Origin of the sequence: Allomesorhizobium aridi (assembly GCF_043769475.1) — a bacterium.
In the GTDB taxonomy this organism is placed as follows: Bacteria; Pseudomonadota; Alphaproteobacteria; order Rhizobiales; family Rhizobiaceae; genus Allomesorhizobium.
Window position 1 is genome coordinate 3,345,527 of sequence record NZ_CP171729.1, and the last position, 55,067, is coordinate 3,400,593.

The 55,067-nt window shown below is 63.2% G+C and carries 56 protein-coding genes and 3 pseudogenes (2 of these 59 running past the window's edge); 31 read left to right on the top strand and 28 right to left on the bottom strand.

Annotation, left to right across the window (positions count from 1 at the left end):
* Positions 1-552, top strand: partial view of a carbonic anhydrase gene (locus ACG873_RS18460; RefSeq protein ID WP_394886532.1) — the 3' portion only. The gene continues 93 nt to the left of window position 1, outside the view; 552 of the gene's 645 nt are visible here — the last part of the coding sequence; its start codon lies beyond the left edge, outside the window; its stop codon occupies positions 550-552.
* Here the strand turns inward: ACG873_RS18460 and ACG873_RS18465 are convergent.
* The 11 genes from ACG873_RS18465 to ACG873_RS18515 all read right to left on the bottom strand — a co-directional run bounded on the left by ACG873_RS18465 (position 549) and on the right by ACG873_RS18515 (position 10,866).
* A complete protein-coding gene (locus ACG873_RS18465) occupies positions 549-725 on the bottom strand; it encodes a hypothetical protein (RefSeq protein ID WP_394886534.1) in 177 nt (58 codons plus the stop codon). The genes ACG873_RS18460 and ACG873_RS18465 overlap by 4 nt on opposite strands.
* 826 nt (positions 726-1,551) lie before the next feature.
* Positions 1,552-1,857, bottom strand: a complete 306-nt coding sequence (gene clpS, locus ACG873_RS18470) for an ATP-dependent Clp protease adapter ClpS (protein WP_394886536.1) — start codon at positions 1,855-1,857, stop codon at positions 1,552-1,554.
* A gap of 167 nt (positions 1,858-2,024) precedes the next feature.
* Entirely contained in the window at positions 2,025-2,723 is a 699-nt protein-coding gene (locus tag ACG873_RS18475) for a hypothetical protein (protein ID WP_394886537.1), read from the bottom strand.
* A 372-nt stretch (positions 2,724-3,095) separates the two neighbouring features.
* Positions 3,096-3,569 (bottom strand): hypothetical protein, encoded by a 474-nt coding sequence (locus tag ACG873_RS18480; protein WP_394886538.1) that lies wholly within the window; start codon positions 3,567-3,569, stop codon positions 3,096-3,098.
* 189 nt (positions 3,570-3,758) lie between these two features.
* Positions 3,759-3,881 carry an alpha/beta family hydrolase gene (locus tag ACG873_RS18485; protein ID WP_394886540.1) on the bottom strand — a complete coding sequence of 41 codons (123 nt, stop codon included), beginning with the start codon at positions 3,879-3,881 and terminating at the stop codon, positions 3,759-3,761.
* 58 nt (positions 3,882-3,939) lie between these two features.
* Positions 3,940-5,262, bottom strand: coding sequence for a metal-dependent hydrolase family protein (locus tag ACG873_RS18490; protein ID WP_394893594.1), 1,323 nt, complete (start codon positions 5,260-5,262; stop codon positions 3,940-3,942).
* Positions 5,263-5,569: 307 nt separating this feature from the next.
* On the bottom strand, positions 5,570-6,199 hold the full coding sequence (locus tag ACG873_RS18495) for an alpha/beta fold hydrolase (protein ID WP_394886542.1): 630 nt from the start codon (positions 6,197-6,199) through the stop codon (positions 5,570-5,572).
* A 97-nt stretch (positions 6,200-6,296) separates the two neighbouring features.
* Positions 6,297-7,226 (bottom strand): IS110 family transposase, encoded by a 930-nt coding sequence (locus ACG873_RS18500; protein ID WP_394886544.1) that lies wholly within the window; start codon positions 7,224-7,226, stop codon positions 6,297-6,299.
* 496 nt (positions 7,227-7,722) lie between these two features.
* The gene (choV, locus tag ACG873_RS18505; protein WP_394886545.1) at positions 7,723-8,907 is read right to left on the bottom strand and encodes a choline ABC transporter ATP-binding protein; all 1,185 of its coding nucleotides are present in this window, start codon (positions 8,905-8,907) and stop codon (positions 7,723-7,725) included.
* Positions 8,904-9,758 carry a choline ABC transporter permease subunit gene (choW, locus tag ACG873_RS18510; RefSeq protein ID WP_394886547.1) on the bottom strand — a complete coding sequence of 285 codons (855 nt, stop codon included), beginning with the start codon at positions 9,756-9,758 and terminating at the stop codon, positions 8,904-8,906. Before choW ends, choV begins: the two co-directional genes overlap by 4 nt.
* A gap of 160 nt (positions 9,759-9,918) precedes the next feature.
* Positions 9,919-10,866 (bottom strand): choline ABC transporter substrate-binding protein, encoded by a 948-nt coding sequence (locus ACG873_RS18515; RefSeq protein ID WP_394886549.1) that lies wholly within the window; start codon positions 10,864-10,866, stop codon positions 9,919-9,921.
* 270 nt (positions 10,867-11,136) lie between these two features.
* Between ACG873_RS18515 and ACG873_RS18520 the strand changes: the two genes are divergently transcribed.
* The 8 genes and pseudogenes from ACG873_RS18520 (at position 11,137) to ACG873_RS18555 (ending at position 21,733) form a co-directional block, all read left to right on the top strand.
* Complete coding sequence (locus ACG873_RS18520; protein ID WP_394886550.1) at positions 11,137-12,225, top strand: hypothetical protein; 1,089 nt, start codon at positions 11,137-11,139, stop codon at positions 12,223-12,225.
* A 142-nt stretch (positions 12,226-12,367) separates the two neighbouring features.
* On the top strand, positions 12,368-13,513 hold the full coding sequence (locus ACG873_RS18525) for a hypothetical protein (RefSeq protein WP_394886552.1): 1,146 nt from the start codon (positions 12,368-12,370) through the stop codon (positions 13,511-13,513).
* 193 nt (positions 13,514-13,706) lie between these two features.
* Positions 13,707-15,618: pseudogene (locus ACG873_RS18530) on the top strand (AAA family ATPase).
* A 159-nt stretch (positions 15,619-15,777) separates the two neighbouring features.
* Entirely contained in the window at positions 15,778-16,191 is a 414-nt protein-coding gene (locus tag ACG873_RS18535) for an endonuclease domain-containing protein (RefSeq protein ID WP_394886554.1), read from the top strand.
* A 133-nt stretch (positions 16,192-16,324) separates the two neighbouring features.
* Complete coding sequence (locus tag ACG873_RS18540; protein WP_394886556.1) at positions 16,325-17,611, top strand: DUF6638 family protein; 1,287 nt, start codon at positions 16,325-16,327, stop codon at positions 17,609-17,611.
* 24 nt (positions 17,612-17,635) lie between these two features.
* The gene (locus ACG873_RS18545) at positions 17,636-18,817 is read left to right on the top strand and encodes a DUF2333 family protein (protein WP_394886558.1); all 1,182 of its coding nucleotides are present in this window, start codon (positions 17,636-17,638) and stop codon (positions 18,815-18,817) included.
* A 238-nt stretch (positions 18,818-19,055) separates the two neighbouring features.
* Positions 19,056-20,735 (top strand): formate--tetrahydrofolate ligase, encoded by a 1,680-nt coding sequence (locus ACG873_RS18550; RefSeq protein ID WP_394886560.1) that lies wholly within the window; start codon positions 19,056-19,058, stop codon positions 20,733-20,735.
* Positions 20,736-20,902: 167 nt separating this feature from the next.
* Entirely contained in the window at positions 20,903-21,733 is an 831-nt protein-coding gene (locus ACG873_RS18555) for a DUF1236 domain-containing protein (protein ID WP_394886562.1), read from the top strand.
* A 60-nt stretch (positions 21,734-21,793) separates the two neighbouring features.
* Here the strand turns inward: ACG873_RS18555 and ACG873_RS18560 are convergent, their stop codons facing one another.
* From ACG873_RS18560 to ACG873_RS18580, 5 genes and pseudogenes are all read right to left on the bottom strand, one after another.
* Positions 21,794-23,023 carry an RNA polymerase sigma factor gene (locus tag ACG873_RS18560; RefSeq protein ID WP_394893596.1) on the bottom strand — a complete coding sequence of 410 codons (1,230 nt, stop codon included), beginning with the start codon at positions 23,021-23,023 and terminating at the stop codon, positions 21,794-21,796.
* A 19-nt stretch (positions 23,024-23,042) separates the two neighbouring features.
* On the bottom strand, positions 23,043-23,399 hold the full coding sequence (locus ACG873_RS18565; protein WP_394886563.1) for a YciI family protein: 357 nt from the start codon (positions 23,397-23,399) through the stop codon (positions 23,043-23,045).
* A complete protein-coding gene (locus ACG873_RS18570) occupies positions 23,396-23,770 on the bottom strand; it encodes a YciI family protein (protein ID WP_394886565.1) in 375 nt (124 codons plus the stop codon). The genes ACG873_RS18565 and ACG873_RS18570 overlap by 4 nt, the downstream gene beginning before the upstream one ends.
* A gap of 167 nt (positions 23,771-23,937) precedes the next feature.
* Complete coding sequence (locus tag ACG873_RS18575; RefSeq protein WP_394893598.1) at positions 23,938-24,168, bottom strand: isochorismatase family protein; 231 nt, start codon at positions 24,166-24,168, stop codon at positions 23,938-23,940.
* A pseudogene (locus ACG873_RS18580) lies at positions 24,066-24,718 on the bottom strand (cysteine hydrolase family protein). The gene ACG873_RS18575 and the pseudogene ACG873_RS18580 overlap by 103 nt, the downstream one beginning before the upstream one ends.
* A 273-nt stretch (positions 24,719-24,991) precedes the next feature.
* On the opposite strand from ACG873_RS18580, the gene ACG873_RS18585 reads away from it, so the two are divergent.
* Positions 24,992-25,237, top strand: coding sequence for a hypothetical protein (locus ACG873_RS18585; protein WP_394886567.1), 246 nt, complete (start codon positions 24,992-24,994; stop codon positions 25,235-25,237).
* On the opposite strand, the gene ACG873_RS18590 is transcribed toward ACG873_RS18585, so the two are convergent.
* The 4 genes from ACG873_RS18590 to ACG873_RS18605 form a co-directional block, all read right to left on the bottom strand.
* Positions 25,203-25,988 (bottom strand): SDR family NAD(P)-dependent oxidoreductase, encoded by a 786-nt coding sequence (locus ACG873_RS18590; RefSeq protein ID WP_394886569.1) that lies wholly within the window; start codon positions 25,986-25,988, stop codon positions 25,203-25,205. The genes ACG873_RS18585 and ACG873_RS18590 overlap by 35 nt on opposite strands.
* Before the next feature lie 125 nt (positions 25,989-26,113).
* On the bottom strand, positions 26,114-26,512 hold the full coding sequence (locus ACG873_RS18595) for a RidA family protein (protein ID WP_394886571.1): 399 nt from the start codon (positions 26,510-26,512) through the stop codon (positions 26,114-26,116).
* A gap of 176 nt (positions 26,513-26,688) precedes the next feature.
* Positions 26,689-27,153 (bottom strand): cupin domain-containing protein, encoded by a 465-nt coding sequence (locus tag ACG873_RS18600; RefSeq protein ID WP_394886573.1) that lies wholly within the window; start codon positions 27,151-27,153, stop codon positions 26,689-26,691.
* Between the two features lie 87 nt (positions 27,154-27,240).
* The gene (locus tag ACG873_RS18605) at positions 27,241-28,119 is read right to left on the bottom strand and encodes a LysR family transcriptional regulator (RefSeq protein ID WP_394886575.1); all 879 of its coding nucleotides are present in this window, start codon (positions 28,117-28,119) and stop codon (positions 27,241-27,243) included.
* Between the two features lie 151 nt (positions 28,120-28,270).
* Between ACG873_RS18605 and ACG873_RS18610 the strand changes: the two genes are divergently transcribed.
* The 3 genes from ACG873_RS18610 to ACG873_RS18620 all read left to right on the top strand — a co-directional run bounded on the left by ACG873_RS18610 (position 28,271) and on the right by ACG873_RS18620 (position 32,171).
* Positions 28,271-28,534, top strand: a complete 264-nt coding sequence (locus ACG873_RS18610) for a DUF4242 domain-containing protein (RefSeq protein ID WP_394886576.1) — start codon at positions 28,271-28,273, stop codon at positions 28,532-28,534.
* A 384-nt stretch (positions 28,535-28,918) separates the two neighbouring features.
* Positions 28,919-31,108: an anthranilate synthase gene (locus ACG873_RS18615; RefSeq protein WP_394886578.1), complete on the top strand. Its 2,190-nt coding sequence runs from the start codon at positions 28,919-28,921 to the stop codon at positions 31,106-31,108.
* 154 nt (positions 31,109-31,262) lie between these two features.
* Entirely contained in the window at positions 31,263-32,171 is a 909-nt protein-coding gene (locus ACG873_RS18620; protein WP_394886580.1) for a cation diffusion facilitator family transporter, read from the top strand.
* 22 nt (positions 32,172-32,193) lie between these two features.
* Here ACG873_RS18620 and ACG873_RS18625 read toward each other — a convergent pair whose 3' ends face one another.
* Positions 32,194-33,063: an alpha/beta fold hydrolase gene (locus ACG873_RS18625; RefSeq protein ID WP_394886581.1), complete on the bottom strand. Its 870-nt coding sequence runs from the start codon at positions 33,061-33,063 to the stop codon at positions 32,194-32,196.
* Positions 33,064-33,230: 167 nt separating this feature from the next.
* On the opposite strand from ACG873_RS18625, the gene ACG873_RS18630 reads away from it, so the two are divergent.
* Positions 33,231-33,782, top strand: a complete 552-nt coding sequence (locus ACG873_RS18630; protein ID WP_394886583.1) for a methyltransferase family protein — start codon at positions 33,231-33,233, stop codon at positions 33,780-33,782.
* A gap of 156 nt (positions 33,783-33,938) precedes the next feature.
* Positions 33,939-34,991: an AbrB family transcriptional regulator gene (locus ACG873_RS18635; protein WP_394893599.1), complete on the top strand. Its 1,053-nt coding sequence runs from the start codon at positions 33,939-33,941 to the stop codon at positions 34,989-34,991.
* 44 nt (positions 34,992-35,035) lie between these two features.
* Here ACG873_RS18635 and ACG873_RS18640 read toward each other — a convergent pair whose 3' ends face one another.
* Positions 35,036-35,260 carry a hypothetical protein gene (locus ACG873_RS18640; RefSeq protein WP_394886585.1) on the bottom strand — a complete coding sequence of 75 codons (225 nt, stop codon included), beginning with the start codon at positions 35,258-35,260 and terminating at the stop codon, positions 35,036-35,038.
* 472 nt (positions 35,261-35,732) lie between these two features.
* Here ACG873_RS18640 and leuA point away from each other — a divergent pair.
* The 4 genes and pseudogenes from leuA (at position 35,733) to ACG873_RS18660 (ending at position 40,777) form a co-directional block, all read left to right on the top strand.
* Positions 35,733-37,398 (top strand): annotated as a pseudogene (gene leuA / locus ACG873_RS18645) (2-isopropylmalate synthase).
* A gap of 136 nt (positions 37,399-37,534) precedes the next feature.
* Positions 37,535-39,295, top strand: a complete 1,761-nt coding sequence (locus tag ACG873_RS18650; protein ID WP_394886587.1) for a tetratricopeptide repeat protein — start codon at positions 37,535-37,537, stop codon at positions 39,293-39,295.
* A complete protein-coding gene (locus ACG873_RS18655) occupies positions 39,292-40,080 on the top strand; it encodes an alpha/beta fold hydrolase (RefSeq protein ID WP_394886589.1) in 789 nt (262 codons plus the stop codon). Before ACG873_RS18650 ends, ACG873_RS18655 begins: the two co-directional genes overlap by 4 nt.
* 85 nt (positions 40,081-40,165) lie before the next feature.
* On the top strand, positions 40,166-40,777 hold the full coding sequence (locus ACG873_RS18660) for a hypothetical protein (protein ID WP_394886591.1): 612 nt from the start codon (positions 40,166-40,168) through the stop codon (positions 40,775-40,777).
* Positions 40,778-40,875: 98 nt separating this feature from the next.
* On the opposite strand, the gene ACG873_RS18665 is transcribed toward ACG873_RS18660, so the two are convergent.
* Positions 40,876-41,805: a metallophosphoesterase family protein gene (locus ACG873_RS18665; protein ID WP_394886593.1), complete on the bottom strand. Its 930-nt coding sequence runs from the start codon at positions 41,803-41,805 to the stop codon at positions 40,876-40,878.
* Positions 41,806-41,858: 53 nt separating this feature from the next.
* Between ACG873_RS18665 and ACG873_RS18670 the strand changes: the two genes are divergently transcribed.
* A complete protein-coding gene (locus ACG873_RS18670; RefSeq protein ID WP_394886594.1) occupies positions 41,859-42,359 on the top strand; it encodes an NUDIX domain-containing protein in 501 nt (166 codons plus the stop codon).
* Here the strand turns inward: ACG873_RS18670 and ACG873_RS18675 are convergent, their stop codons facing one another.
* Entirely contained in the window at positions 42,360-43,343 is a 984-nt protein-coding gene (locus tag ACG873_RS18675; protein WP_394886596.1) for a glutathione S-transferase family protein, read from the bottom strand. It lies immediately after the preceding gene.
* A 272-nt stretch (positions 43,344-43,615) separates the two neighbouring features.
* On the opposite strand from ACG873_RS18675, the gene ACG873_RS18680 reads away from it, so the two are divergent.
* The 6 genes from ACG873_RS18680 to ACG873_RS18705 all read left to right on the top strand — a co-directional run bounded on the left by ACG873_RS18680 (position 43,616) and on the right by ACG873_RS18705 (position 48,324).
* Positions 43,616-44,140 (top strand): GNAT family N-acetyltransferase, encoded by a 525-nt coding sequence (locus ACG873_RS18680; protein WP_394886598.1) that lies wholly within the window; start codon positions 43,616-43,618, stop codon positions 44,138-44,140.
* Between the two features lie 61 nt (positions 44,141-44,201).
* Entirely contained in the window at positions 44,202-44,963 is a 762-nt protein-coding gene (locus ACG873_RS18685; protein ID WP_394886600.1) for an SDR family NAD(P)-dependent oxidoreductase, read from the top strand.
* Positions 44,964-44,981: 18 nt separating this feature from the next.
* The gene (locus ACG873_RS18690) at positions 44,982-46,148 is read left to right on the top strand and encodes a CaiB/BaiF CoA transferase family protein (protein WP_394886602.1); all 1,167 of its coding nucleotides are present in this window, start codon (positions 44,982-44,984) and stop codon (positions 46,146-46,148) included.
* Between the two features lie 35 nt (positions 46,149-46,183).
* Entirely contained in the window at positions 46,184-46,951 is a 768-nt protein-coding gene (locus tag ACG873_RS18695) for a HugZ family protein (protein ID WP_394886604.1), read from the top strand.
* A 164-nt stretch (positions 46,952-47,115) separates the two neighbouring features.
* Positions 47,116-47,457: an ArsR/SmtB family transcription factor gene (locus ACG873_RS18700; protein WP_394893600.1), complete on the top strand. Its 342-nt coding sequence runs from the start codon at positions 47,116-47,118 to the stop codon at positions 47,455-47,457.
* Between the two features lie 54 nt (positions 47,458-47,511).
* Positions 47,512-48,324, top strand: coding sequence for a TrmH family RNA methyltransferase (locus ACG873_RS18705; RefSeq protein ID WP_394886605.1), 813 nt, complete (start codon positions 47,512-47,514; stop codon positions 48,322-48,324).
* On the opposite strand, the gene ACG873_RS18710 is transcribed toward ACG873_RS18705, so the two are convergent.
* Complete coding sequence (locus ACG873_RS18710) at positions 48,313-49,392, bottom strand: hypothetical protein (protein ID WP_394886607.1); 1,080 nt, start codon at positions 49,390-49,392, stop codon at positions 48,313-48,315. The two genes, ACG873_RS18705 and ACG873_RS18710, sit on opposite strands and share 12 nt — an antisense overlap.
* A 117-nt stretch (positions 49,393-49,509) precedes the next feature.
* On the bottom strand, positions 49,510-50,094 hold the full coding sequence (locus ACG873_RS18715; protein WP_394886608.1) for a DUF1134 domain-containing protein: 585 nt from the start codon (positions 50,092-50,094) through the stop codon (positions 49,510-49,512).
* A gap of 342 nt (positions 50,095-50,436) precedes the next feature.
* Here ACG873_RS18715 and chpT point away from each other — a divergent pair, with 342 nt between their 5' ends.
* Complete coding sequence (gene chpT / locus ACG873_RS18720) at positions 50,437-51,066, top strand: histidine phosphotransferase ChpT (RefSeq protein ID WP_394886610.1); 630 nt, start codon at positions 50,437-50,439, stop codon at positions 51,064-51,066.
* Positions 51,067-51,252: 186 nt separating this feature from the next.
* The gene (locus ACG873_RS18725) at positions 51,253-51,621 is read left to right on the top strand and encodes a response regulator (RefSeq protein ID WP_394886612.1); all 369 of its coding nucleotides are present in this window, start codon (positions 51,253-51,255) and stop codon (positions 51,619-51,621) included.
* A gap of 203 nt (positions 51,622-51,824) precedes the next feature.
* Here the strand turns inward: ACG873_RS18725 and ctrA are convergent, their stop codons facing one another.
* Positions 51,825-52,520, bottom strand: a complete 696-nt coding sequence (gene ctrA / locus ACG873_RS18730) for a response regulator transcription factor CtrA (RefSeq protein ID WP_394886614.1) — start codon at positions 52,518-52,520, stop codon at positions 51,825-51,827.
* Positions 52,521-52,970: 450 nt separating this feature from the next.
* On the opposite strand from ctrA, the gene ACG873_RS18735 reads away from it, so the two are divergent.
* Positions 52,971-53,348 (top strand): flagellar export protein FliJ, encoded by a 378-nt coding sequence (locus tag ACG873_RS18735; RefSeq protein WP_394886616.1) that lies wholly within the window; start codon positions 52,971-52,973, stop codon positions 53,346-53,348.
* 65 nt (positions 53,349-53,413) lie between these two features.
* On the top strand, positions 53,414-53,860 hold the full coding sequence (locus tag ACG873_RS18740) for a paraquat-inducible protein A (protein ID WP_394886618.1): 447 nt from the start codon (positions 53,414-53,416) through the stop codon (positions 53,858-53,860).
* Positions 53,861-53,886: 26 nt separating this feature from the next.
* Here ACG873_RS18740 and ACG873_RS18745 read toward each other — a convergent pair whose 3' ends face one another.
* Positions 53,887-54,162, bottom strand: a complete 276-nt coding sequence (locus ACG873_RS18745) for a DUF1153 domain-containing protein (protein ID WP_013529904.1) — start codon at positions 54,160-54,162, stop codon at positions 53,887-53,889.
* 269 nt (positions 54,163-54,431) lie between these two features.
* Between ACG873_RS18745 and mnmA the strand changes: the two genes are divergently transcribed.
* Positions 54,432-55,067, top strand: the 5' portion of a protein-coding gene (gene mnmA, locus ACG873_RS18750) for a tRNA 2-thiouridine(34) synthase MnmA (protein ID WP_394886624.1). The gene runs 555 nt beyond the window's last position; the window shows 636 of its 1,191 coding nt (coding positions 1-636); its start codon is at positions 54,432-54,434; its stop codon lies off the right edge, out of view.

Here is a 55,067-nt window from a genome sequence, read left to right on the forward strand (position 1 = left end):
CGCGACGGGCAGGAGCCCGAGACCATGGTGGTCGCCTGCTGCGATTCCCGCGCGGCGCCCGAGGCGATCTTCGACACCGGTCCGGGCGAGCTCTTCGTGGTCCGCAACGTCGCCAATCTGGTGCCGCCCTATGCGCCCGACGGCGAGTACCACGCGACTTCCGCCGCGCTCGAATTCGCGGTGCAGAGCCTGAAGGTGAAGAACATCGTGGTGATGGGCCACGGCCGCTGCGGCGGCATCCGCGCCGCCCTCGACACCGAGGCCGCTCCGCTTTCGCCGGGCGACTTCATCGGCAAGTGGATGAGCCTTGTGGCGCCCGCGGCCGATATCGTCTCGCAAAACACCATGATGACCGCCGGCGAGCGCCAGACCGCACTGGAACGCATCTCGATCCGCTATTCGATCGCCAATCTCAGAACCTTTCCCTGCGTGAAAATCCTCGAGGACAAGGGCCGGCTGACGCTTTCGGGCGCCTGGTTCGACATCTCGGCCGGCGAGCTCTGGGTGATGAACCGCGACACCGGCGACTTCGAGCGGCCAGAGATCGACTAACCGCCCTGTTTCACATGCCGCTGGCGGTCCTGGGTGTCCTCGCGCCGCTTGTCTCCGTCTTCGCCAGGTCCTTCCCTGCCGCGGTTGTGTTCCTGGCGCTCCAGTTCGCGTTCGACCACCTTGCGCGAGCCTTCCGGCGGGTCCTTTTGCAGTTTGTGGGTCTCGTCGGCCATGATCGCCTCCTATGCTGGTGCCTGTCAGGGCAACGAAGGCAGGCGGATGCGGTTCCCCGTTGCAGGATTGTTCTCCCTTCTCCCCTTGTGGGAGAAGGTGGCCGAGCGGAGCGAGGTCGGATGAGGGGTGTTGCGTGGAGCAATAGCAGAGGCGATTGTCTGCGTATCGCTTTGTATGTGTCCCATTTTTCTCCGCCTCGTTTCTTCCAACACCCCTCATCCGCCTTCACTTCGTTCAGGCACCTTCTCCCACAAGGAGAGAAGGAAGAGGCGCACTTCTCCGTCGCCACGCCCGCTTTCGCGTCTGGCCATTTGTGGGAAGCGGCGCATGGCAACCACGCCGGATCAATTTAGTTATTTGACGCGCTGCCATGCGCCGCCGACGTTTTCTCCCCTTGCCGCTCCCGGCCCATGCCCCGTCCCGGTAATGTGGGACGGAGCGCGGGCGCACAGGTTCGACCCGGGGCCGGAGCGCCCCGCGCGACCATGCGGGGATCATCTCCGGCGCCACACTTGCCTGGATGCCGGTCGTGCACACCCGTTCCCACCAGCAAGCTGCCGGGATGGAGTATGGTGGAGGTGGCAGGGGGTGTGGATAAAAGATTCTTTTGTCAATTCGCCAAGCGCTTGAAATCGTTGCAAGGAATCTTCGGCAGCGGCGAAAATCGGTCAGGACCGGACTGGTTTTATCCACACTCGTGGGTGGTGTCGTTGCCGCTTTCGGGAAATCGCGTTCTTTACCGCCGGAGCACTGCCGCGACGACACAGCATGACGAGAGCAGCGGTGAAGGCATATGAGCAAGGCTGAAAGGGCAATCGCCCGCCCCTACTCCTCCGGCTCGGTCGTGAACATCAGCGGATAGCCGGCGGCCTTGCCGGCGTCCGTCGCGCGGGTCGCCTTGGTCTCGGCGACATCCTTGGTGAAGACGGCGACGACGCAGACGCCGCGCCGGTGCGCCGTGATCATCACCCGGTGCGCCTGGTCCTCGCTCATGCGGAACTCGGCTTTCAGCACCGTGACGACGAATTCACGCGGCGTGAAATCGTCGTTGATCAGGATGACTTTGTGCAGCTTCGGCCGCTCGGTCTTCGGGCGGGTTCTGGTGCGGGGGATGGTGACGGTGGAGGGCATGGGCATTCAGGCGCTGACAACATCACAGCCCGGAGTTTCGCACAATTGGCCGGCCAGGTCCATTTTGAAGCAACGCACCTACTGGTTCTAGGCAGCTTTACGCCGACATCCGCGAAACTTCAGCATGTCGGACGTCATTGTCTGCTTTGAACGTTTCCGTCCGACGGCTACTCGGCAGCGATCGACCAGTCGGAATCGACCGCATCGAGGCCCCGTCCCCTGGTTCCCATGTGATTGTTCGATTCTAGGCCAGCAAGTCGGTACGCATTGGCCACCCCATACTCGTTCGTATTACTGGGTACGCGTTCGATATAGGCAAATGAGGCGGTGGCAAGCAGGCTTGTTGCCGCCTTTATCCGCTGCCGTTCGACGCCGGCGTACTCCTCGATCTTATCGAAACTAATATTTGCCATGTTGGTGTCCCTGCCCCGACGGGCAGCGAACAGGAAATAGAGCTTCATGGCATTCAATTCGGTTGCGCTACGCAACTTGAAGTCCTTGAACGCCGCTATACGTGACGCTGAATAAAGGCACCTCGCAGGCAGCATGGCCCACCCCCTATCTCGATCGAAGTTAGAAAGTTGGTAGGTACTGCGTCCCGCCGGCGATCGTTCGATGACCTTGAGTCCCGCCAGAACGTCGAGGCCATTCGACAGCTTGGCTCGGCTCAAGCTCGTCGCCTTGCACAAGGCATCATAAGTAATCTTGGCAATGCCGGTATCCGCATCCGAATGGTGCGCAATTACCATCAGCGCCATTAGGGCGGCTGTGTTGTCGGATCCTACGCCGCCGCCCCATTGTAATTGTCTCAAACCTTTTGCCTCGATCCAGTCGGAGGGCAGACGCACCCATTTAGGCATTGGCATCAGCGACGCCCCTTTGTGACTGCGAGGACCGCGTGGATGGCGTAGGCCGCTAAGCCGAACCCCGCGAGGATAATGAACGTGACGAGCCCCCCGACAGGCATATCGGCGAGAGACTTAGTGAAGTCGATTAATTCCTGCATTGTCAGCTCCATGAGTGCGATCGTGTGTTTTTCGATCATTAACCGAAATTTAAGCAGACAAGGCCTTCTATCTCTAGAGACAGTTGGTTGGCAGGTTTGGGTTGATTTGCGGAAAAGGCAAAGAAAAACACAAACTTATAGCTGTCAAAAGAGTTTTTAAAGACTCCTAGAACAGTTCATGAGCGGCTGCCCGCATACTGAAATCCCACGAGAACGGTCGAGTCGTGAGAAATCATTGGATTCGCATGGGCAGCGATAAACATTCTTGATTTAGTAGCGCATCGAGGGTTTCGAAAGCGAATAACCCTCCGATCGGGTTAACCAAATAGAAGGGTCCCGTTTCTTTTTTTGCGGCAAGCGATATGCGATTCTTGCATCCATCCGCCCACTGCACGGTGTATTGCTTATTACTAGCGTTGTGCGAACCAATTCCGATTACCAAGACCATATCGAACGCAAGGCGGCGATAGAACACGGCGAAATTTCGACGCGGCTGGGTTCGATGCATGCAGGTAAGCCGTCGAGCTGCTTCGCCTGACCCTACCTTCACGTTTTGGATTCGATCGTCCTGATCCGGTCCAGATTGCGCAATCGACTTGATCCACATCCAGTCCGCCCTTTCAAAACGTGGCGGCTGCCATATGGGAGGCACTACGACCTCGCTGTTATACTTCTGGGCAAGGGATTCCAAGGTATGAACCGCCATTCCAACTCCTTCGACCGTAATTGAATTTCTAAGTATCCAAGGCTCGACTCCGGTCAAATATAAAAGGTCGAGACTTCAATACAGTCAACGAATTTTCGGCGTAAACTTACAGAACAAAAGATTGTATTTTGTCAATTTCCAAATATTCAATAGCTGTTAGTGGACGTTCGGAACGTCGATACTTGTCATTCAGTTTGTTCCGGAAAACTCCGCCACCCTCTCCACCGCCGCATCGAGATTGCCGCCCGCAGTCGCCCCGGCGCCTTTTCGCGGCTTGAAGTCGTGGTCGCCGTCTGCCGGCCAGAACAGCAAGATCGCATTCGAGTCGACGGCTGCCCTCGCCTGCTCGGCAAGCAGGTTCAGTTATTCCTCACTCGGCCAGCGTGTTCTTGTAGATGCGGCCGTCCTTCATGATGATCTTGAAATTGTTGGCGGGATCGGCCACGAGGTCGATGTTTTCCAGCGGATTGCCTTCGACGAGCAACAGGTCCGCTAGCGCGCCTTGCTCGACTACACCGAGCTTTCCGGGATAGGGGTTGCGTTTGCCGGACAGAGCCAGCAGTTCGGCATTGGTCCCGGTCGCCATGGCGAGCGCTTCGGCAGGCGTGTACCAACGGGCAAGCGAGGCGAGAATAGCCCCCTGCTGTGCCGCCATCGCGCGGGAGAACAGGACATCGGTGCCCCAGGCCGTCTTGATCTTGTACTTCTTCGCGAGTTTGTAAGTCCTATCGATGCCTGGCCACACCTCATCCGCCTTGGCCCGCTCGACCGAACCCTCCCGGAGGCTTGTCCTCATCAATTCATGAAGCGGCTGCAAGCTAAGCCAAATGTCCTTTTCCGCGATCAGCTTGGCGTCCGCCTCGCTCATGAGGAGGCCGTGCTCGATGCACTTCACTCCGGCCGCGATGGACATTTGAACCGCTTCCGACGTGAAGGCGTGCGCGGCGACGTAGGTGCCCCAATTCTCGGCAATTTCGACGGCCGCCCGCAATTCGGGCGCGGTGAAGGTGGTGACGTCGAGCGGGCTGTGGGGCGAAGATACGCCGCCGCCCGCCGTCACCTTCAACAGCACGGCCCCTTGCATGAACTGCTCGCGGGCACGCAAACGCACCTCGTCGGGGCTGTCCACGACGATGCTGCCGCCGTTTATCTCCATGGGGGTGAACAAGCCTGGCTTCCGAGGCAGGTCGCTCATCTGGCGGAAATCCCCATGCCCGCTGGTCACGGTGATCATGGCGCCGGACGGATAGATGCGCGGTCCCGCGATGATGCCCTGATCTATCGCGCGCTTGAGGCCGAACGCCGGCCCGCCCACATCGCGAATGGTGGTGAAGCCGCGCATCAGCGTATCCGTCGCCTCGTCGCCGGCAGCGAGAGTGGCGAAGCCGATGTCGTTCATCGTCTCTGCCGGGCCAGTCGCGATCAGCATCGCATGCCAGTGCGCATCGATCAGCCCCGGCATCAACGTTCGCCCGTTGCCGGCAATGCGCTCGGCGCCTTCGGCCTCGATGGGACCTGTCGAGATCTGCGCGATCACATTGCCTTCGATCAGCACATTCGATGGAGCCGAAAGTGCGACGCCTTTTCCATCGAAGATGCGGACATTCTCGAAAAGCACGTCATCGGCGCTCGCGCTGGCGCAAAGTCCGAGCAGCAGAGCCGCGGCAAGCCATTCTCTGCCTGAGCGAAGCATGATGAAAGCTGCGCGAATAAGAAAGAACACGGCTCCGGCGTAGGACACGGCATGCGCCACGACCTTGACCAAATCCCGCAGTTCGAAAGATTTATCATCCACGGCGCTTCTCCAGCTTCGGGAGGCACGGTACAAGATAAGGTTGTAGCGTTTATCTCCTAGGGTCAAGACGCATTCCACGCCCGGCTTCTTCGGGTTGGAGAGTCGTGGCTGATCCCGTTGCCAAGTGCCGGCCGATGCAAAAGTCTGCCTTTAGGACGAACGGACGTTGCCGACAAAGCGCCGCCTACCGGTCAATTCCTGCCACTCAGTCCCTCGCCGTCCACTCCGCCACCGTCTCCGCCGCCGCGTCGAGATTGCCTTTCGCCGTCGCGCTCGCGCCTTTTCGGGGCTTGAAGTCATGGTCGCCGTCTGCCAGCCAGAAAAACGAGATCGCCGACGACAGGCGGTAGCCTATAACTTCTTCCTTCGTGCCGAACGGGTCGCGCTCGCCCTGGCAGATCAGCGTGGGCGCGGAGAGCTTTTCGAGATGCGCGGTGCGGAGCTTTTCCGGGCTGCCCGGCGGGTGGAACGGGTAGCCCAGGCAGACGAGGCCGGCGATTTTCTCGTCGCGAAAAAGTGCGTCGGCGACCATGCTCGCCACCCGGCCGCCCATCGACTTGCCGCCGATGAAGAGTTTTTTCCCCGGCCCGATTGCTTCGACGGCCGCGCGGTATTCGCCAAGCACGGTTTCCGCGCGCGGCGGCGGTTTTCGTCCCTCGCCCGTGCGCCGCGCTGCCATGTAGGAGAATTCGAAGCGCGCGACGCGGATGTCTTTTGCCGCGAGACGCTCGGCGAAGGCGTTCATCCAGGCCGAATCCATGGGTGCACCCGCGCCATGGGCGAGGAGGATGGTGGTCTTGGCGTCGGCGGGGCCGTTGAAGAGGAAGTTGGGCATGTGGCGGAGGGTGGACCGGGAGGCGGCCGAGTTCAAGCACGACGACCGTTCTGGTCCGATTCTAATTTCTTCTGCGTTACGGCATGGCAACTGTGTTTCAGGCATATGCTTTCTGGTCGCGTTGCATGGCGTTGAGGATGGTGAGGAGCTTTCTGGCTGCGGCGATGACGGCGAGTTTCCTGGAGCCGGAGCGGGCGGCGATGGCGCTGTAGAAGGCCTTGAAGCGCGGCGCAGCGCGGATGGCGCCGAGCGCCGCCATATAGAGCGCCTTGCGCACGCGCGGCCGGCCGCCGCGGATGGGGCGCCGGCCGCGCCGCGTTCCCGAATCGTTGTTGCGCGGCGCCAGCCCGGCCAGGCTGGCGATGGTTTTGGGCGAACGGCCTCCGAGCTCGGGCAAATGGGCGATGAGGGTGAGCGCGGTGACGGGTCCGACGCCGGGGGCCGAGCGCAGGATGGCGAACGTGGCGGCGGTGGCGGCGTCGGCTTCGGCGATGGCGCTTGCGATGACCGCCTCGATGGTCGCGATGCGCTTGGCGAGGCAGGCGACGGCCGCCTCGATGTCGGCGATGACGTCGGGATCGAAGGCTTCGCCGAGATGCCTGGCCTCGCGGGCGCGGGCCTCGACGAGCTGGTCGCGGCGGCGCGCCAAGGCGGCGATGCGCTCGCGCTGGCGGCACGGCGGCTGGTCGGGCGCCGGGGTGAAGCGGCGGCCGTAGTCGGACAGCATGCGGGCGTCGAGCTTGTCGGTCTTAGCCAGAAGCCCGCCGGCCTCGGCGAAGCGGCGGGTCTGGACGGGGTTGCGCCTGGTGCTGGCGATGCCGGCCTCGGCCAGGGCGTGGCGCAACAGCCGGTCGTGGACGCCGGTCGCCTCGAAGACGACGAAATCGCGCCCCGGCGCAAGTCCGGCCGCGAAAGCCTCGATCGGCCCGGCCCGGTTGGCGAGCCGCCGGAAGCTGCGGCTGGACGGATCGAACACGTCGAGCATGTCCTTGCAGATGTCGCAACCGATGTAGTTATGCTGTATCATCACCGTGCCTCTTCCTGTGGTGCGAGGTCTGTGCAGCAGCCTCGTGCAACTGTTCAGGTTGATGGTTTCGAAGCGGGAGGGGAGCCGAGCCATGCCGCGGCCTGTCGGGCAAAACCCGACGACCAGGATTCCCACGGCCTCCTTCCCGCGCTCACCATACGCCAAAACAAACACACAGGATTCCCGACACTCTCCGCTCGTGCTTCGCTCACGAGGTCGGGAATGACGAATTGCATTGTTGACCTCCGCTATCCCAGAGCTGGCGATTTGCGGAAGAGTTAACGTTGATGATCTGCGGAAGCATACCATGAAGTCGTCATTCCCGACCTCGTGAGCGAGGAACGAGCGGAGAGTGTCGGGAATCCATGCCGGAACGCTGAAGAATTGAACACGGCGGCGAAGAATATCGGCAGCACGAACTCTGAGATGCCGGCGCTGCCCCTCATCTGCCTGCCGGAATCTTCTCCCCCGTAGAGTGACGGGGAGAAGGGGGCTGTCATCTCCGCAGCACCGCGCTCAGCACGTCCCGCACGCCGATCGCGCCGACGAAGCGCGAGCTTTCGTCGAACAGCGCCACCGGCGCGGTCTGCGAGCGGTGCATGGCGAGCATGACGGTCTTCAGCGTAGTGCCGGGGCGCGCCCAGAAGACGTGCGGCGCGTCTTCCGGCAGGCGCTCTATGTCGTCGCAGGAGACCCACACCGCCGGCCGGCCGTCGCGCTCGGCCGCAGCCACCAGCCCGTCGGTGTCTATCCTGAAGCGCGTGGTCTGGCGGCGGTCGAGCCAGACCCAGCCGCCCGCGCCCGCGGCTTCCAGGTCGCGGCGGTCGCGCATGACATTCCAGGCGGTGAGCACCGAGAGCGGGTTCACGTTGGCGATGAAGTCGCGGACATAGTCGTTGGCGGGCCGGAGCACGATGTCTTCCGGCGCGCCGGTCTGGACGATGCGGCCGCCCTCCATGATGGTGATGGTGTTGCCGATCTTCAGCGCCTCCTCGAGATCGTGGGAGACGAAGATGATGGTTTTCTTCAGCGTCTTCTGGAGTTGCAGCAGTTCGTCCTGCAGTTTTGTCCGGATCAACGGATCGAGTGCGGAGAACGGCTCGTCCATGAGCAGGATCGGCGCTTCGGTGGCGAAGGCGCGGGCGAGGCCTACGCGCTGCTGCATGCCGCCGGAAAGCTCGTGCGCGTATTTCTTCGCCCACTGGTCGAGGCCGACGAGCTGGAGCTGCTTCAGGACCCGCGCCTTGCGCTCGGCCTCCGGTACGCCGGAAAGCTCCAGCCCGAAGCCGACATTCTCCTCCACCGTGCGCCAGGGCAGGAGGCCGAACTGCTGGAACACCATGGCGACGCGATTCTGGCGGATGTGGCGCAGCGTGGCGGCGTCGCAAGTAGCCATGTCGACCATGCGGTCGCCGTCCTTGACCAGCACATTGCCGCGCGCCGGCACGTTGAGCAGGTTGACCGCGCGCAGCAGGGTGGATTTGCCCGAGCCCGAAAGGCCCATGAGGACGGAAATCTCGCCCTCGTTGACGGTGAGGTTGGCGCCGGCGCAGCCGAGCACCGAGCCGGTCTTTTCCAGGATCTCCTGGCGCGTTGCGGCGCGGTCGATCATCGCCAGCGCCGGCCCCTTGTCGGGGCCGAAGACGATGTCGACATGCTTGAAATCGACGGCGACGGTCATTTGGCGGCTCCCGTGCCGATGCGGCTGATGCGGTCGAGGATGATGGCGAGCACCACGATGGCGAGGCCGGCTTCGAGGCCTAGCGGGATGTTGACCGAGTTCAGCGCGCGCACCACCGGCTTGCCGAGGCCGTTGGCGCCGATGAGCGCTGCGATCACGACCATGGAGAGGCAGAGCATGATGCACTGGGTGAGCCCGGCCATGATGGTGGGGAGTGCTGCCGGCAGCTCGACCTTCCACAGGAGCTGGCGTTTTGTGGCGCCGAATGCCTCGCCGGCCTCGATCATCGGCTTGGGCACCGAGGTGATGCCGAGATAGGTGAGGCGGATCGGCGCGGGCGCTGCGAAGATGACGGTGACGATGAGGCCCGGCGCTATGCCGAGGCCGAACAGGATGAGCACCGGGATCAGGTAGACGAAGGTCGGCATGGTCTGCATCAGGTCGAGGACCGGCTGGATATAGCGATAGCCGCGCTCGTTATGCGCGGCCCAGATGCCGATCGGCACGCCGATGGCCATGGAGGCGGCCGCAGCCGCGACGACCAGCACCAGCGTCTCGACGGTTTCCTGCCAGAGATCCTGGTTGACGATGAAGAGCAGGCCGATGGCGACGCCGGTCGCCAGCTTCCACGAGCGCTGCAGGTAGAAAGCAAGCCCCGCGATGGCCGCGACGAGAAGGACCGGCGGGATGATGAGCAGGAAATCGACGAGCCCGTCGAGCACGACGGTGAGGCCGTCGGCGATACTGTCGAAGAACCACTCGAAATTGGTGGTCAGGAAATCGAAGAATGTCTTGCCCCACTGCCCGATCGGGATCTTGAAGCTGGCGATAAAGTCGGAGATCGGATCCATGCACCCTCTCAATTCGGAGACGGTTGCGCCGCCCCTCACCCTTACCCTCTCCCCGTGATCCTTCGACAAGCTCAGGACGGGGAGAGGGGATCGTCAACGTCGCATAATTCCGTTCACCGTATGCAAACGGAAGAGAGTTGCGACAGGGCCGTCAGAGACCTCAGCTTCCCAACGCTTCCTTGACCGCCGCCGCAGCGTCGCCACCGTCGATGGTTGTCACGCCGGCAAGCCAGGGCGTAACCGCGTCCGGATGGGCCTTCAGCCATGCGGTGGCGGCTTCCTTGGGGTCGGCGCCGTCATTGAGGATCGCGCCCATGATCTCGTTTTCCATCTGCAGCGAAAAGACCATGTTCTTGAGCAGCGCGCCGATATTCGGGCATTCGGTTGTGTAGCCGGCGCGCACGTTGGTGTGGACTGTGGCGCCGCCGAAATTCGGGCCGAACACCTCATCGCCGCCCGAGAGATAGGCCATCTTGATGTTGGCGTTCATCGGATGCGGCTCCCAGCCGAGGAACACAACGTCCTCGCCCGATCCAGCCGCCTTCTGCACCGCCGACAGCATGCCGGCTTCCGAGCTTTCGACGAGCTCGAAATCCTTGAGCCCGAACTTGTCGGCGGCGATCATGTCGAGGATCAACCGGTTGCCGTCATTGCCGGCCTCGATGCCATAGATCTTGTTGTCGAGCTTGTCCTTGAACTTGGCGATGTCGGCGAAATCCTTGAGGCCGGCGTCGTAGGTGTGCTGCGGCACGGCGAGCGTGTATTTCGCGCCTTCGAGATTGGTGACCAGGGTCTCGACCGACTTGTCTTCCAGGTAGGGCTTTATGTCGGCTTCCATGGTCGGCATCCAGTTACCGAGGAAGACGTCGACATCCTTGTTCTTGAGCGAGGTGTAGGTGACCGGCACCGACAGAACCTGCACGTCCGGCTCGTAGCCGAGCGCTTCGAGGATGACCGAGGCCGTCGCCGTGGTGGCGGTGATGTCGGTCCAGCCGACATCGGCAAAACGCACCGGCTTGCAGGTTTCCGGGTCGGCGGCGAAGGCGGCGCCGGCCGAAAGAAATGCCGCCAGACCGAGGCCGGCGGCGAATGTTTTCATACGCGACATTGATATTCTCCCATTGTGTTCTGTCGGCAAAGCAAAATGCGGCTTTTCATCCGCCTCTTTGCGGCCAGCCAAACACCATTTTGGCGCGGTTTCAAGCGCGATGACGGAGCGAGCCGCGCCTTGCGCTTTCCCGTGGGCGACAAAGCTCCGGTTTGCCGGCGGGCCGGTGACGCCGGATTCGCGCGGCGGCGCGTTTCTTCCGTCTTTCAATCGCCTTGCGTGCTGCCTATATTCGCCCGACGATCTGAAGCCGAGGCTGGAGGGACCACTATGGCGACACTGCAGAATTTCGATGCCGAGATTGCCAAGACAAAGCAGGTCGTGGAGGAGATGCGCTCCAAGATCGACCAGTCGGCCGTGGTACTGGAAAAGTTCGCCAAGACCGACCAGAAGATCGGCGCCGCCGATTTTGACATCGAGAACGCCCGCATCCAGGACGTGCTGAACCAGCAGAAGGTCATGGAAGGCAACATCGCCGACCTGATCATCGGTCTCGAAGACGCCACCAATGTTTTCGGCGCCGAATTCGAGAACATGAAGAGCTTTACCGGCTGGGAAAGCTTCGTCGGCATCTTCTCCGATGAATCGAAACAGCGCATGCGCACCGACCGCGTGCGCAACATGTCGCTGGCCGGCAACCTGCAGGAACTGCTGTCGAAGTCCGACACCATCGTCGGCATCCTGAAGGCGCAGAAGCAGGTTCTCGACGCGCGCTACAAGACCTCCGAGACGAGCCTCGCCCAGGTGATCGAACGCCGCAAGACGACGATGTCGAATCTCGAAGCGGTGCAGAAGCGCATCGAGGAGCTGAACCCGATGTTGCTCGACGTCGAAAACCGCATCGCCGCCTCGACCAGCCAGAAGGACCGCACCGACCTGGAATCGGAGCGCTCCAAGCTCGCCACGGAATACAACGAGAAGCAGGCGAAGGAGCAGGAAATACTGGCCGAAAGCCAGACGCTGGAGCGCTACACTTCGATGTTCCAGACCTTCGTGGATTCGCTGAACAACCAGATCGCGGCGCAGAATACGCTGATCAACAAGCTGACCATCGATACCGAGCAGCGCATCGTGCTCTACAAGGCGCTGGAGGATAGTTTGAAGACCGCGGCGCAGCAGGACGTCGCCCACAAGATCAACACGCTGGGCAGCCAGGTCGACAACACCGCCGAGCAGACCATGGCCGGCATCGGCGCGGCGGCGCAGAAGCACATCGGCGACCTGCTCGAACTGCACGAGAAGAACATGGTGGCGACCGCGGATATTCAGCGGCGGAAGAAGCTTGCTGATGACGCATTTGCCCGGCGCTTCGAGGAGGTGCTGAGAAAGCACAACGCTTCGGATTATGTGCAGTCTTAGATCGCAGCGATTGTGACAGCAGCGCCGTCGATGGGCTCCGTTCGATCCCGCCCCTCACCCTTACCCTCTCCCCGTAAGGACGGGGAGAGGGGGCGTCAGCGTCGCCGCTTATCCCTTCTTCCCGTACTTCACGGGGCGCCCGATGACCTCCCACGCCGACCCCGCCGCCCGCTATTTCGAGGCCATTCGCGCCGCGCTGACCGGTCTCGAAATCTTCATGCGCGACGACCGCTCGCCGCTCTACCGGCACGGCATCGTCGCCAAGATCGTCGCGGAATACATTGCGCGGCTCGAAAAATCCTTCGCCTGCTGGGAAAACCGGCTGGGCTTCATGGAAAAATTCAGGATCTCGCGCGCCGAAAGCGGCTTTCCGGTCTACCAGAACATACTGGAACTGGAGAACGACCGCCGCACGGCGGCGCAGCGCCTGGCCGGCATACCCGAACCCGGCGAGCTGCGCGTCGAGATGGCCGACTTCATCCTGCGCCACAAGGAATTTCCGTCAGCCCTCCAGAAATCGATGGCCGAGCGGCTTTACCTGGAAGACGTGAAGGACGGCGTCGTGTTCGGGCCGTTCATGCTGGCGCAGACGGCAAAGGTTTCCGTCAACCCGAAAACCTTCCGGCCGTATTATCTCGCGCATTGGGCGACGTTCGACGGCACCGCAAACCTGCCGCTGATCTACATGGCCACGATCGAGGATTCATCCGAGGCGATGGTCGAGCAGCTGGTCGGCGAAGACGGCAAGCTCAGGGAAAAAGTGGAAATCCCCCTGCCCGTCGACGGGCTGCTCAATCCCGAGCTTGCCCACCGCTTCGACGATTTCACCGAGAAGAACTCGGCCTATACGCTGTCGCCGGCGACGATCGCTTCCAATCTCGACAAGGATTTCCCCGAGCTGCATCCCAAGCAGCTCAGGCGCGTCGTGCTCGGCCCGTTCTATTCAGCCGGCATCACGGAGCACAATTCGGCGGTGGCCGACGTGCTGTCGAAGGTGCGCAAGCCGGAGAACGCCTGGCTGCTGACCTGGACCATCCAGGAAATCTATTCGAAGGGCGAGCGCCCGGGCCGCAAGGGCCTGTGGTCGAGCGAGCCGGCCACCGAGGAATTCCACATCAACACCGACGACCTCGAAGCCGCCCGCCAGGGCGTGTCGAGCTACGAGAAGCACGCGCTTGTGCCGCACGAGGCCTATCAGGCGCTCTACGCCGCGGGCGAGGCGCAGAAGATATTCCTCGGCTACAAGGTTCATATCCTGTCCAAGGGCCGGGTGATCTCGGATGTGTGAGTTTTTGCGGCCACGTCGGCGCTGCCCCTCACCCTTACCCTCTCCCCGTGAAAAACGGGGAGAGGGGGACACCAGCGTTGCAGCCAAGCGTCAGCGTCGGAGATTAGCGCCGGCGATGACGACCCCTCTCCCGTTCTTGCGGGGAGAGGGTAAGGGTGAGGGGCGGCGCGACCAATCAGACTAGGGGCATTTCATGGACACCGGCCTGACCACTATCCCCGAAGCCGACATCGAGAAGCATCGCGCGACCGCGCAGTCGATGATCACGCGCATCGTTGTGCTGGAGGATTCGAGCGGGCAATCCGGCGCCGCGCTCGCCGGAACCGGGCGGCGCTTCGTTTCGACCGTCTCGACCGGGTCGGTGCGCAAGACGCGCGAGATCGAGCTGTCGAAGACCGTCGCGGCGATCCGGCCCGACGACCAGTTGATGACGATCGGGCAGCACGCCCTGCTTTATCGCGCGCGGCGCGGCCTGTCGGTGGCGCTCGCCATTGGAGATGTCTTTGCCCGAAGCAACGATCTCGAAAGCCTGCAGGCGAAGAACACACGCGCCCCGCTCGAAGGCGATGAGGCCGCGCATTTCAAGAAGCTGCTGTCGGCATCGGCTTACGTTTCGGCGTTCAGCTTCGCCTCCTACCTGGCGCAGCTGATCGACGGCGACGGCGAGCCGCCCAACGACATCAAGGAGCCGGACTTCCTGTTCGACACGCCGCAGGACGCGCTGAAATCGCTGGTCGCCGGCCTTGACCGGGCGATCACAGGCGCAAAGGACGACGCCGACCTGACGACGCGCGCCCGCGCCTTCGCCCGCATCGCGATCGAGGGGCTTTTGACGCGCAAGAGCCGCTTCGACGGGCTCGGCGCGTTCGAGGACGCGCATATCCGCATCGAAGCCGACGATTTCACCGTGGACGGCTTCGATGTCGCCCCGGGCAAGAAGTCGAAACCGCTGGTGATGACCTTCAAGAAGCCCGAGGAGGTCGTCGGCAACCACATAGCCAAATACCAGGCTGTGAAGCTGGCCAAGATGCTGATGGCCTATGATTTCGACCGCGAGATGAACCCCTTCGTCGAGCTCGGCGGCTTCCTGTTCACCTTCATCGGCGACGGCGCGCCGGGCACCGGCAAGACCACGCTGATCCAGATGATCGCAGGGCTGGTGCATGGCTATTGCCAGGTCGCCGGCTATCCCTTTGCCTACGAGAATTTCGGCGTCGATCAGATTTCCTCCTATCAGGGCAAATCCGGCCAGAGCTGCAAGCAGTTCATCAACAACGTGCTGAACCCGCGCGCCATCGGCTTCGGCACGATCGACGACATCGACCAGGTCGCGGCAAAACGCTCCGACGACCGGGCCTCGGCCGGCCAGCAGGAAATCACCGGCGTGTTGATGGAGAGTTTTGGCGGCGCCTCGACGGTCGTGCGCGGCAATTGCTCGTTCGGCATGTTTTCCAACTATCCCGAAAACGTCGACGACGCGCTGCGCCAACGCGCCGGCGCGCGCTGGCTGGTGGATGGGCCGCAGACGCGCGAGGACTACATCGACATTTTTGTCCTGCTCGCCGGCAAGAACCACAAGATCGACCTCGGCGACCACGATCTCTACGCCGCGCAGGAGATCCAGCGCGCCGTGGAAGACGCCTATGAGGCTCATTCCAAGCCGCAGGAGGACGGGCTGGCAAAGGTCCATGACCGCTTCGTGAAGGAGCATGGCGAGCCGAAGACCATGGCTGACGTCGGGACTTACCTGCACATGATCAAGGAGGCCGAGCCGCGCTTCACCGGCCGCGCGATCAAGAACGTCACCGACGCGATCAAGATGCGCGCCATGGACATCGAGCTTCCCGACGAATGGTTCGAGAAGCCCGAAGCCTTCATGCACAAAGGCTATGACGAAAAGAAAGCCATGATCGAGGAACTGCGCGGTCCGTTCTCGATGGACATGGTCATGCAGGAGATCAACCGCTACGCGGATTCTGGAATTCCGCTATTCGGATCGCTCGGACGATGCGGCGGTGGGCAAGATGTTGCGCGACGCGAGGTTGAGGGAACGGGCGGCAAGGGAGATGGAGGAGCTGAAGGCGAAGGGGATGTGGAATGCTTAGGTTCGGATCTTGCCCCTCACCCTTACCCTCTCCCCGTGAAGGACGGGGAGAGGGGGACATCGACGTTACTGCCAACCATTTGCGTCGAAGACTAGCCCCGCCGACGACGCCCCCTCTCCCCGTCCTTACGGGGAGAGGGTAAGGGTGAGGGGCGGCGCCATGCGTGGACCGGATGAACGTACAACCCGTCGCGCGCGGTTGCTTCGCAAGGCGGACAATGATGTGGAAAGGGCGCTGTGGTCGGCCCTTAACAACCGCCAACTGAACGACGCAAAGTTCACCCGCCAGCTTGCCATAGGACCTTATTTCGCCGATTTCGCCTGCCGCAAAGAGCGGCTGGTGATCGAGTTGGACGGCAGCCAGCACGTCGAAAGCGTCTATGATCGCAAGCGCGATCAATTCATGGTGGATGAGGGCTGGTCTGTGCTGCGTTTCTGGAATGTGGACGCGCTGCTGGAGTGTGACGCGGTAGTTGATACGATCCTCGCCGCGCTTGAGCGTCGGCTCGACCCTGTCGAAGCGCCGGATTTGCGGTTCACGGCAGCAGCGAGCTATCGGGAGATCATCAATTGAAGGTCGGCGCTGCCCCTCACCCTTACCCTCTCCCCGTGAAAAACGGGGAGAGGGGGGCGTCCACGTTGATGCCTCTGTTACCCCATCCTGAGCTTGTCGAAGGATCCCGGGAAGAGAGTAGGAGGTATTTCTGATGGAACTCCTGCGCGCCAACGAACTGATCTACGGGCGGCTGCTGCCGGTCGAGGAGCCGCATCTGATCGAGCGCTACAACAAGGCACTGAAGGCGTTCGGGCTCAAGCCGACCAAGCTCGAGAAATTCGACATCGACCGCACCGGCTTCTCGCCGCAGATCGCCGAGGAGTTGGGCGATCCGCTCTATCTGGACCCCAACGAGGTCAACCGCCGCTTCATCATCCTGACCCCGGCGCAGGCCGATCTGCCGGTGGTGCACACGGCGTTCTCCAACACCTCGCAGTTGGTCTACGAGTTCTTTTCGAAGAATTCGCGCGCCATCGACGCGCTGACGATCAAGGACGTGATCTACGGAGAGATTGAGGATTCGGTTTCCAAGGTCGAGGACATCGAGGACCTGATCTCCATCAACCAGGTCGAGTTCCGGGTTCTGTCGGCGGAAGATGTGCTGGGAAAGGCGTCCGAGCTGGCGACGCTGGTCGACCGGTTGAAGCAGGAACCGAACGCCTGGCGCGACAACAAGATGCTGGAGCGGATGGTGGAGCTCGCCAAGGTGACCGGCGACATCCGCGAGAATGCGCTGGTGCCGGATCAGGTGATCTTCCGCCACAACGCCTTCTGGACCAGCCATTTCGGCGGGCTCTACGTGTTCATCGACAAGGACATGACGACGGTGATCAGCGATCCGGGAGCCCCCGGCTTCCGCCGCTCGCGGCCGTGGCAGGTGAGCTATCTGTCGATCCGCGACGCCGACCGCGTGTTCCGTTTTCTCGCGTCCACCGGACGTATCGAGCTGCCGCGCGCCTCGTGGATCGAGACCTCGAACTACCTCGAGCACCGCGCAGAGATGGCGATCGGCGCGCTGATCCGAGACAACGAGCCGGATGTCGACCCCGGCAAGTTCGACCGGGTATGGCTGCAGACCTGGATCCACGGCCACGCCGAGCTGATCAACAAGGACGGCACCTTCCCCTTCCTCAACGCCGCCAAGCGCGAGATCGCGCAGCTTGGCCATCTGAAGATCGACGAGGTTTTCCCGCAGCACCGCTTCCTCGTCACGCGCGGCAAGCCGGACCACCCCGACGCCTGGCTGACCAACCGGCTGATCTCGGATTTCGTGCCGTCCGATTTCGTCTCGCGCTACGTGTTCAACAAGCAGGGCTTCTACAAGGACTATGAGGGCTTCGGCGAGGCCTGGCGGCGGCATGTTGTGAACACGCTGAAAACCACATATCTGAAGGACAAGGAGGCGTTCCGGGCGCGCCTCTACGGCCTGACCGACTAGAATGCGTCAATCGAGGGGTAGACGATGCTTGATCCGATCGTGAATTTCTTCACCCGGATTTTCCAGTGGATCGGACGCGGCATCGGGCTGGTCATCGGCGTCATCCTATGGCCGTTCCTGTGGGCCGGCCGCTGGTACACGCATCGCGGCTGGATACTGAAGGCAGTGGTGGGCGTCGCCGTTCTCGGTCTCATCGCCCTCTATGGCTATTTCGTCTGGAACACGCAGGTCTGGACCAATTTTAATCCCGCCTACGCAGAGGCTTACAACTTTACCGCACCCGCCGGCACTGCGCCGGCGCAGCCCGCACCCGCCGGCACTGCGCCGGCGCAGCCCGCACCTGCCGCCCCTGCCACCGGTGAGGCTGCCGGCGGAGTCGAGGGCGAGGTCAAGACATGCACCACCTCGGCCATCACGCAGGTTGCCGCCGACCTCATAGACTTCAACGTCAACGAGAATGCGTGGATCTCGTCAATGATCCTCTACAAGGCGGGCTTCTTCGGCATCGACTGGGATCACACGCCGTTCCTCGACAACAAGGCCTCGTTCCAGCGCGGGGTCAACCAGGCGATCCGCCGGACTTCGGTCGAGCTGGTTGACACGCTCGGACGCGTGCGCGGGACCAGCCAGATCGACCAGAACCTGCAGGACGCGCGCGGCGCGATCACCTTCGACGAGGAGACCTGGTATTTCGGCCTTCGCCCCTTCGGGCCGAAGACCCCGACGCCGAGCTTCTACCGCACCGCCGCAAACTCGCTTCGCGCCTTCAACGACCGGCTGCAGAAATGCGAGGTGGTCTTCAATGCCCGGGCCGACAATCTGATGCAGTTCGTCGACCGCATCGCGAGCGACATCGGCTCCACCTCCGACATGATCCGGGACCGCTCGCAGAACTACAACAGCGGCTGGTTCGACACGCGGGCCGACGACCGGTTCTGGTTCGCCTACGGCCAGCTCTACGGCTACTACGGCATCCTCACGGCCGCTCACCACGACTTCAAGCAGGTCATCGACTCACGCGGGCTAGGCCCGCTGTGGAGCAATGTCGAAAGCCAGATCAAGGCCGCGCTAAGGATCCAGCCGTTCATCATCTCCAACGGCCGCGAGGATGGCTGGATCATGCCGACCCATCTCACCACAATGGGCTTTTACGTGCTCAGGGTGCGGTCGAACCTCGTCGAAGTCAGGTCGGTGCTGGATCGGTGAGGAATGAGCGAATAGGGAGTAGCGAGTAGCGAATAGGGAACTACCCTAGCACCGAGGCCGCCGCCTCGCTGCACTTGCTATTCGCTATTCGCTACTCCCTATTCGCTCAAAGCCCTGTCGCAATCCGTGCATTCTCCGGCTGTTTTGAGACGGCGCGGCGGCAGGCTGTCGGGCTTCTATGCGCCCGACCAGGCGCCGTCTGCGGCGCGAGCTCCAACGCAACTTCCGGGGAAACGTCATGGCCGAAGTAAAATCCGACATCGAGATCGCGCGCGCCGCCAGCAAGAAGCAGATCCAGGAGATCGGCGCCAAGATCGGCATTCCGACCGAGCACCTCCTGCCCTACGGCCACGACAAGGCGAAGATCTCGGCCGAATTCATCAAGTCGGTGAAAGGCAACAGGGACGGCAAGCTGATCCTGGTCACCGCGATCAACCCGACGCCGGCCGGCGAAGGCAAGACGACCACGACGGTCGGCCTCGGCGACGGGCTGAACCGTATCGGCAGAAAGGCGATCGTCTGCATCCGCGAGGCTTCGCTCGGACCCAATTTCGGCGTCAAGGGCGGTGCGGCCGGCGGCGGCTACGCCCAGGTGGTGCCGATGGAGGACATGAACCTCCACTTCACCGGCGATTTCCATGCCATCACCACGGCCCACAACCTGCTTTCGGCGCTGATCGACAACCATATCTACTGGGGCAACGATCTCGGCATCGACATACGCCGCGTCGTCTGGCGGCGCGTCATGGACATGAACGACCGGGCGCTGCGCGAAATCCTGTGCTCGCTCGGCGGCGTCGCCAACGGCTTTCCACGCGAGGCGGGCTTCGACATCACGGTCGCCTCGGAAGTGATGGCGATCCTCTGTCTGGCCACCGACCTGAAGGACCTGGAAAAGCGCCTCGGCGACATCATCGTCGCCTATCGCCGCGACAAGACCCCGGTCTATGCCCGCGACCTGAAGGCCGACGGCGCGATGGCCGTGCTCTTGAAGGACGCCATGCAGCCGAACCTGGTGCAGACCCTGGAGAACAATCCGGCCTTCGTGCATGGCGGCCCGTTCGCCAACATCGCGCATGGCTGCAACTCGGTCGTCGCCACCACGACGGCTCTGAGGCTCGCCGACTATGTTGTGACGGAAGCCGGCTTCGGGGCCGATCTCGGCGCCGAGAAATTCTTCGACATCAAATGCCGCAAGGCCGGGCTCAAGCCCGCGGCGGCGGTGATCGTCGCGACGGTGCGGGCGCTCAAGATGAACGGCGGCGTCAAAAAGGAAGACCTCGGCGCGGAAAATGTCGCGGCGGTGAAGAAGGGCTGCGCCAATCTCGGCCGCCACATCGAGAACGTGAAGCAGTTCGGCGTGCCGGCAGTGGTCGCCATCAACCACTTCCACTCCGACACGGAGGCCGAAATCCAGGCGGTCAAGGACTTCGTCGCGTCGATGGGCGAGGAAGCCATCCTGTGCAAGCACTGGGCGCACGGCTCCGCCGGCATCGAGGAATTGGCCCACAAGGTCGTGTCGCTGGCCGAATCCGGCGGCTCGCAGTTCGCGCCGCTCTACCCGGACGACATGAAGCTGTTCGACAAGATCAACACCATCGTCCAGCGCATCTATCGCGGCTCGGAGGCGATCGCCGACAAGAGCGTCCGCGACCAGCTCCACGCCTGGGAGCAGGCCGGCTATGGCAAGCTGCCGGTGTGCATGGCCAAGACGCAGTATTCCTTCTCGACCGATCCGAACCTGCGCGGCGCGCCGACCGGCCATACCGTGCCGGTTCGCGAGGTCAGGCTTTCGGCTGGAGCGGGCTTCATCGTGGTGATCTGCGGCGAGGTCATGACCATGCCCGGCCTGCCCAAAACCCCCTCCTCCGAGAAGATCTTCCTCAACGAGATGGGCCAGATCGAAGGGCTGTTCTGAGCCTATCGATCAGCGCTTTTCCTACTTGCGAGCGCCGCCCTTTCGGGGCGGCGTTCTTGTTTTACCGCGACCCTTGGTCGCTCGATCTACAGAAGCAATTTCGGAACAAAGCCGGACAGGAGGTGTTTTGACCCTCGACGGGACGTTGGAATCTTAGGAGACTTTCCATGAAAGGCATCATCATCAAGAGCGTATTCGCCCTTGGTCTCGGAATCGCTCCCTGCGTCGCGTTAGCTCAGGCCCAGACCGAAGGCCAGGGCGGCGCAACAACGGGCGGCCAGGCCGCATGCCCGCCGGGCGCCGAATGCCCGAGCGGCGGTCAGCAGATGGAAGGCCAGGCGGGCGCAACAACCGAACAGCCTGCCGAGGGCCAGGCTGGGGCCACCACGGAACAGCCCGCGGAGGGCCAGGCCGGGACAACGATGAAGAAGCCGCCTGAAGGCCAGGCTGGGGCCACAACGGAAACCGAGACCGAAGGCCAGGCTGGAGCCACGACTGAAGAACCTGCGGAAGGGCAGGCCCAGACTGGAACCGAGACCGAAACAGAGGGTCAGGCCGGCGCAACCCCCACCGAGAAACCCACCGAGGGCCAGGCGGAAGCACCTGCTGAGGAGCCCACCGAGGGCCAGGCCCAGACCGAACAGCCAGCCGAAGGCCAGACCGAGACTGAAGGCACCGCTCAGACCGAGCAGCCTGCCGACAGCCAGGATCAGACCGAGACCGGCGCCATTGCCCCTGTCGAGGTAACGGTCGAGCAGAAGACCGAAATCAAGCAGGTCGTTCAGGAAGTGGACGTCGAGCCGATCGCGGTCGACCGCATCGACATCGACATCGACGTCGGCGTCGCGGTTCCCAGAACCATCGAGCTTCATCCGCTGCCGCCGCGGATCGTACGGATCGTGCCGGAATACGAAAACTATCTGTTCTTCATATTGGCCGACGGCCGCATCGTGATCGTCGAGCCCGACACGCTGAAGATCGTCGTCATCATCGTGTGACGGTCATCCACGAACTTCTGTCAGGGGCCCCTCGCGGCGCCCCTGACGCTGTTTGGCCCCCTACTCTCCCAGTTCCGCCAGCCGTCGTTCGATGAAGCGGCGTTCGGGCTCCTGGCGGGTCAGCGACAGCGCTTGCATGTAGGAAGCCCGGGCGTCGGCGCCTCTGCCGAGCCGGCGACAGAAATCGGCGCGCGCTGAATGCGCCAGATGATAATCCAGGAGTTCGCCGCGCGCGAAGATCGCGTCGATCAGCGCCAGGCCGGCCGCCGGGCCGTCGCGCATCGCGATAGCCGCGGCGCGGTTCAGCGCGATCACCGGCGACGGATCGGCTTTCAGCAATATGTCGTAAAGGCCGGCAATTTCGCCCCAGTCGGTCGCCGCGGCATTGGGCGCATTGGCGTGGACGGCGGCAATCGCCGCCTGCAGCGTGTAGGGGCCGAAGCGCCGCGAAGACAGCGCTCGCTCGAGCAGCGCCGTCCCTTCCTCGATCTGCTTCCGGTCCCACAGCGTGCGGTCCTGGTCGGCTAGCAGCACCAGTTCTCCGGAATGCGAACTGCGCGCGGCGCGGCGCGATTCCTGCAGCAGCATCAGCGCCAGAAGCCCGATTGCTTCCGGCTCCGGCAGCAAGTCGACCAAGAGCCGCCCGAGCCGGATCGCCTCTCCGGAAAGATCGTGCCGGGTGAGTGAGGCTCCGGAGGAAGCGGAATAGCCCTCGTTGAACACCAGGTAGATGGTGTGGAGAACGGTATCCAGCCTGTCCGGCAGATCGGTGAGCGCGGGCACTTCATAGGGGATTCCGGCGTCGCGGATCTTTGTCTTGGCGCGCACGATACGCTGGGCCAGCGTCGGGGCGGCGGTCAGGAAGGCGCGCGCGATCTCCTCGGTCGTGAGGCCGCAGACTTCGCGCAGAGTCAGCGCAAGCTGGGCGTCGGGCGGCAACACCGGATGGCAGCAGGTGAAGATCAGCCGCAACCGGTCGTCCTCGATCTCTTCCGCTTCCTGCATCGCAGCATCCTGGTTCTCGGCATCCAGCCGCTCGGCAAGCTCGGTCAGCGAGGCGTCGAAACGGGCGCGGCGGCGCATCCGGTCGATCGCCTTGAAACGCCCGGCCGAGACCAGCCAGGCGCGCGGATTGGCAGGCGCGCCGTCGCGCCGCCACTGTTCGGCAGCCGCCGCGAAGGCGTCGTGCAATGCCTCCTCGGCCAGATCGAAATCGCCGAGCAGGCGGATCAGCGTGGCCAGCACGCGGCGCGACTCGGCGCGATAAACCGCCTCCACCGTCCGTTCGATGCCGCGCGCCTCGTTCATTCTAATCTGCGTTCATCGCCGAGATCGGCCGCACCTCGATCGTGCCGTATTGGCCCACGGGAATATTGGCGGCAATCTCCACCGCCTCCTCCATGCCCGACGCCTCGATCAGGATGAAGCCGCCGAGATGTTCCTTCGTCTCGGCATAGGGCCCGTCGGTGGTCGACACCTTGCCGTTCCTCGCCCGAACGATTTTGGCTGTTTCCGGCTGCTGCAGCGCGTCAGAGGTAATGTAAACGCCGCGGCGCTCGAGATCCTTGTCATATCCGATCGAGCGGCGCGTCAAATCCTTGCCCGCAGCCTCGTCCAAGGCCCCGAGCGCTTCGCCATCGAGATGCACCAGACATAGATATCTCATCGCACCACCTCCTCGTCGACATAGGTGAGTTCTTCGAACGGCCGCACCTCGATGGTGCCGACCTTCGCCAGCGGCAGGTCGCCGGCGATCTTGATCGCTTCGTTGAGGTCGCGGGCCTCGATCAGCATGAAGCCGCCGAGATGTTCCTTGGTTTCGGCGAACGGCCCGTCGGTGACGCCCACCCTGCCGTTGCGGGTCCGCACGCTGACCGCGTGCGGCGGCGTCTTCAGCGCCTGCGCCATAATGAGATGGCCGCTGCGCGCAAGCTCGGCGTCATTGTCGAGCGAGGCGTTGACGTAGCCGTCCCGCTCGCGCTGCGTCATCACATCGAACTTGGCTTCCTCGAGATAGACCAGCAATGCATATTTCATCGTTTGCCCTCGTGAATAATTGTACAGACATGACTAGTCGCTTGGCGAACCGGGAATTCGACAACCAGCCTGACAATTCGTGGCGCAATTTCGCAAACCGCGGACATGCCCGGCGAGTGGGTCCCTGCTGCCAACCAAATCCTGCTTCCGGGTTCAGCAGCCGGTTTTCACTCGGCCGCTGCGCGTTGCTCAGCGAGCGCGCCGATCACAGCTTCCGAGTCCGCCGTCCAGCCGAAAAGAAGCTCGATGGCAAGCAGCGACGCCTCGTGGTTGCTGCGCGGAGCGTCCGCGGCAATCAGCTCTGTCGTGCAATCTCTGAGTACGATGCAGCGGTAGTCGCGGAACGTCGCGTCGCGGACCGTCGACTCGACACATATGCTGGTCGTTGCCCGGTGAATATCAGCGTGTCGATACCTCTGGCGCGTAGAATGGAGTCGAGCGGAGTTTCGAAGAAAGCGCTGAAGCGGTGCTTGGAAACCACCGCGTCTCCAGGGCGGGGGAGAGTTCCGGAACAATCGCGGTATTCCAGGTGTCGCGCACCAGGATCTGACTGGCGCTGCCATCTGGCGCCGCAACGGTCCGCCCGATGTTCAGGCGCTTGTGCTTGATCCGGTGTGGCGCATCTTCGTTCCCGGCATCTGAGAGGTCGGCATTGTGCTCCTGCTTGGTATAGACGATGAACAATCCTGCATTCCGAGCCGCTTCGAGCACTCTTGAGATGGGCTCGACGAGACGCTCGATCGGTGCGACGTCGAGGCCGGCAAGATCGAACATACCCCCGCGACTGCCGAAATCGTTCTGCATGTCGATAACGATGATGGCCGTCAGGCCCGAGTCGAAGCCGACCGATTCAGGCCTGGCGGCGATGGAAAGTTGCGTTCCCATACAGTTATCCCTCCCAAGTTGAATTCGCACGCTGACAGTCGCTTTGCAGGGCAACCATATCATGCATGCTGACTCCCCGTAACGTGTGACCCCAACGCGCTTCGGCCCTCTGCAGCGTTGTGAAGGCGCCGGTCAAAATCGCTAGGCCATCCTCGCCAGCCGCGACTGTCGGGGGCGCCGGCAAACGGCGCAACCGCACCTTCCCCACCTCAGCCAGCGATTTTTTCTCGCGCAATGTCGATTTGCCCCCGGCCGCTTCGATTATCCGGCGAGGCAGGAAAATGCCTCGCCCCGGTTTCCGCGCGGGCCGTCGCGGTCGAAGGAAGGCAATGTGTCATGGACATGTCGATGATGATGATCACGAACCACATGGCCGAGGCGTCGAAGCACGGCCGCGGCAAGGCGTTTCAATGGACCGAGCACGACGGGCGCGATGTGGCCGCACGGCTTGTCGCCGCGACCTTGGTCGTCGCGATGGTTTTTGCATTGCTCGAACTCGGCAGTTCCCGTCAGCCGGCGGAAGGCACGGTGGCCGCACAAGCCCATGTCACGGCATCAACTGGCCGCCATTCACTTCGATGACCTGACCGGTGATGTAGCCGGAGAGCAGGTCGGAGGAGAGGAACAGATAGGCGCCGACGCATTCCTCGGGAGTGCCGGCGCGGCCCAGCGGAATGCCGGAAATCTGCGCCTTCATCTGCTCGGGCGACGTCCAGCGCTCGTGGAAAGGAGTGAGGATGAGGCCCGGCGCCACCGCATTGACACGTATCCTGTCGCCGACCAGCTCCTTGGCGAGGCCGCGTGTGACGTTGGAGACGAAGGCTTTGGCCGATCCGTAAACACCCGCGCCATTGCCGGCGCCGTTGCGCGCCGCCACCGAGGTCGTGTTGACGATGAAGCCGCCGTTCTTCTTCAGCCACGGCAGGGCGACGCGGCAGGCGGCAATCACCGACCGCGCGTTGAGGTCCATCACCGCGTCGTACTGAGCGTCGGTCATCTCGCTGTAAGGGACGCGTCCAAGCATGCCGCCGGCATTGTTGATAAGACCGTCGAGGCGGCCGAAATGGCTGGCCGTCTCCTCCACGACACGGATCACGTCGGCCGAGACCGAAAAATCGCCCTTGACCAGGAAGACCTCGCCGCCCTTGTCGCGGATTTCGGCGGCAAGCGCTTCAGCAGCTTCCACGCTCGAATTGTAGTGCAGGCCGACGCGGCATTTCTGGGCGGCATAGGCCCGCGACAACGCCGCTCCAATGCCTGTCGAGGCGCCGGTCACCAGCACGGCCTTGCCGGCGAGATCGGGAATCGTCAGCGTGCTTTCCTGTACGGGCATCGGGCAGTCTCCATGGGCATTGGCTTGCCCCCGCGGGCCGCGCAGCTTCCTTCAAACCGGAGGTGCGCGTCAACAGCCGGAGGCCGCCATCGAATACAAAGGCAGGTGTTCTGTGGCGCCGTCGATCAGGTGGGCTGAGGAAGGCGCGCGATGACCTTGATCTCGAAATCGAAGCCGGCCAGCCAATTCACGCCTACCGCGGTCCAGTTCGGGTAGGGCTTTTCACCGAACGCCTTCAGCTTTACGGCGGAAACCGCCTCGAACTGCGTGGCCGGGTCTGTGTGGAAGGTGGTCACGTCGACGATGTCGTCGAACGTGCAACCGGCCGCCTTCAGCACTGCCGCGAGATTATCGAAGGCAAGCTGGACCTGCTTTTCGAAGACAGGCTCGGGCGAGCCGTCCTCGCGGCTGCCGACCTGACCCGAGACGAACAGTAAGTCGCCCGAGCGGATCGCCGCCGAATAATTGTTGATCTCGTAGAGAGCCTGCCGGCCGGCAGGGAAGATCGCATCGCGTTTGGTCATTTTTTCTCCTGTTCAGACAAGGCAGGCTAAACCGCCCCCGCATGTCGGCATATCGGTACATACGCTCCGTATGTCAATACACATACGCGACGTATGTCTTTCGCAGGAGATGACAGGAACTTTCTGCTTGTGGGGGCAAGGGCAGAGCCTTCTTCCCTCTCAGTGGCTCAACTGCGTCACTTGGGCGGGGGCCAATCCGGGAGCAAAGTGACGCCGAACCTGGGCGAAGCCTCGCGGAGACGCTCGATCTCTTCGGGTGTCGGCGGTCCCACGACTTCGCCCGGTTGAAGTTCGTGGCCGGCTTCCTCGAGAAACCGGTCGAACAGAGCGGGGGTTCCGATCAAGATGTATCTGCAAGGGCTTCCGCTCATGTTCATGAGCTGGTGCGGAATGCCGCGCGGCAGGAAGATGCTCTCGCCCGCACTCAGCCGTCGAGGCTCGCCGCCGATCACGGCGGTCAGCTCGCCTTCGATGATGTAAACCGTCTCGTCGTCCCTGGCGTGGACATGGATCGGCGTCCTCGTGTTTCCGCCGCTTTTGTTCTCGAACAGGCAGAACTGCCCCGCGGTCTGTTCTCCGGACAGCAGGCGTTTCATGACGACGCCTGCGAGAACGAACTCTTTGCTATCGATATCGCCCATGATCGTCTCCTTTCCCGGATCGTGCAGGTGAAGGGCGGCGCAGATGGCATCTCAAATCAGCAGTAGGTCGGGCTCAACAATAAATGTTCAGCCCGGCCAATCGAAATTCTGGGCAGATCGGACCATTGCTGCCGTCGCCGGGCTATACGGCCGGCCCGGAACGCTCGCCAGGGCCACCGTGCGCGCCACGGCGGGTTCTATCAGCGGGCGCTGCAGAAGTTCCGGCGATGTCACCGAATACTCCGGCATGAAGGCGAAGCCGATCCGCGCCAGAACCATTGACTGCACCCAATCCTCGCGCTCGGAGCGAAAGCGGGCATAAAGGCTGACGTTCTGTTCCCGACATACGCTCATAACCATATCCCGCATTTCGCACGACAGACGATCGACATAGGGCTCTTCAGAAAGATCGACCAACTTGATTGCATTGAGGGTCGCAAGCCGGTGATCCGGCGGGAATACGACGACGTAACGCTCGCTGTAGAGATCATGGATGCGGAACGTCGCTCCCATTCCCTCCAACGGATTGAGAACGGCCAGGTCGAGATCGCCATTCTCAAGCCTGTTTCTCAGCTCTTGAACGCTCGCTTCGCTGACTTCAAGCTCAACGCCATGATAGTCGCGCTGGAACTTCGCGAGGAACCGAGCGAGCTTCACATGGCCGATGGTCGACATGACGCCGAGGCGGATCGGCACCTGGTTGAGCAGCCTGAAATTATCGGCAAGCGTCCTGGTTGCATTGGCCTCCTGCATGATCTGCTGAAGATGAGGCAGGATGGAGCGCCCGAACTCACTCAGGAACACGCGCTTTCCCTCGCGGTGGAACAGGGGCGCGCCAAGCTCGCCCTCAAGCGTCTTGACGGCCTTGGTGAGGGCCGGCTGAGACACATTGCAATCGGTGGCCGCCTTCGTGAAATTCAGCATCTTCGCGGCAGCAAGCACGTAGCGGACCTGAAACATCTCCATGGCGAGCCCTCCCAAGCGGATCCACGAGACGATATTGTAACCTCTTCATCGATAACTGTCGGCTATCGATCAATGAAAAACTTGTCGTTCTCTTTCGCCTGCCGTTGCGATCAACTCCTGTGATCACTGGTCCAAAGGAGGAGATCTTGAAATGACCGTTTATATGGTGGAACGCGACCTCAAAGGCATCAGCATGGAAGCTCTGGGAGGCGCGCAGAAGGCGGCGATCAGCAAGGCCGCCGAGATGACGTCCAAGGGCACGGATATCAAATATCTGCGCTCGACCTTCGCACCGGAGGACGGGCGCTGCATGTGCCTGTTTGACGCTGTCTCCGATACCGACGTGAAGCGCCTGAACGACGATGCGGGGCTGCCCTATCACAGAATCGTGCCGGCGCTCGATCTTACGCCATAAAGCCAAGACGGCAGGCTCGGCATGAGCATTGGGCCCGGTGTTCTTGCGGAGCCATGCGCAGCAAAAAGCAACGTGGTGGCTGACTGGAGTCGGACCCGAAGCAGTCATTGACGCCGTGCGGCCGCAAAGACGCGAAAGGGTCGAAGCCGAATTCGAACCGACACCACCGCCCATCCGAATCCGGTTGCGCCGGCCACGGTTCGCAGCTATGGAAAAATCATGAACTCGATTTCGAACACGATGCTCTGGTGGTGGGCCTGCTGATAGCGGCCTGTTGAGCGCGTGCGCGTTTGAAAACTTGGTGGCCGCAACGGATTTCCGGGCGGCCATTTGTTTTTGACGATGCCCGGAACCCGCCGGCCGAGAAACGGATGGAGACGGGAAATGTCGATCGAAACGCTTGAAAACGGCGCCGAACGGTTCATCACGGCCGGCGGCATCGCCATTACCCGGCAACGTCACGACACCGCCTATGCGGGCGCGATCGAGACCTATATCGACGGGCTGAACAGCCGGCGCGGCGCAGTCTTCTCCTCCAATTACGAATATCCGGGCCGGTACACGCGCTGGGATACGGCGATCATCGACCCGCCGCTGGTGATTTCGGCGCGCGGCCGCGCCATGCGGATCGAGGCGCTGAACGGTCGCGGCGAGATCCTGCTTCCCGTGATCGCGCGCGCCGTTTCGGCCGAAAAGGATGTTACTTTCACCCAGACGACGAAGCGCCGCTTAGCGTTGACGGTGGCCGAGCCCGGCCGCGTCTTCACCGAGGAGGAGCGCAGTCGCGTGCCTTCGGTGTTCACCGTGCTGCGCGTCATCACCGCTTTGTTCAAGTCCGACCAGGACGCTAATCTCGGCCTCTACGGCGCATTCGGCTACGACCTCGCTTTCCAGTTCGACCCGGTCGAGCACACGCTGGAGCGCGCGGAGAGCCAGCGCGACCTGGTGCTTTACCTCCCCGACGAAATACTGGTCGTGGACCATCATCAGGCAAAAGCCTGGCACGACCGCTACGACTATGCCGGCGCCGGCTTCTCCACCGAGGGCCTGCCGCGCGACGGCGAGGCCGAAGCGTTCCGGCCGTCGGACCGCATTCCGCCGCGCGGCGATCACGAACCGGGCGAATATGCAAAGATCGTCGACAAGGCCAAGGAGAGTTTTCAGCGCGGCGACCTGTTCGAGGTCGTGCCCGGACAGATGTTCTACGAGCGCTGCGACACCGCGCCATCCGAAATCTCGCGTCGGCTGAAGCTGATAAACCCCTCGCCCTATTCCTTCTTCATCAATCTTGGCGAGGGCGAATATCTGATCGGCGCGTCGCCCGAAATGTTCGTGCGCGTCAATGGCAGGCGCGTCGAGACGTGTCCTATCTCCGGCACCATCAAGCGCGGCGACGACGCGATTTCGGACAGCGAGCAGATCCTGAAACTGCTCAATTCCAAGAAGGACGAATCCGAGCTGACCATGTGCTCGGACGTCGACCGCAACGACAAGAGCCGCGTCTGCGAGCCAGGCACCGTTCGCGTCATCGGCCGGCGCCAGATCGAGATGTATTCGCGCCTCATCCACACCGTCGATCACATCGAGGGACGCCTGCGCGAAGAGATGGACGCGTTCGATGCGTTTCTCTCCCACGCCTGGGCGGTCACCGTCACCGGCGCGCCAAAACTCTGGGCCATGCGCTTCATCGAGAAGCACGAAAAAAGCCCGCGCGCCTGGTATGGCGGAGCGATCGGCATGGTGCATTTCAACGGCGACCTGAACACCGGGCTTACCTTGCGCACCATCCGCATAAAGGACGGGATCGCAGAGGTGCGCGCCGGCGCTACATTGCTGTTTGATTCCGTGCCGGAAGAAGAAGAAGCCGAAACCGAACTGAAGGCATCCGCCATGCTCTCCGCCATCCGCGACGCCAAGGCCGGCAATTCCGCAGCCGCCGAACGAACCGGCGCCCGCGTCGGCGACGGGGTGAACATCCTGCTCGTCGACCACGAGGATTCGTTCGTCCACACGCTGGCCAATTATTTCCGCCAGACCGGCGCGACGGTATCGACCGTGCGCTCGCCCGTCTCCGACGAGGTGTTCGACCGGTTGAAGCCCGACCTCGTCGTGCTGTCGCCCGGACCCGGCACCCCGAAGGATTTCGATTGCGCCGCAACCATCAAGAAATCGCGCGACCGCGACCTGCCGATCTTCGGCGTCTGCCTCGGGCTGCAGGCGTTGGCCGAAGCCTATGGCGGCGAGTTGCGCCAGCTTCATATCCCGATGCACGGCAAACCGTCGCGCATCCGCGTCTCGAAACCCGGCGTGATCTTCTCCGGCCTGCCGAAGGAAGTCACCGTCGGCCGCTACCACTCGATCTTCGCCGACCCGGTGCGGCTGCCCGACGACTTCATCGTCACCGCCGAGACCGAGGACGGCGTCATCATGGCCTTCGAGCACAAGAAGGAACCGGTGGCCGCGGTTCAGTTCCATCCCGAATCGATCATGACGCTCGGCCAGAACGCCGGCATGCGCATGATCGAGAACGTCGTCGCCCACCTGCCGAGGAAGGCGAAGGTGAAGGCGGCGTGAGGATGGCAAGGACTCTCCCTTCTTCCCGTGAACGGGGAGAAGGTGGCCCAAAGGGCCGGATGAGGGGCAGCGCCAGGCTTGCAGAGTCCACACTGCCCCTCATCTGCCTGCCGGCATCTTCTCCCCGTGAACGGGGAGAAGAGAGCTAACCGTCATGCCCGCCAAGCAAAAAGTTGCCGCCCTGGCCTTCTGGTCGATCGTTATCGCCTTCGTGGTGATGGGCTTGAAGTTCATCGCCTGGAGGCTGACCGGCTCGGTCGCGCTCTATTCGGATGCACTGGAATCGATCGTCAACGTGATCGCCGCCACCGCCGCGTTCTGGGCGATCCGCATCAGCCACACACCCGCCGACCAGGACCACCCCTTCGGCCACCACAAGGCCGAGTATTTTTCGGCCGTGCTGGAGGGCGTGCTGATCGTGGTCGCCGCGCTGCTGATCCTCGCCGAGGTATGGCGCGCATGGCAGATGCCGGTGAAGCTCGACCAGCCATGGCCCGGGCTTGCCGTCAACGGAGCGGCCACCGCGATCAATCTTGTCTGGGCGACGCTCCTGATCCGCACCGGTAGATCGCACAGGTCGCCGGCGCTGGTGGCCGACGGCAAGCACATCATGACCGACGTGATTACATCGATCGGCGTCATCGCCGGTCTGATCGGTGCGGTGGCCACCGGCTGGACAATCCTCGACCCGGCGCTGGCCGTGATCGTTGCGCTCAACATCCTGTGGCAGGGCTGGCACGTCATCGGCTCCTCGGTCCAGGGCCTGATGGACCGGGCCGTCGGCACCGAAGAACATATGCGCATCCGCGACATCATCTCGGCCAACTCGAAAGGCGCATTGGAGGTGCACGACCTGAAGACGCGCATCGCGGGCCGCGCCACCTTCATCGAGTTTCATCTCGTCGTCGACGCCGGCATGACCGTCGGCGAAAGCCACGTCATCTGCGACCGCATCGAGGACGCGCTGAAGGCGGAAATCCCTTCGGTCCGCGTCATCATCCATGTCGAGCCGGACGACGAGGCGAAACTCCCGCCTGGAACCGCCGCCGTACCCTTCGCGTGAAGCGCGGGGCGGGAAATTCTGCTCAGGCCGCGCCGGCCGTTTTCCTCTCCCGCCGCCCGCTTTCGAACTCGCGCTCCATTACGTGCCGCACGAAGCGGAACAGGAGCGGATTGAAGATTTCGGCAGCCGTCCAGAACGGCGCATGCCCCGCCCCCGCGATGACGTGGCAGCGCCCGTCCCACAGGGTTCGGTAGGAAAGCCCCGCGACATAGCCCAGGCGGACGAACGGATCGTCCGCGCCGTTGACCATCGCCACGGGCACTTCCGCGTTTTCCGCGACCCGCTTCTGGTCCGCGCCAGCGCCGAGCATCATGCTCCTGAACACGTTTGTGCGGACGCGGCCGTCGGCGCGACGGATCATATCGAGGAAGGCAGGGTCTGCACCGACTCCGAAGCACAGTTGCTCGAAGCGCTCGGCGTCGCGCTCGCTGTAGCTTCGCTTCGAGGCGAGCAGCAGATCCCAATGAGTGTGGAAGCCGCGTAAGAGGCCGAGCGGTCCGCGCGCCACGGGCGGCGCTCCGGTCAGCATCAGCCCGGCGACGGCCGGATGCGAAGCCGTCAGTTCCATCGCCACATGCCCGCCGAGCGACCAGCCGTAAACCAGCGCGCGCTTTATGCCGAGTTGCTCAAGAACATCGGCGACAGCCGCCGCCAAGCCGCTGATCGTGTATGTCGCCGCGGGATCGAAGGCGTCGCTCGATTGGCCGTGGCCGGGCAGATCGATCGCGACCATACGGTGGATTTCGGCGAGCGGGCTGGAAAGCTGCTTCGCAAACATTTGCCGCGCCCCGCCGGACCCGTGAAGCATCAGGATGGGCAGCCCCTTGCCGGAGGTCTCGCTGAGCCGGATTTCGGCGTGGCGCGTCTGGATTGTCTTGTCGACGACAGGCATTGGGCTGTGTCCTCGCGGTATGGTTTCGCGCGATCTTCGCAGCAAGCGCTGTACGGGCGGTGTACGTTGGTGGTTAACAAGTTCTTATCGGCGCAACCTTTGCTTGCCATCGTCACCTGCCCGCGGTTACTTTGGCCGTCAGGGAATTTCTCCTTGTCAGGGTCCCGATGCAGCTGGTTCTCGATCTCGTCATCTCGGCTGTGAGCGTCCTTGTGATCGCGTCCTACAGCTGGTCGCTTCGCGGCCACTTCGCGTCTTCGAAAATGCCGGCCGGCGCAAAGGTGATCTCCGCCGGCGTCGTCGCGACATCCGTGTTCTTTCTCTATCTTGTCTGGAGCCAGCACCAGTCGGCTGCCGCACAGGTCGCCGGGCTCTGCATCCAGCTGGCCGGCGCAGCCTTGTTCTGGGCGGCGATATCGGCTTCGCGCAAGGCGCGGCTGCGTTTCGCCTTCGACCCGGAGAACCCCCACGGCATCGTCACCGGCGGCCCCTACCGCTATCTCCGGCATCCCTTCTACACGTCCTACCTGCTGTTCTGGTCGGGCTGGGCCATCGCCGCCTGGTCGGCATGGACGATCCTGCCGGTCGCCATTTTTGCGGTGATCTATGTCACGGCCGCGCTGGCGGAGGAGAAGAAATTCCTGGGTACGCCGCTGGCCGGCGACTATGAAGCCTACAAGGCGCGCGCAGGATTCTTCTGGCCCCGGTTCGGCGGCTAGACGCCGTTAACCTCCGGCGGATTCCGTCGTCATCACGGCCGGCCAGCGGGCTGCGGCCCAACAAACATCGCGAGATTATCTCGGCTGGCATCGCCGAAAGGTTGCGTCTAAGACGGCGCGATGCCTCCGGATTCGCAATCACCCGCTCCCGGGCCGATGGGCGGCAGGGCGCCCTGGCTGCAATGGATGCTGCTTTTCGCGGTGTCGGCTGTCTTCGCCTTCATCCTCGAATGGGCGGACCTGCCCGCCGCGCTGCTGGTCGGGCCGATGCTGGCCGGCATAGTCGCCGGCACGAACGGCGCGACCGTGCGCCTGCCCAAGCCCGCGTTCTTCGCCGCGCAGGCGATCATCGGATGCCTCATCGCCGCCTCAATAGAAATTGAGATCCTCACCTTCTTCATGCGCGATTGGCCGCTCTTTCTCGGCGCCGTGCTTTTGACCGTCGCCGCGTCCAGTTTCCTCGGCTGGCTGATCAGCCGCTGGAAGATGCTGCCCGGCACGACCGCGGTCTGGGGCTCGGCGCCGGGCGCGGCGACCGCCATGGTGCTGATGGCCGAGACGTTCGGCGCCGACGCACGCCTCGTCGCTTTCATGCAGTATCTGAGGGTGATATTCGTCTCGGTGACGGCCGCCCTCGTCGCGCGGCTCTGGGTCGACACGTCGGGCGTCGAACCGCCCGCCACCGTGTGGTTTCCGGAGATCGAATGGCCGGCCTTTTCCGCCACGCTCGCCGTCGCATTGGCCGGCGGCCTGGTCGGACGGCTGCTCCGCCTGCCCTCGCCCTATTTCCTCGGCAGCCTGATCCTCGGCGTCACACTGCATCTCGGCGGCCTTGTAGATTTCCAACTGCCCGAATGGCTGCTCGCCGTCAGCTACGCGGTCATCGGCTGGAGCATAGGCCTGAATTTCACGCGAACGATCCTGCGCCACGCGGTCCGCGCGCTGCCGCAGATCATCGTGTCGATCCTGGCGTTGATGGCGTTCTGCGGCGGGCTTGCCTGGCTGCTCCACCGCCACCTCGGCATCGACCCGCTGACCGCCTATCTGGCGACCAGCCCCGGCGGCATGGATTCCGTCGCCATCATCGCGGCGGCGTCGGACAGCGTGAACCTGTCCTTCGTCATGGCGCTGCAGATGGCGCGGTTCCTGTTCGTGCTCCTGTTCGGCCCGGCGCTGGCGCGGCTGGTGGCGAGGAGCGTGAAAAGCTGAGAAGCGTGACGAACGCCCGGAGGCGGAAGTCGCCCCCAAGCGTCTCAGAGCTTCTGCGCTGTCTTCACGACCCGGGAGCACTTGATCTTGATGTATTCGTCGGGTCCGCGCCGGCCGATTGACGTCGCGGCGATCAGCGACTGGCCCTGAAGCCCGCAGGACACCACGCTCTGGGTCTGCGGGCCGCTGATCACGTCAAGCGCTGTTTCGATCTGGCAGTCCGCCGGAGAAAGGTTCACCGAGCAGACGAGTATCATTATCTGGAGCATTGCCTTCACCCCCGTGAATGGTTTGCTCCTCCCTTCGCAGGACGAGCTTACACAAGCCGTGCTGCACTGCAACATAAATATTGCAGCGCAACAAATGCCACTGTCGTGGACTGCTGTGTGAAGCCCTATCGACGGCGCGCCTCCGTCAGAAGGCGCCGTCCCCCACTTGTCCCCTGTACGCCACTCTTGTATATGCTGATTCATGGCTTCGCGCTCGAACATTCGTTCCGTCCGCCCGTCTTTCGCGGGCGAGACCGCGCGCGCCCTCTCTTCCGCTCTGCTGCTTCTCGGCCTTATCGGCGATCGCCGGGCTCGCTGAAGGAGCGCCCGGCGGTCGATCTGCCGCTTGAGGCGCATGCTCCTTGCCATCATCCATTGAACAGCCGATTGAGGCGCCGTCCTGAGCTTTGCAGCCGGGTGCGCCAGGAGACGAGAGATGAACATGCAAGAACAGATCCGAGCCACGAAGGGGATGCCCGACGCGGCGCGCAAATACCAGCCCTACCCGGCTGTCGGCCTCACCGACCGCACCTGGCCGTCAAAACGCATAGAAAAGGCGCCGGTCTGGTGCTCGGTCGACCTGCGCGACGGCAACCAGGCGCTGATCGACCCGATGGGACATGAGCGCAAGGCGCGCATGTTCCAGCTGCTGCTCGACATGGGCTTCAAGGAGATCGAGATCGGCTTTCCCTCTGCCTCGCAGACGGATTTCGACTTCGCGCGCTGGGCGATCGAGCAGGGCGGCGTTGCCGGCGACGTATCGCTCCAGGTTCTGGTGCAATGCCGGCCGGAGCTGATCACCCGCACCTTCGAATCGGCTCGAGGGCGCGAAGAACCCGATCGTGCACTTCTACAATTCGACCAGCGAACTGCAGCGCCGCGTGGTCTTCGAGAAGGACGTACACGGCATCAAGCGGATCGCCACCGACGCCGCCAAGATGATCACCGACATGGCGGCCAAGGCCGGCGGCGGATACCGCTTCGAATATTCGCCCGAAAGCTTCACCGGCACAGAACTCGAAGTGGCGCTGGAGATCTGCAACGCAGTCGCCGAGATCGTCAGGCCGACGGCCGAGAACAAGCTCATCATCAACCTGCCTGCGACGGTGGAGATGGCGACGCCCAACATCTATGCCGACCAGATCGAATGGATGTGCCGCAACCTCGACAACCGCGAAAACCTGATCGTCTCGCTGCACCCGCACAACGACCGCGGCACGGGGATCGCAGCGACCGAATTCGGCCTGATGGCTGGCGCCGACCGCGTCGAGGGCACGCTGTTCGGCAATGGCGAGCGCACTGGCAATGTCGACATCGTGACGCTGGCGCTCAACATGTACACGCAGGGCTTGGACCCCGAACTGGACTGTTCCGACATCAACCGGATGAAGGACGTGTTCGAATATTCGAACCAGATGAAGATCCCCGAGCGCCACCCTTACGTCGGCGAACTCGTCTATACGGCGTTTTCCGGCTCGCACCAGGACGCGATCAACAAGGGCATGAAGGCGATAGGGAAGGCCAACACGCCGCTCTGGGAGGTGCCCTATCTGCCGATCGACCCAAAGGATGTCGGCCGCAGCTACGAGGCGATCATCCGCATCAACTCGCAGTCGGGCAAGGGCGGCATCGCCTATGTGCTGCAGGCCGATTACGGGCTGAACCTGCCGCGCAACCTCCAGGTCGAATTCCGCGAGGACATCCAGGCGATCACCGACGCGGAAGGCAAGGAGGTGCCCTCGAAACGCATCTACGACCGCTTCATCGAGCTTTACGTGGACCAGCCCGGGGCGCGGCTGAAATTCCTCGACCACCAGACGTTTCCCGACACGGAGCACAAGGGCCGGCGCCAGATCGAGGCTGTGATTCTCGACGGCGGCAGGGAAATAACCATCACTGGCAGCGGAACGGGACCGATCGACGGCTTCGTCGACGCGCTTTCGCGCTATATCGGCGTCGACATGACGGTGCTAGACTATTCCGAGCACTCCATGCAGCGCGGCTCGAACGCGTCGGCGATCTCCTATGTCGAAGTCGAGCATCCGCGCGGCCGGCTGTTCGGCGCCGGCATCAACACCAACATCGTCGCGGCCTCGCTCGAGGCCGTGATTTCGGCTGCCAACAGGATCGTCGGCTAAGCCGAGCTTGACAGAAACTCCGCCCGGGTTGATTTCGGGCGGGGAAACTCCGCGGATCGAGACGTGCGCGCTTGTGCCGGCTCGGCTGGCGGCGCTATGATCGGCCGTTCGGTGCCGGTCTCGAAAGGTTCGACGCTTGCAACACAAGACGCCTGCCGCCCCCGCAGTGCGCGAAACGCTGGAGCGCATCCTGGCCAGCGAGACCTTCGGACGGTCCGAACGCGCTCGCAATCTTCTGCGCTATCTCGTCGAGCAGGAACAGGCGGGCCATGCGGACCGGCTGAAAGGCTTTGCCATCGCCGTCGACGTGTTCGGCAAGGACGCGGATTTCGATCCGTCGACCGATGCCGTGGTGCGGGTGCAGGCGGGCCGGCTTCGCGAACTGCTTAGCCACTATTTCGCGGCGGAAGGGGCGGCCGACCCTATCCGCATCACCATTCCCCGCGGCAGCTATATTCCGGCCTACGAAATAGACCCGGAGCGGCACGCGCCCGCTAGCAACGGCGCGCAGCTGCCGCCGGACGGGCAGACGCTGCATGCCGAAGCGGAGGCGGTCCACGGCATCGATCCGGCGCTGGCCGCCGTGGAAGGCGCCATACCTCCTTCCGGCGCGCAGATGATGCGGCAGGTCAAGCTCTTCTGGGGCGCTATGGCCGTCATCATCCTGATGCTCGGCTTCCTGGTCTACCGCATCAACGATCCCGCGCCCGGCGAACAGGTGACCGCCTCGGCAAGCGGAATTCCAGCCGAGACCAGCAGCATCGATCCAGCGGCCGAGGCGTTGCCACCGGTCTATATTTCGCTGAAATCGCAAGCCGAGGGACCGGTGCGGGTCGCATCCGTGCTGCGCACCGCCCTGTCCGGCTTCGACACGGTCGATTTCATCGGCCGCGACCTCGAACAAGAAACGCCGGTAAACCCGCTGCAATTCGTTTTCCGGGTTGGCTTGGGCCTTGCCGAAGGCGAGGTCTCGATCGAGCTGCAGCATAGCGCGAGCGGCAAGGTGCTGCTGTCGCGCGTCTTGCCGGCGTCCGATGTCGGCACCGCGAAGCTCGACGACACGATCGCGGATATACTGAGCTCCACGGTACCGGCCTCCGGGACCATCTACGGCCATATCGACCAGCTGGGAGTGCAGACCGGCCTGACCGCCTGCCTGCTGCTCAACGACGACTATTATCTCGCCGAATCCGAGGAGAAGCACGAGGCGGCCTATCGCTGCTTCGAGGAGCTTGCCCGCGAGAATGCCAAATCTCCTCTCATCTATGCCGAAATGGCTTCGCTGCACATGGAGGCGGTGCGCGACGGCTACCGCTACCCGCCCGCCGCGACCGCCGATCAGGCGCTGGCGCTCGGCTACCGCGCGGTGCAGATGGTCGCGACCAGCCCCTACGCCCACCGCTCCTACGGCTTCCTCAACTCGCGCATCGGCAATTCCGAAGAGGCGACGCGCTGGATGCGCAAGGCCTACGAGCTCAACACCTACGACCTCTCAATGGCCGCGGCCTATGCCTACGCGCTGATCTTCTCCGGCAGCTACAAAGAGGGCGCGGCCATCATGGAGCGCGCGGTCGAGGCGTCGAGCGCGCATCCGAGCTGGTGGGACTACGGGCTGTTCCTGGCGCAGTTCATGCTGGACGACACAGCCAGATCGGCGCGCGCCGCCGAGTCGCTGGCGACGGCCAAGCGCGGGCACTATCTCGCCGTCCGCGCCATTGCCGCCGACTGCACTGGAAAGCCCGAGCTGGCGAGGGAACTGATCAACGAGATCGTGCTCGAGCATCCGAAATTCGCAGCCGATCCGCGCGCCTTCTTCGTCGAGGGCCAGTACCCGCCTGCGATGACCGAAAAGCTGCTCGGCGCCCTTCGGCACGCCGGCTTGGGCGGCCCGAGTTGAGGCTGTTCGCCCGCGAGGTCGGCTCGAGCGCCCCCGCGATCGTGTTCCTGCACGGATTTGGCGGCAGTCACGGCGCATGGCGGGCGGTCGCCGACGCGCTCGCCGATGAACACCGGACAATCGCCTATGATCTGCCGGGCCATGGCCGGTCGCTTCACTGGCCGGACGCCGGCCCGCCGAAAGTCGCCGTCGGCGCCGTATTCTCGGACCTGGATGCCCGCGGCATCCGCAAGGCTCATTTCGTCGGACATTCGATGGGCGGAGCCATTGCGGCGCTTGCTGCGATCGGACAGCCGGACCGGGTGGCGTCGCTGACCCTGCTCGCGCCGGGAGGCTTCGGCGAGGAGATCAACGGCCCGTTGCTGCGCCGCTACGCCGCTGCCCGCTCGGCGGCCGAGATCCGTGACTGCCTAGAGGCGATGTCGGGTCCGCAGGCGGTTATAGGCGATGAGACATTGCGCGAAGCCGTTGAGATACGCGCAATACGCGGCCAGACCGAAAAGCTGGTCGAGATCGCAGCCGCCATAACCCGCAACGACCGGCAGGGCGCTATATCGCGCGAGAGCCTTTCCGCCCTGCCCATGCCGGTCGCGGTGGCTTGGAGCCGCGAGGACGGCGTGCTTCCCTACAGCCAGGTGGAGAAGCTGCCGCCGCATTTCGTGCTTCATACCGTCAAGGGAAAAGGCCACTTGCTGCCGCAGGAAGCCCCCGGCCAAGTAGCCGATATCATACGTCGCACCATCGGCGGCGCGGCACTAGAATCGCCCGAGCAACGCGTTGTTTGACGGCTTGCCGCGCAGCACAGGCTGTTTTCGCCGCCTGTTTATGTTAACAATTCCTTAAAAGCCCCGTCGAGGTTGGAGCCCGGCCATGAGTGAAGCAGGCGAGAATGTGACGCCCATCGAGCAGGGGCGAAAACTGGCCGACGCGATACGCGACGTGAAGAATGCCGCCGCCGACCGCGACGACGTGGTCGTGGAGATGCGCGAGGCGAGCCGGATGCGACTCGATCTGCTCGCCGCCGAACTTGCGCCGGTCTTTGCCGAAGTGCCCGCCGATGTCGACATTTTCGACTTCGCCGTCTCATCCGGCCTGCAGCCGCGCCTGTGGATCGACGCCGTCAGCCACGTAACGATGGGCCGCGACCGCCGCACCTACCGCTTCCTGAGGGATACGCGGATCGGCCGCATCGTGCTTGCCGAATCGACGGATATGAAGCCCGTCGCCGACCAGGTGACGCTTTACGTCGCCGAGCGCATCGTCGAGCGTCAGCGCCTGATGGACGGAAGCGCCGAACCCGCCATCCCTGGCGCATTGAAGTCCTCCGTCGCGGAGGCGTCCGAACCGCTGCGCGCGAAGCGCAACGGCTGGGCGGCTTTCCTGTCAGGACTCGGGCTGGTCGTCGCCGGCGCGCTGGTCGGGCTCGCCGCCTCGGTGGCGCTGCTGTGGGACCGGCTCGCCGCGATGGGGATCGGGTTCTAGAGCAAGCCGCCCGATTTCGGAATCGGGCATCTCGCTCTAGCTTTTTGTTTTCGCATCGTTTTTGCCGAAAACCGGCATCCACTTTTCGGCACGATGCTCTAGCCCGCCCTTTCCGGAACCAGCGACCCTGGAGTGAGGTTGACCGAAACGATGTCGGAAGGCGGCATCGCCGGCCCGGTAAGGCCGCGCCGCGTCAGGCGGATTGCCCAGGCGCCGGCTTCTCCGTCGATGTCGAGGAGATTGTACTGCGCGGCCGGCTTGGAATCGCCGGGCGCCTGGCCCCCTGCGGCCGCGCCGACCACCGGCACCTGCCCGTCACGGCCGCCGATCCAATAGAGGGTCGGCATATGCGAATGGCCGTGCAGCACCAGTTCGGCGCCGTGCTTGTGGATCGCGGTCTGGAAAAGGCCTATGCCGAACAGTCGCTTATGCTGGGGTACCGCCCCGCGCACCGGCGGATGATGCAGCATCACAACCCTGAACAGGCCGCGTTTCGCCGCATGGTCGAGCATGCCGCCGAGCCGGTGCGACTGGTCCTCGCGAAAGAAGCCGCTCGCCATGAACGGGGCGGTGGCGCGCGCGGTCGAGACCCCGATGAGCGCGACCTGCCCGCGGACCCGCATATAGGGGAAGCCGTTCCGGTCTGCCGGCGGGCTGGCGCCGTCGCCCGTCATCCATGGTCCCCAGGCGCGGCAGGTCTTGTCGAAGGCGCCGGGCACGTAGGCGTCGTGATTTCCCGGCACCACCGAGATATCGTCGGGCCTGCCGAGCGCCTCGAGCCAGATCCGCGCCAGTTCGATCTCCGCGTCCAGCGCCAAATTGACCAGATCGCCGGTAACGGCCAGATGGTCGGGCTGCGAGGCCTGCATGTCGGCCACGATCGTGCCCAGCACGCCCTCCGTCAGCACGCGGCGGCGGTTGCGGTGCCAGTTGACATAGCCAACCATCCGCTTGGAGACGAGTTCGCGATAGGATACATCGGGAAGCGGCCCCAGATGGACGTCGGAGAGATGTGCGAGCCTGAACATTCAGCCCTTTTAGGATACCGACGCCAGCCTTTCCAGCGGTGGATGCCGGCCTGATGCCGAACGCATTTGGAAACGATCCGTTCCGGCAGACGGGATGGCCGGGCGTGCGCCGGCGGCTCTTCCATTTTTACTTCCTGATGCGCCGCCCGATGACGCTGGGCGTCCGCGGGCTCGTGCACGATGCGGAGACAAATTCCGTATTCCTTGTCCGCCACACCTATGTGCCAGGCTGGCAGCTTCCGGGCGGCGGCGTGGAACTCGGCGAAACTATGCCGGAGGCGCTGGAACGCGAATTCGTCGAGGAAGGCAACATCGTCTTCACCGCCCCACCCGTGCTGCAATCACTGCATTTCAACCGGCAGGCGAGCCGGCGCGACCACGTGGCGCTTTACCTGATCCGCGAGTTCAGCCAGTCCAGGCCCAAGCTGCCCGACCGCGAAATCGCCGAGGCCGGTTTCTTTCCGCTCGACAGGTTGCCGGAAGCCACCACGCCGGCCACGCTGCGGCGGATCGCCGAGATTTTCGACGGCGAGCCGCCATCGCCATTCTGGTGATCAGCCGGCGAACCGCCCGCGGTCATGCGGCGCGGAATAGTCAAGCTCCGGCCCGACCGGGATGATCCGCGTCGGATTGATGGTGTCGTGGCTGCCGTAATAATGCGACTTGATGTGCAGCATGTTGACGGTCGCGGCGACGCCCGGAACCTGGAACAGGTCACGGAGATAATTGGACAGGTTCGGGTAGTCGGCAATGCGGCGCAGATTGCACTTGAAATGCCCGACATAGACCGGATCGAAGCGCAAGAGCGTGGTGAACAGCCGCCAGTCGGCCTCGGTCAGGCGCGCGCCGGCCAGGTAGCGCTGCCGCGAGAGACGGTCCTCCAGCATGTCCAACGCCGAGAACAGCTCTGCGAAGGCTTCCTCGTAGGCCTTTTGCGTGGTCGCGAAGCCGGCGCGATAGACGCCGTTGTTGATCGCCGGATAAATCATCGCATTGATCGCGTCGATCTCGGCCCGCAGGGGTTCCGGGTAGAAGTCCAGCGACGGGTCGCCCCATTCCTCGAACGCGGAATTGAGCATGCGGATGATCTCGGACGACTCGTTGTTGACGATCGTTTCGCCCTTCTTGTCCCAGAGAACCGGCACCGTGACGCGCCCCGAATAGGCAGGATCCGCCCTGGTGTAGATCTGGTGCAGGAAGTCGAGACCGTAGAGCGTATCGCCCGTCGCCCCATCCTCCTGGCGGAAGGTCCAGCCATCCTTGCCCATGTAGTGGTGGACGACCGAGAGGGAGATGACGCTTTCGAGCTTCTTCAACGCTCGGAAGACGAGCGTGCGGTGCGCCCACGGGCAGGCATACGACACATAGAGATGATAGCGGCCGGGCTCGGCCTTGAAGCCGCGGCTACGGCCGGCGGCCGGCGCGCCGTCGGCGGTGATCCAGTCCCGCCATTGCGACTCATCCCGAACGAACTTGCCGCCGCTTCTCCCGGTGTCATACCAGCGGTTGCTCCACTTGCCATCGACCAGCAATCCCATCCGGCTTCTCCTTGAGAGGGTTCCCGCCCGATGTAGGGCACAAAGCCGGGAGGCGAAATCTTCTGCACCGTGAACGGATCGTCACCTTTGCGGCGATGCCCCGATGGACGCGGCTCGAAAATGATGCTAGCCGGTCGTTCCGATGGCAAAATGCTTCGCACAGATCCGGTTCGACCGACGACGAATGGGCGCCCGCGCTTGAGAAAGCGCTGACTGGCGACGGGCTGCCGCGCGCAGCCGACCCCTTCCCTCCTCGACCGGAAGCGAACGACATGAGTTTTGCCGACACGACCTACCTGCCGGAGCAGCCGGCGCACGATCCCGAAATCGAAATCATCAATGCCGAGGCCTTCGGGCCGGGCCGTTTCACGCGCGCCGCCTACAAGATTCGCGAGGGCGGACCGCATGAGCGGGGCCTGTCTTTCGTCGCGGTCAACGGCGGCGCGGTGGTCGCTTCGGTGCGTATGACGCGGATTGCGGCCGGAGCCGGCCGCGCGCTGCTGCTCGGGCCGCTGGCGGTGCGCCCGCCATTCAAGAATGTCGGCATCGGCCGCCGGCTTGTCGCCATGGCGCTGGAAGCGGCGAAGAATGGCGGTGCCGGCGCGGTGATCCTGGTGGGCGACGAACCTTATTACGGCCCGCTCGGCTTCAAGAAAATCCCTCGCGGCCAGATCTCCATGCCGCGCCCCGTCGATCTCGACCGTCTGCTCGCTGTGGAGTTCTTGCCCGGCGCGGTGGCCGCGCTGGCCGGCGAAGTCTCACATGCGGATCAGGTTAGGGACTTGGCGAAGGCCTGATTCGGTTGCGCCGGCTCAATCGCCTCCATAGCATGCAGACTTCAAACGAGGGGAACCGGCCATGAAACCGCAGGGACAAACGGCAATCGTCACGGGCGGCGGCTCCGGACTGGGCGAGGCGACCGCCCGCGCGCTGGCGGCTGCCGGCGCCAGGGTCGCGCTGCTCGACATCGGCGTCGAACGCGCGGCGGTAGTTGCCCGTGAAATCGGCGGCGTCGCCGTCAGATGCGATGTCAGCAGCGCCGAGGGCGCGGAGGCCGCGGTCGCTGAAGCGGCGCAAGCCATTGGCGAACCGCGCATCCTGGTCAATTGCGCCGGCGTCGCCATCGGCGCAAAGACGCTCGGCAAGGACGGCCCGCATCCGCTCGACAGCTATCGGCGGGTGATCGAGGTCAATCTGATCGGCACGTTCAACATGATCCGGCTGGTCGCCGACTGCATGGCGAAGCAGGAGCCGCTGGACGGTGGCGAGCGCGGCGTGATCGTCAACACGGCGTCGGTGGCGGCCTTCGACGGGCAGATCGGCCAGGCCGCCTATTCCTCGTCCAAGGGCGGCGTGGTCGCCATGACGCTGCCTGTGGCGCGCGATCTCGCGCGTTCCGGCATCCGCGTGATGACGATCGCACCCGGCATCTTCAAGACGCCGATGCTGATGGGCATGCCGCAGGAGGTGCAGGATTCGCTTGGCGCGTCCGTGCCCTTCCCGCCGCGCCTCGGCGAGCCGTCCGAATATGCCGCGCTGGCGCTGCACATCGTGGAAAACCAGATGCTGAACGGCGAAGTGATCCGCCTCGACGGCGCCATCCGCATGGCGCCGAAGTAAAGATCGGGCTGTCGAATCATGGATACCGGCAGCGACGGAAAAAAAGGCCCGCTTGCCGGGCTGACGATCATCGAAATGGCGGGGCTGGGCCCGGCGCCGCTGGCGGCGCTGATGCTTTCGGAAATGGGGGCCGAGGTCATCCGCATCGAGCGCATGGCGAGCGGCAAGGCATTTCTTGCGCTGCCTCCCGAGCACGATCTCGACCGCCACGGCCGCACGATCCTCAAGCTCGACCTGAAGCGGCCGGAGGGGATAGGGCTCGTCCTGCGGCTCCTCGAAAAAGCGGACGTGCTGATCGAGGGGTTCCGGCCGGGCGTCATGGAGCGGCTGGGCCTCGGTCCGGAAGAGGCGCAGCGCCGCAATCCGAAGTTGATCTACGCCAGGATGACTGGGTTCGGGCAGCAAGGTCCGCTCGCCGGGCGAGCCGGTCACGACCTGACCTATCTAGCCTATTCCGGCGTGCTGCACGCTATCGGCCCTCGCGAAGGCAAGCCGGTGCCGCCGCTCAACCTTGTCGCCGACTATGGCGGCGGCGCCATGTTCCTGATTGCCGGCATATTGGCGGCGCTGTTTGAAGCCTCACGGTCGGGGAAGGGCCAGGTGGTCGACGCCGCCATGGTGGACGGCGCGTCCATGCTGGCCGCGCCCTTCTTCGCCTTCTTGGCAGCCGGCTTCTGGACGGACCGGCGCGGCTCCAACCTGCTCGATTCTGGCGCGCCGTTCTACGACACCTATGAGACGTCTGACGGAAGGCACCTCGCCGTAGCGTGCCTGGAGCCGCAGTTCTTCGCGGAATTCGCGGCGCTGCTTCCGCTGGAGCCGCATTTGGCCGCCGCCCAGTACGACAGATCGGCTTGGGGCGAGATGCGCGAGGCGATAGCCCGGCGCATCGGCGAAAAGACCCGCGACGAATGGGCCGCCCTGTTCGAAGGCGCCGACGCATGCGTGGCTCCGGTCCTTTCACTCTCGGAAGCGCCCCTTCATCCGCACAACCGGGCGCGCCGCGCGCATATACACGCCGGATCGCTGGAGCGGCCTGCCCCGGCGCCGCGGTTTTCGCGTACCCCGTCGGTCGTGGCTATGCCGCCAAAGGACGTGGCCACCGTCACGGACGTGCTCATCCGGCTCGGAATATCGGCCGGCGAAGCGGAGGCTCTTGCCAAGGCGGGCATCGTCGGGCGATAACTGGACAATCGACATCAACATTGATGAAGGCCGGGATGTTGGAAAAGGCCAAGGACGTCATCAGGCCGACGGACGCCGATGCAATCCGGCTGGCAAAGACGCTGATCCGCTCGGCCCGCTATGGCGCCCTTGCAGTGCTTGACCCTGAAACCGGCGCGCCGCTGGCGAGCCGCGTCGGCGTTGCGACCGATCTCGACGGCGCCCCGCTGATTCTCGTTTCCCTGCTGGCGGCTCACACCCGCGCCATCATAGCGGACCCGCGCTGTTCGCTGCTGCTCGGAGAGCCCGGCAAGGGCGATGCGCTCGCGCATCCGCGCGTCACGCTGGCTTGCCGCGCGACGCGTCTCGAACGCGGCACGCCGGAGCAGGCCCGCGCCGAGCGGCGCTACCTCAACCGCAATCCCAAGGCCGCGCTTTACGCCGGACTGGGCGATTTCTGGTTCTTCCGGCTGGATGCCGAGGCCGCAAGCCTGAACGGCGGCTTCGGCAAGGCCTATAATCTGACGCCGGCCGAACTCGTAACGCCGGCTCCGGAAGGGCTTGCGGAAGGAGAACAGCCGGCGCTCGATCACATGAATTCCGATCATCTCGACGCGATCGCCGTCTACGCCAGGCACCACGCCGGGGCGTCCGGCGACGGATGGCGGGTCACCGGTTTCGACGCCGAAGGCATGGACATCGCCTCCGGCGACGAGGTCCGACGCATCTTCTTCCCGACGCTGCTTTCGACTGCCGGCGAACTCAGAAAGACCCTGGTCGAGATGGCCAGGGATGCAAGAGCGGCTTTGGGAATTAATTCATGACATGGGGCGCAGCAAGGATTGTTCCACCTTGAGATTTGGCTGAAATCGTTTACGCTGAACTCATTGATAGCCGGATGATTCAGCGTGCATGCGCAGATCCGGCTGGAGCTTTCCGACGTTATTGCCCCCATGGCGTCTGAATGAGCAACTATGTGTGGGGCATGATGGTTTCGAAACAGCTTATCGACAATGCCGAACCGGCAGCAGCCTTGCTGACGTTGCTCGGCAATGAAAAGCGCCTCATCATCGTGAGCCACCTTCTGGAAGGCGAGATGTCGGTCGGCGCAATCGCCGAAAAAGTCTCGCTCAGCCAGTCGGCTCTTTCGCAGCACCTTGCGAAGTTGCGCAACGTCCATCTCGTCGAGACGCGCCGCGACCGCCAGATGATCTACTACTCCTGCCGGTCCGAGGCGGTGCGCCAGCTTCTGGGCACGCTGGACGGCATCTTCCGCTACGGCGGGAATGGAAAGCATCCGAAGCGACTTGAGACGATGGCGGAGACTTGACGCCGCGCGGCCAGCGCCGTTTATCCGGCGGATGATTTCGCAGCTGCAACCGGCATGAACCCGGTCCTTGTCGCCGACCCCGCCGATCCGCGCGTCGCGCCCTATCTCGACATAAAGGAGCGCGATCTGGCAGGCCGGCAGGGGCGCTTCGTCGCCGAGGGCAAGGTCGTGCTCAACGTGCTGTTTTCGGCCCGGCGCTTTGAAGCCGAATCCGTGCTGGTGCTTGAAAGTCGCCTTCCCGGGCTTGCCGACACGCTGGCGCTGGCTCCGCAGGATATGCCAGTCTATGTCGCGCCGGGTCCGGTCATGGACGCCATAGCCGGCTTCCACATCCATCGCGGCGTGCTGGCCATCGGCCGCAAGCGCGCACCGCAATCGCCGGAAGAGCTGCTCGCAACACTGCCCGGCCGAGCGCTCGTCGTCGTGCTGGTGGGCATCTCGAACCACGACAATGTCGGCGCGATCTTCCGCAACGCGGCCGCATTCGGTGCAGATGCGGTGATCCTCGATGCAGGCTCCTGCGATCCGCTCTACCGCAAGGCGATCCGCGTCTCGGTCGGAGCCGTCCTGAAAATCCCGTTTACGATCGCCGACGACGCCACAGGGCTCGTCGACCAGATGTCCCGGCACGGCTTCGGACCCTACGGGCTCTCGCCGCGGGGAAAATCCGACCTGCGCGATATCAAACGGCCGGAGCGCGCGGCGCTCTGGTTCGGCGCAGAGGGCGAAGGCCTTCCCGAACGACTGCTCGCCCGGCTGAACACGGTGCGCATCGGCATGGCCGGCGGCTTCGACAGCCTGAACGTCGCCGCGGCATCGGCAATCGCCCTGCACCATTTCGCAGAACTGGAGAAGTCAGCCGGCTGAGGCGGCCTTCTGCAATTCTCGGACCCTGTCGGCAAGGCTCTTCTTCTTCGTGCCGCCCTGGCCGCTTTCGGCAGCCGGCGAGGACAAGGCTTTGGCGATGGGCGAGCCCGGCCCTTCGAGCATGCTGGTCAGGTGGACCATCTGTGCGGCCAAAGCGCCAATCTGCTCGCGCAACGCTTCGTCGTCGCCTGACCGGCCCTGTGATCGCCGGAGCGCGGCGAGATTTGCCTTAAGCTTGCGGTTTTCGCGCGCCAATGTCGTCAGCCGGTTTTCTAGCCGCTCACGATCCGCCCCCCACGCCGGCACTTCCCCGCCATTTTCCGCAACGGGTACAGGCACACTCTGCACGGCAAACTGCGCTTCCAGGCCCGATTTCTCCGCCTGCAATTCCACCAGACGCGCGTTGAGGTCGTTTTCCGCGGCCGTCGCGCGCCCCAACTCTTCGCGGAGCTGCGCCGCCTCCCCTTCAGCATCCTGGAGACGCTTCTTGGCCTCCTTCGCCTGGGTTCTCAGCAGGGCGGCTTCGTTTCCGAGTTGCTCCAGTTCCGATTCCCGCGCCACCAGTTCGATCTGGCGGCTGCTCGACGAAAAACTCGCATCGTCGTACATCCGTTCGAGCTTCTCGATCTCGAGCGACTTCTGCTTCAGCGCCTCGTCGGCTTCGGCGAGCCTTTCGGAGAGCCGCTGCTGCTCGCTCTCGCGCCGGTGCAGTTCCGCCCGCAAGCCCTCGCCACCGGCCTCGAAAGCGGCGATCAGGCGGTTCTTCTCCGCGACTTCGGCGCCAAGCGCCTTGATCTCCTCCAGCCTGCGGCCGATCTCGATGACCTGCGCCGCATTCTTCTCCCGAAGCGTTTTCGCGCTGATTTCGAGCCGCCGCGCCGACATGGCGAACTCCGCCCGCATCCGGTCCTTGTCGGCCTGTATTTCGTCCAGCGTCAGCGGCACGGAGGCTTCGACCTGCTTGCGCATCAGGGCGGCCGCGCGCCGCGAGGCTGCCGGCGCGATCAGCAGGGCAAGGAAGCCGGCGGTGAGAAAGCCGAGTGCAAAGAACAGGATGGATTGGATCACGTCAGGTCACGAGCTCGGTTGGAGCGGCTTTGCCGGCGCAAGAAGCCGCCTCCGCATGCCCGCAACCAATATGCCGGAATGCCGGCCCTCGGCAACCGGCGCTTCCTGATCCCGATCTCAGAAAGGATTCCAGGTCGGCTTCTCGGTCAGCTTGAGATAGCCGACATTGACGCCCAGCCGCGCGCCGATGCCGGTGCGGACAGGAACGAGCAGCATGTTGCCGTTCTTGAGCACGTTGAAGCCGACGCCCGCCACAACATAGGCCGAACCGGCGACACCGATGAAGCGATTGTAGAGGTTCGGAACATCGTCGAGATTGTAGACGAGCATCATGTTGCGCGAGCCCTGCCCGCCGAAGTCCCAACCGAGCGACGGTCCCTGCCAGAACACCTTATGGTCGCCGGCGTTCTTCGTGTAGAGCGTGCCTTCGCCATAGGTGAGCCCGCCGACGAGCGCGCCTGAGCCCTCCTCGCCCAGAACATAGCCGTTGGGCAGGCCGTAGGAGGCGAAAATCTTCTCGACGATCGTCGCAAGCCCGCCGGAGGTCGCGCCAAAGAAGCGGTGGCCGGAATCGACGATTTCCTGAGCTGAATATTCCTGCGCCCGCAACTGGCCTGTCGAGATTGCCATGATGCCCGCAAGCGCGAGAACCACTGCGGCAAGCCGGAGGATGATGCTCCGGTCAAAAAGTCGGGAAAACATGCTTCCAAATCTCCGTCCGGGAGCCTATTCGCCGACGCCTCGGCACGCTGCGACTCTTTTGCCGGTCGCTGGCGGGCCATTTACCGAAACTATGCCGTAAATCTTGTTCAAGCATTAAGCTCATATGAAGATGGCGCTTCGGTGGCCGAACCCGGCCCTTCCCGGCGCTATCTTTTCCGATTATCCAGCAAGCGATTTTCGACAACCGTACATTTTTTTCTGGTTTCTTGATGCGCGCGGCGGCGCTGTGTACGAGAAAGCAGGGGGGACAGGCCTGATTCGCCACTCGGTGCGGCGGCATTCGCGTATGCCTGTATTTTCGTTTGCCGCGGGGACACCTTTATGACCGAGCTTTTTACCCTTTCAGCCGCCGATCTGGCCGCACTTTTGTGCAGCCGCGTTTGCCACGATATCATTTCGCCGGTCGGCGCGATCAATAACGGGCTGGAACTGCTCGATGAAGGCGGCGCGGATGCGGACGCCATGCAACTGATTCGCACCAGCGCGCGCAATGCCTCGGCGCGGCTGCAGTTTGCGCGCATCGCTTTCGGCGCGGCCGGCTCGGCCGGCATGGTCATCGACACCGGCGACGCCGAAGCGGTCGCGACCGCGTTTCTGCGCAACGAGAAGCCCGAACTCACCTGGACGGGCAGGCGCGCGCTGCTGCCCAAGAACAAGGTCAAGCTGCTCCTGAACCTGGTCCTGGTGGCGCTCGCCGCCATTCCGCGCGGCGGCAAAATCGGCGTGACGCTCGAGGATGTCGAGACCGAGCCGAAGTTCAAGATTTCGGCGTCCGGACCGATGCTGCGCGTGCCGCCGAAATTTCTCGAGCTGCACTCCGGCCAGAAGCCGGAAGAAGCCATCGATGCGCATGCGGTGCAGCCTTATTACACACTGCTTCTGGCGCGCGAATCCGGCATGGAGATCTCGATCCACGCAACGGCCGAGGAAATCGTCTTCTCGGCGGCCTGACCGCCGCGGACTTCCTTCAGACTAATTTTACCTAACCTCTTGTCCGGTTCTTTACCGGGTTCGGATATGGTCCGGCGATCAGAACACCGTCGCTTCCGGCGCGTCCGCGAAGCGTAAGTTGTTGGCCGCATGATCTTTTCCGGACAGTCCGTGACTTTCGGAAATCATGCTCGAGAGGACCGTGTCATGAAACGCTGCATGTTCGTCGACGATTCCAGCGTGATCCGCAAAGTCGCCAAACGGATATTGGGCGGCCCGGAAATGGTGGTGATCGAAGCCGCGACCGGTCTCGACGCCATCGAAATGTGTGCGGCCGACATGCCTGACATCATCGTGGTGGACGGCGCCCTGCCCGACATGTCGAGCACGGAAGTGATCAGCCGCATCCGCGCGATCGAAAGCCCCGTGAAGCCGCAGATCGCGATCTGCCTCGTCGAGGTCGATGTCGGCGCCATCATGCGCGCCAAGCGCGCCGGCGCCCACGGCTATGTCCTGAAACCGTTCACTCGGCCACAGCTTCTGGAGCGCTTTCGCAGCCTCCAGGCAGCCGCCTGAGAAGGCGAATAGTAAGTAGCGAGTAGTAAGTAGCGAATAACGAATAGCGAATAGCGAATAGCGAATAGCGAATAGCGAATAGCGAATAGCGAATAGCGAATAGCGAATAGCGAATAGCGAATAGCGAATAGCGAATAGCGTCACATACCAAAAAGGCCGCTGCAAGCGGCCTTCTATTCGCTAATCCCTACTCGCTATTTGCTCTATGCGCTTTCGCGGAGGTCTTCCGGCTCGCGCAGTACGTAGCCGCGGCCCCAGACCGTTTCGATATAGTTCTGGCCGCCCGACGCGGCGTCGAGCTTCTTGCGAAGCTTGCAGATGAAAACGTCGATGATCTTCAGTTCCGGCTCGTCCATCCCGCCGTAGAGATGGTTGAGGAACATCTCTTTGGTGAGCGTCGTGCCCTTGCGCAGCGAGAGCAGCTCCAGCATCTGGTATTCCTTGCCGGTCAGGTGCACGCGCTGGCCGCCGACTTCCACGGTCTTTGCGTCTAGATTGACGATCAGGTCGCCTGTGGTGATGACCGACTGGGCGTGGCCCTTGGAACGGCGCACGATCGCATGGATGCGGGCGACGAGCTCGTCCTTGTGGAACGGCTTTGTCATGTAGTCGTCTGCCCCGAAGCCGAGGCCGCGAACCTTGTCCTCGATGCCGGCCATGCCGGAAAGGATCAGGATCGGCGTCTTCACCTTGGAAAGGCGAAGCGTTCTCAAGACTTCGTAGCCGGACATATCCGGCAGGTTCAGGTCTAGGAGAATGATGTCATAGTCATAGAGCTTGCCGAGATCGACGCCTTCTTCACCCAGATCGGTGGTATAGACGTTGAAGCTTTCCGATTTCAGCATCAGCTCGATGCTTTGTGCGGTTGCACTGTCATCTTCTATCAGCAGAACGCGCATTTCATTCCCCTTTTCTGCCGCCGGACCGCGTAGCATCCAATCCGGTACCGGAGCAGCGATTGCCTTCAACCAAGGCTGCCACCGAATGGTTAACAAAACCTAATTCCGCCTGAAAAGCGATACCAGATTTTTTAACCCTCGGATACACTCTCTTGAATCTTATGACTAATCCCAAAATTCAGTCCTTAATGCGTTGCGTGAGCAAACGGGTTCAAGTGACTCATGTGATTCACCCGCCGTTGATCCCGCTAGGCACCCCGGATTTTTACCGGGCCTTAAGTCCTGACGCGTATGATTAACAATGCGCGTAAACGAATGGTTACCGACGCCGAAGAATCTTAGGAATTCGTTTCCTATAGCGGCGCTCGGCGGACCGTACGGTTTGCCGCACGGGTTTTTTCGCGGGTAGGGCTGTTCGTTCAGGGTCTGCGTCTCCGGGAGTATGAAGTCATGAAGTCACGTGAAAACCTCGTTCGACTGAAGCAGTTTCAGGTGAATGAGAAGCGCCGGCAGCTGCTGCAACTCGATATGATGATCGCCGAATTCGACCGCATGGCGGGCGAGCTGGAATTCCAGATCAACGCCGAGGAAAAGAAGGCCGGCATCACAGACATCAACCATTTCGCATATCCGACCTTCGCCAAAGCCGCCCGCCTGCGCAGGGACAATCTGTTGAATTCGCAATCCGACCTCGCCCAGCAGCGAAGCGTTGCCGAATCATTACTCGCCGAAGCTGAAGCGGAGCTTTCCAAGGCGGAGATGCTGGAATCACGCGACGGCAAGATGCGCGAAACCGACAATGACAGCCGCAGCGCGATGATCGGCTGAAAATAGCCCGGCGAGCCGCGACCGCGGCGCTTTCGCAAGCTGCGCGCACCCGCTATAGCGCGGCGATGCAGTTCGTCCTTCCGACACTCCTTTTGGCCGCGACCGTCTCGTTCGCGCTCGGCATCGCCCTGCCCCTGATCCGCGTGGAGCGGCTGTTCGTGTTTGCGGACGAGCCGTCGCTGCTCGGGATCGTCTCCGGGTTGTGGACCGAAGGCGACGCTGCCCTCGCCATCGTTATCGCGCTGTTTTCGTTGATTTTCCCGGCGATGAAGCTATGCGTGCTTCACCTTGCAGCCTACGGCGGAGCCTCCGGCCGCGTGCGGATACCTGGCTGGTTTCGCGCGCTGGCCAACTGGTCGATGCTCGACGTGGTGCTGGTATCGCTGGTGATATTCGCTGCCAAGACCAGCGGTCTCGCGACAGCGTTCACCAAGCCCGGCCTATGGTTCTTTGCCGCCTCGGCCGTCCTTACGGCCGTTGCGTCGGGCCTGGCGAAGCGCCAAGGCCGATAGTCCTGAGCGGGATGTGTTGCCCGGCGTCAGTGCCGGTATTGCTGGATGCGCGTGGTGCGCAGGCCGGCCAGGCCGTATTCGTCGATCGAGGCCTGCCAGGACAGGAATTCCTCAGTCGTCAGCTTGTAGCGCTGGCAGGCTTCGTCGAGGCTGAGCAGCCCGCCGCGGACGGCGGCGACGACTTCGGCCTTGCGACGGATGACCCAGCGCCGGGTATTCGTCGGAGGAAGATCGGCAATGGTAAGCGGGCTGCCGTCTGGCCCAATCACATATTTGACACGCGGTCTAACCAGATCGGTCATAGTACTCTCTACAAAAACTCAAAGACCCAATCACCTTGAGGATAACCCAACAGCTTTAAAATTTGCCTAAACGCCCGGTAAGCGTTGGGTAACTATGGTGAATCCTTCGTTACCGCCCGGCCGCGACGGTCCTTTGCCGGCATCGCCGGAAATGCCGTTTGTTTGCAAAGGCTTGGGCAATCGGCCCAAAAGTGGCGCTTCGCACTTCCTTGACCTATATTGGCTTCGTTGGCATGAAGCGCCCAAATTTGGAACATGGAACCCTCTGTATGAACAGCCTGGACCTGCCGGGACGGCCTGAAGACACCCGCGTCGTGGTGGCGATGTCGGGCGGCGTCGATTCCTCGGTCGTCGCGGGAATCCTGAAGAACGAAGGTTACGATGTCGTTGGCGTGACGCTGCAGCTTTACGACCATGGCGCGGCCACTCATCGCGCCGGCTCGTGCTGCGCCGGCCAGGACATCGACGACGCGCGTCGCGTCTCCGAGACGCTGGGCATTCCGCATTACGTGCTGAATTACGAGGAGCGCTTCCGCAAGTCAGTGATCGAGCCGTTCGCTGAAAGCTATGTCTCGGGCGAAACGCCGATCCCCTGCGTGTCGTGCAACCAGACGGTGAAGTTCGCCGACCTGCTTGAGACGGCGCGCGAACTCGGCGCCGATGCGCTTGCGACCGGCCACTATATCCGCAGCCGCGCCAATGGGGCGCACCGCTCTCTCTACCGCCCCGTCGATGTCGATCGCGACCAGAGCTATTTCCTGTTCGCGACCACGCAGGAGCAGATCGACTATCTGCGCTTCCCGCTCGGCGGATTGCCGAAGCCGGAGGTCCGCGCCATCGCCGAAGAGCTCGGCCTGAGCGTCGCGGCCAAGCAGGACAGCCAGGACATCTGCTTCGTGCCGCAG

Excerpts from the sequence above, each read along its gene's own strand:
- ACG873_RS18555 (WP_394886562.1), top strand. The coding sequence starts at position 20,903 with ATGAAAGGCATCATCATCAAGAGCGTATTCGCCCTTGGTCTCGGAATC.
- ACG873_RS18550 (WP_394886560.1), top strand. The coding sequence starts at position 19,056 with ATGGCCGAAGTAAAATCCGACATCGAGATCGCGCGCGCCGCCAGCAAG.
- ACG873_RS18625 (WP_394886581.1), bottom strand. The coding sequence starts at position 33,063 with ATGCCTGTCGTCGACAAGACAATCCAGACGCGCCACGCCGAAATCCGG.
- ACG873_RS18665 (WP_394886593.1), bottom strand. The coding sequence starts at position 41,805 with ATGTTCAGGCTCGCACATCTCTCCGACGTCCATCTGGGGCCGCTTCCC.
- clpS (WP_394886536.1), bottom strand. The coding sequence starts at position 1,857 with ATGCCCTCCACCGTCACCATCCCCCGCACCAGAACCCGCCCGAAGACC.
- ACG873_RS18675 (WP_394886596.1), bottom strand. The coding sequence starts at position 43,343 with ATGGGATTGCTGGTCGATGGCAAGTGGAGCAACCGCTGGTATGACACC.
- ACG873_RS18660 (WP_394886591.1), top strand. The coding sequence starts at position 40,166 with ATGAGTGAAGCAGGCGAGAATGTGACGCCCATCGAGCAGGGGCGAAAA.
- ACG873_RS18745 (WP_013529904.1), bottom strand. The coding sequence starts at position 54,162 with ATGACCGATCTGGTTAGACCGCGTGTCAAATATGTGATTGGGCCAGAC.
- ACG873_RS18465 (WP_394886534.1), bottom strand. The coding sequence starts at position 725 with ATGGCCGACGAGACCCACAAACTGCAAAAGGACCCGCCGGAAGGCTCG.
- ACG873_RS18595 (WP_394886571.1), bottom strand. The coding sequence starts at position 26,512 with ATGACCAAACGCGATGCGATCTTCCCTGCCGGCCGGCAGGCTCTCTAC.
- ACG873_RS18640 (WP_394886585.1), bottom strand. The coding sequence starts at position 35,260 with ATGCTCCAGATAATGATACTCGTCTGCTCGGTGAACCTTTCTCCGGCG.
- ACG873_RS18520 (WP_394886550.1), top strand. The coding sequence starts at position 11,137 with ATGGCGACACTGCAGAATTTCGATGCCGAGATTGCCAAGACAAAGCAG.
- ACG873_RS18525 (WP_394886552.1), top strand. The coding sequence starts at position 12,368 with ATGACCTCCCACGCCGACCCCGCCGCCCGCTATTTCGAGGCCATTCGC.
- choV (WP_394886545.1), bottom strand. The coding sequence starts at position 8,907 with ATGACCGTCGCCGTCGATTTCAAGCATGTCGACATCGTCTTCGGCCCC.
- ACG873_RS18515 (WP_394886549.1), bottom strand. The coding sequence starts at position 10,866 with ATGTCGCGTATGAAAACATTCGCCGCCGGCCTCGGTCTGGCGGCATTT.
- ACG873_RS18600 (WP_394886573.1), bottom strand. The coding sequence starts at position 27,153 with ATGGGCGATATCGATAGCAAAGAGTTCGTTCTCGCAGGCGTCGTCATG.
- choW (WP_394886547.1), bottom strand. The coding sequence starts at position 9,758 with ATGGATCCGATCTCCGACTTTATCGCCAGCTTCAAGATCCCGATCGGG.
- ACG873_RS18495 (WP_394886542.1), bottom strand. The coding sequence starts at position 6,199 with ATGCCCAACTTCCTCTTCAACGGCCCCGCCGACGCCAAGACCACCATC.
- ACG873_RS18690 (WP_394886602.1), top strand. The coding sequence starts at position 44,982 with ATGGATACCGGCAGCGACGGAAAAAAAGGCCCGCTTGCCGGGCTGACG.
- ACG873_RS18605 (WP_394886575.1), bottom strand. The coding sequence starts at position 28,119 with ATGGAGATGTTTCAGGTCCGCTACGTGCTTGCTGCCGCGAAGATGCTG.
- ACG873_RS18590 (WP_394886569.1), bottom strand. The coding sequence starts at position 25,988 with ATGCCCGTACAGGAAAGCACGCTGACGATTCCCGATCTCGCCGGCAAG.
- ACG873_RS18725 (WP_394886612.1), top strand. The coding sequence starts at position 51,253 with ATGAAACGCTGCATGTTCGTCGACGATTCCAGCGTGATCCGCAAAGTC.
- ACG873_RS18635 (WP_394893599.1), top strand. The coding sequence starts at position 33,939 with ATGGGCGGCAGGGCGCCCTGGCTGCAATGGATGCTGCTTTTCGCGGTG.
- ACG873_RS18475 (WP_394886537.1), bottom strand. The coding sequence starts at position 2,723 with ATGCCAATGCCTAAATGGGTGCGTCTGCCCTCCGACTGGATCGAGGCA.
- ACG873_RS18610 (WP_394886576.1), top strand. The coding sequence starts at position 28,271 with ATGACCGTTTATATGGTGGAACGCGACCTCAAAGGCATCAGCATGGAA.
- ACG873_RS18565 (WP_394886563.1), bottom strand. The coding sequence starts at position 23,399 with ATGAGATATCTATGTCTGGTGCATCTCGATGGCGAAGCGCTCGGGGCC.
- ACG873_RS18695 (WP_394886604.1), top strand. The coding sequence starts at position 46,184 with ATGTTGGAAAAGGCCAAGGACGTCATCAGGCCGACGGACGCCGATGCA.
- ACG873_RS18680 (WP_394886598.1), top strand. The coding sequence starts at position 43,616 with ATGAGTTTTGCCGACACGACCTACCTGCCGGAGCAGCCGGCGCACGAT.
- ACG873_RS18540 (WP_394886556.1), top strand. The coding sequence starts at position 16,325 with ATGGAACTCCTGCGCGCCAACGAACTGATCTACGGGCGGCTGCTGCCG.
- ACG873_RS18535 (WP_394886554.1), top strand. The coding sequence starts at position 15,778 with ATGCGTGGACCGGATGAACGTACAACCCGTCGCGCGCGGTTGCTTCGC.
- ACG873_RS18570 (WP_394886565.1), bottom strand. The coding sequence starts at position 23,770 with ATGAAATATGCATTGCTGGTCTATCTCGAGGAAGCCAAGTTCGATGTG.
- ACG873_RS18700 (WP_394893600.1), top strand. The coding sequence starts at position 47,116 with ATGGTTTCGAAACAGCTTATCGACAATGCCGAACCGGCAGCAGCCTTG.
- ACG873_RS18670 (WP_394886594.1), top strand. The coding sequence starts at position 41,859 with ATGCCGAACGCATTTGGAAACGATCCGTTCCGGCAGACGGGATGGCCG.
- ACG873_RS18585 (WP_394886567.1), top strand. The coding sequence starts at position 24,992 with ATGGACATGTCGATGATGATGATCACGAACCACATGGCCGAGGCGTCG.
- ctrA (WP_394886614.1), bottom strand. The coding sequence starts at position 52,520 with ATGCGCGTTCTGCTGATAGAAGATGACAGTGCAACCGCACAAAGCATC.
- ACG873_RS18620 (WP_394886580.1), top strand. The coding sequence starts at position 31,263 with ATGCCCGCCAAGCAAAAAGTTGCCGCCCTGGCCTTCTGGTCGATCGTT.
- ACG873_RS18685 (WP_394886600.1), top strand. The coding sequence starts at position 44,202 with ATGAAACCGCAGGGACAAACGGCAATCGTCACGGGCGGCGGCTCCGGA.
- ACG873_RS18615 (WP_394886578.1), top strand. The coding sequence starts at position 28,919 with ATGTCGATCGAAACGCTTGAAAACGGCGCCGAACGGTTCATCACGGCC.
- ACG873_RS18490 (WP_394893594.1), bottom strand. The coding sequence starts at position 5,262 with ATGCTTCGCTCAGGCAGAGAATGGCTTGCCGCGGCTCTGCTGCTCGGA.
- ACG873_RS18630 (WP_394886583.1), top strand. The coding sequence starts at position 33,231 with ATGCAGCTGGTTCTCGATCTCGTCATCTCGGCTGTGAGCGTCCTTGTG.
- ACG873_RS18545 (WP_394886558.1), top strand. The coding sequence starts at position 17,636 with ATGCTTGATCCGATCGTGAATTTCTTCACCCGGATTTTCCAGTGGATC.
- ACG873_RS18500 (WP_394886544.1), bottom strand. The coding sequence starts at position 7,226 with ATGATACAGCATAACTACATCGGTTGCGACATCTGCAAGGACATGCTC.
- ACG873_RS18715 (WP_394886608.1), bottom strand. The coding sequence starts at position 50,094 with ATGTTTTCCCGACTTTTTGACCGGAGCATCATCCTCCGGCTTGCCGCA.
- ACG873_RS18735 (WP_394886616.1), top strand. The coding sequence starts at position 52,971 with ATGAAGTCACGTGAAAACCTCGTTCGACTGAAGCAGTTTCAGGTGAAT.
- ACG873_RS18740 (WP_394886618.1), top strand. The coding sequence starts at position 53,414 with ATGCAGTTCGTCCTTCCGACACTCCTTTTGGCCGCGACCGTCTCGTTC.
- ACG873_RS18705 (WP_394886605.1), top strand. The coding sequence starts at position 47,512 with ATGAACCCGGTCCTTGTCGCCGACCCCGCCGATCCGCGCGTCGCGCCC.
- chpT (WP_394886610.1), top strand. The coding sequence starts at position 50,437 with ATGACCGAGCTTTTTACCCTTTCAGCCGCCGATCTGGCCGCACTTTTG.
- ACG873_RS18480 (WP_394886538.1), bottom strand. The coding sequence starts at position 3,569 with ATGGCGGTTCATACCTTGGAATCCCTTGCCCAGAAGTATAACAGCGAG.